This is a genomic window from Streptomyces sp. XY431, assembly GCF_001279805.1.
In the GTDB taxonomy this organism is placed as follows: Bacteria; Actinomycetota; Actinomycetes; order Streptomycetales; family Streptomycetaceae; genus Kitasatospora; species Kitasatospora purpeofusca.
Map to the genome: position 1 here is coordinate 1 of NZ_LGDO01000195.1, position 55690 is coordinate 55690.

General features: G+C 73.0%; 53 protein-coding genes and 1 pseudogene (1 of these 54 cut by a window edge). 27 read left to right on the plus strand and 27 right to left on the minus strand.

The features are described from left to right. Nucleotides 1-33: 33 nt before the first annotated feature. Complete coding sequence (gene aroA / locus ADK60_RS19830; protein WP_053647727.1) at nt 34-1278, plus strand: 3-phosphoshikimate 1-carboxyvinyltransferase; 1245 nt, start codon at nt 34-36, stop codon at nt 1276-1278. A 115-nt stretch (nt 1279-1393) separates the two neighbouring features. Here aroA and ADK60_RS19835 read toward each other — a convergent pair whose 3' ends face one another. Beyond that, nucleotides 1394-1750, minus strand: a complete 357-nt coding sequence (locus ADK60_RS19835; protein WP_053647729.1) for a Rossmann-fold NAD(P)-binding domain-containing protein — start codon at nt 1748-1750, stop codon at nt 1394-1396. Nucleotides 1751-1765: 15 nt separating this feature from the next. Between ADK60_RS19835 and ADK60_RS19840 the strand changes: the two genes are divergently transcribed. The 3 genes from ADK60_RS19840 (at nt 1766) to ADK60_RS19850 (ending at nt 4159) form a co-directional block, all read left to right on the plus strand. After that, nucleotides 1766-2068 (plus strand): hypothetical protein, encoded by a 303-nt coding sequence (locus ADK60_RS19840; protein WP_053647731.1) that lies wholly within the window; start codon nt 1766-1768, stop codon nt 2066-2068. Nucleotides 2069-2338: 270 nt separating this feature from the next. Next, the gene (locus ADK60_RS19845; protein WP_053647733.1) at nt 2339-2686 is read left to right on the plus strand and encodes a hypothetical protein; all 348 of its coding nucleotides are present in this window, start codon (nt 2339-2341) and stop codon (nt 2684-2686) included. A gap of 600 nt (nt 2687-3286) precedes the next feature. Continuing rightward, nucleotides 3287-4159, plus strand: a complete 873-nt coding sequence (locus tag ADK60_RS19850; RefSeq protein ID WP_053647735.1) for a lysozyme — start codon at nt 3287-3289, stop codon at nt 4157-4159. Nucleotides 4160-4231: 72 nt separating this feature from the next. Here the strand turns inward: ADK60_RS19850 and ADK60_RS19855 are convergent, their stop codons facing one another. Beyond that, nucleotides 4232-4822, minus strand: coding sequence for a TetR family transcriptional regulator (locus ADK60_RS19855; protein WP_053647737.1), 591 nt, complete (start codon nt 4820-4822; stop codon nt 4232-4234). A gap of 318 nt (nt 4823-5140) precedes the next feature. Between ADK60_RS19855 and ADK60_RS45800 the strand changes: the two genes are divergently transcribed. Further along, nucleotides 5141-5839, plus strand: a complete 699-nt coding sequence (locus ADK60_RS45800) for a ScbR family autoregulator-binding transcription factor (protein WP_234371166.1) — start codon at nt 5141-5143, stop codon at nt 5837-5839. Here ADK60_RS45800 and ADK60_RS19865 read toward each other — a convergent pair. Continuing rightward, nucleotides 5810-7069 carry an MFS transporter gene (locus ADK60_RS19865; RefSeq protein WP_159400500.1) on the minus strand — a complete coding sequence of 420 codons (1260 nt, stop codon included), beginning with the start codon at nt 7067-7069 and terminating at the stop codon, nt 5810-5812. The two genes, ADK60_RS45800 and ADK60_RS19865, sit on opposite strands and share 30 nt — an antisense overlap. 156 nt (nt 7070-7225) lie before the next feature. On the opposite strand from ADK60_RS19865, the gene ADK60_RS19870 reads away from it, so the two are divergent. Continuing rightward, nucleotides 7226-7558, plus strand: coding sequence for an ArsR/SmtB family transcription factor (locus ADK60_RS19870; protein WP_053647738.1), 333 nt, complete (start codon nt 7226-7228; stop codon nt 7556-7558). Nucleotides 7559-7700: 142 nt separating this feature from the next. Next, nucleotides 7701-8570 carry a class I SAM-dependent methyltransferase gene (locus ADK60_RS19875; protein WP_053647740.1) on the plus strand — a complete coding sequence of 290 codons (870 nt, stop codon included), beginning with the start codon at nt 7701-7703 and terminating at the stop codon, nt 8568-8570. A gap of 33 nt (nt 8571-8603) precedes the next feature. Here the strand turns inward: ADK60_RS19875 and ADK60_RS19880 are convergent, their stop codons facing one another. Beyond that, complete coding sequence (locus tag ADK60_RS19880) at nt 8604-9233, minus strand: TetR/AcrR family transcriptional regulator (RefSeq protein ID WP_053647742.1); 630 nt, start codon at nt 9231-9233, stop codon at nt 8604-8606. Between the two features lie 284 nt (nt 9234-9517). On the opposite strand from ADK60_RS19880, the gene ADK60_RS19885 reads away from it, so the two are divergent. The 4 genes from ADK60_RS19885 (at nt 9518) to ADK60_RS19900 (ending at nt 13633) form a co-directional block, all read left to right on the plus strand. Then, complete coding sequence (locus tag ADK60_RS19885; protein WP_053647743.1) at nt 9518-10276, plus strand: SDR family oxidoreductase; 759 nt, start codon at nt 9518-9520, stop codon at nt 10274-10276. A gap of 38 nt (nt 10277-10314) precedes the next feature. Then, complete coding sequence (locus ADK60_RS19890; protein ID WP_053647811.1) at nt 10315-11130, plus strand: SDR family oxidoreductase; 816 nt, start codon at nt 10315-10317, stop codon at nt 11128-11130. Continuing rightward, nucleotides 11127-12137: an NADPH:quinone oxidoreductase family protein gene (locus ADK60_RS19895; RefSeq protein ID WP_053647746.1), complete on the plus strand. Its 1011-nt coding sequence runs from the start codon at nt 11127-11129 to the stop codon at nt 12135-12137. Before ADK60_RS19890 ends, ADK60_RS19895 begins: the two co-directional genes overlap by 4 nt. Before the next feature lie 1034 nt (nt 12138-13171). Then, nucleotides 13172-13633, plus strand: a complete 462-nt coding sequence (locus ADK60_RS19900; RefSeq protein WP_053647747.1) for a hypothetical protein — start codon at nt 13172-13174, stop codon at nt 13631-13633. Between the two features lie 251 nt (nt 13634-13884). On the opposite strand, the gene ADK60_RS19905 is transcribed toward ADK60_RS19900, so the two are convergent. Continuing rightward, entirely contained in the window at nt 13885-14751 is an 867-nt protein-coding gene (locus tag ADK60_RS19905) for an NAD(P)H-binding protein (protein ID WP_053647749.1), read from the minus strand. Between the two features lie 124 nt (nt 14752-14875). On the opposite strand from ADK60_RS19905, the gene ADK60_RS19910 reads away from it, so the two are divergent. Next, nucleotides 14876-15301, plus strand: coding sequence for a winged helix-turn-helix transcriptional regulator (locus ADK60_RS19910; protein WP_053647751.1), 426 nt, complete (start codon nt 14876-14878; stop codon nt 15299-15301). Between the two features lie 27 nt (nt 15302-15328). Here ADK60_RS19910 and ADK60_RS19915 read toward each other — a convergent pair whose 3' ends face one another. The 3 genes from ADK60_RS19915 to ADK60_RS19925 all read right to left on the minus strand — a co-directional run bounded on the left by ADK60_RS19915 (nt 15329) and on the right by ADK60_RS19925 (nt 19108). After that, the gene (locus tag ADK60_RS19915; RefSeq protein WP_199839700.1) at nt 15329-16642 is read right to left on the minus strand and encodes an alpha/beta hydrolase family protein; all 1314 of its coding nucleotides are present in this window, start codon (nt 16640-16642) and stop codon (nt 15329-15331) included. A 174-nt stretch (nt 16643-16816) separates the two neighbouring features. Continuing rightward, nucleotides 16817-18040, minus strand: a complete 1224-nt coding sequence (locus tag ADK60_RS19920; protein WP_053647754.1) for an acyl-CoA dehydrogenase family protein — start codon at nt 18038-18040, stop codon at nt 16817-16819. Nucleotides 18041-18043: 3 nt separating this feature from the next. Next, nucleotides 18044-19108, minus strand: coding sequence for a phosphotransferase family protein (locus tag ADK60_RS19925; RefSeq protein WP_053647814.1), 1065 nt, complete (start codon nt 19106-19108; stop codon nt 18044-18046). Nucleotides 19109-19273: 165 nt separating this feature from the next. On the opposite strand from ADK60_RS19925, the gene ADK60_RS19930 reads away from it, so the two are divergent. After that, nucleotides 19274-20371, plus strand: a complete 1098-nt coding sequence (locus ADK60_RS19930) for a hypothetical protein (protein WP_053647756.1) — start codon at nt 19274-19276, stop codon at nt 20369-20371. Between the two features lie 40 nt (nt 20372-20411). Here the strand turns inward: ADK60_RS19930 and ADK60_RS19935 are convergent, their stop codons facing one another. Beyond that, on the minus strand, nt 20412-20828 hold the full coding sequence (locus ADK60_RS19935) for a VOC family protein (protein WP_030396504.1): 417 nt from the start codon (nt 20826-20828) through the stop codon (nt 20412-20414). A gap of 10 nt (nt 20829-20838) precedes the next feature. Next, entirely contained in the window at nt 20839-21258 is a 420-nt protein-coding gene (locus ADK60_RS19940) for a helix-turn-helix transcriptional regulator (RefSeq protein ID WP_045943364.1), read from the minus strand. Between the two features lie 61 nt (nt 21259-21319). Here ADK60_RS19940 and ADK60_RS19945 point away from each other — a divergent pair, with 61 nt between their 5' ends. Continuing rightward, on the plus strand, nt 21320-21856 hold the full coding sequence (locus ADK60_RS19945; RefSeq protein WP_045943370.1) for a DUF2199 domain-containing protein: 537 nt from the start codon (nt 21320-21322) through the stop codon (nt 21854-21856). Nucleotides 21857-21904: 48 nt separating this feature from the next. On the opposite strand, the gene ADK60_RS19950 is transcribed toward ADK60_RS19945, so the two are convergent. The 4 genes from ADK60_RS19950 to ADK60_RS19965 all read right to left on the minus strand — a co-directional run bounded on the left by ADK60_RS19950 (nt 21905) and on the right by ADK60_RS19965 (nt 25874). Beyond that, entirely contained in the window at nt 21905-22804 is a 900-nt protein-coding gene (locus ADK60_RS19950; RefSeq protein ID WP_053647758.1) for a Gfo/Idh/MocA family protein, read from the minus strand. Nucleotides 22805-23019: 215 nt separating this feature from the next. After that, complete coding sequence (locus tag ADK60_RS19955) at nt 23020-23694, minus strand: DedA family protein (RefSeq protein ID WP_053647820.1); 675 nt, start codon at nt 23692-23694, stop codon at nt 23020-23022. Between the two features lie 306 nt (nt 23695-24000). Further along, nucleotides 24001-24828 (minus strand): class I SAM-dependent methyltransferase, encoded by an 828-nt coding sequence (locus tag ADK60_RS19960; RefSeq protein ID WP_053647760.1) that lies wholly within the window; start codon nt 24826-24828, stop codon nt 24001-24003. 146 nt (nt 24829-24974) lie between these two features. Then, complete coding sequence (locus ADK60_RS19965; RefSeq protein ID WP_053647762.1) at nt 24975-25874, minus strand: spermidine synthase; 900 nt, start codon at nt 25872-25874, stop codon at nt 24975-24977. A 148-nt stretch (nt 25875-26022) separates the two neighbouring features. On the opposite strand from ADK60_RS19965, the gene ADK60_RS19970 reads away from it, so the two are divergent. Both ADK60_RS19970 and ADK60_RS19975 read left to right on the plus strand, forming a co-directional pair. Beyond that, entirely contained in the window at nt 26023-26982 is a 960-nt protein-coding gene (locus tag ADK60_RS19970) for an alpha/beta hydrolase (protein WP_053647764.1), read from the plus strand. A 148-nt stretch (nt 26983-27130) separates the two neighbouring features. Next, a complete protein-coding gene (locus tag ADK60_RS19975) occupies nt 27131-28564 on the plus strand; it encodes a selenium-binding protein SBP56-related protein (RefSeq protein WP_053647766.1) in 1434 nt (477 codons plus the stop codon). A 43-nt stretch (nt 28565-28607) separates the two neighbouring features. Here ADK60_RS19975 and ADK60_RS19980 read toward each other — a convergent pair whose 3' ends face one another. Both ADK60_RS19980 and ADK60_RS19985 read right to left on the minus strand, forming a co-directional pair. After that, a complete protein-coding gene (locus ADK60_RS19980) occupies nt 28608-29900 on the minus strand; it encodes a globin domain-containing protein (protein WP_053647768.1) in 1293 nt (430 codons plus the stop codon). A 210-nt stretch (nt 29901-30110) separates the two neighbouring features. Beyond that, a complete protein-coding gene (locus ADK60_RS19985; RefSeq protein WP_063783203.1) occupies nt 30111-31088 on the minus strand; it encodes a helix-turn-helix domain-containing protein in 978 nt (325 codons plus the stop codon). 127 nt (nt 31089-31215) lie between these two features. On the opposite strand from ADK60_RS19985, the gene ADK60_RS19990 reads away from it, so the two are divergent. Further along, nucleotides 31216-32355: an NAD(P)-dependent alcohol dehydrogenase gene (locus ADK60_RS19990; RefSeq protein WP_079008536.1), complete on the plus strand. Its 1140-nt coding sequence runs from the start codon at nt 31216-31218 to the stop codon at nt 32353-32355. A gap of 206 nt (nt 32356-32561) precedes the next feature. Here the strand turns inward: ADK60_RS19990 and ADK60_RS19995 are convergent, their stop codons facing one another. The 3 genes from ADK60_RS19995 to ADK60_RS20005 all read right to left on the minus strand — a co-directional run bounded on the left by ADK60_RS19995 (nt 32562) and on the right by ADK60_RS20005 (nt 34687). Beyond that, nucleotides 32562-33023 (minus strand): DUF6114 domain-containing protein, encoded by a 462-nt coding sequence (locus ADK60_RS19995; protein ID WP_079008543.1) that lies wholly within the window; start codon nt 33021-33023, stop codon nt 32562-32564. A gap of 119 nt (nt 33024-33142) precedes the next feature. Beyond that, a complete protein-coding gene (locus tag ADK60_RS20000; RefSeq protein WP_045944621.1) occupies nt 33143-33799 on the minus strand; it encodes a DUF6230 family protein in 657 nt (218 codons plus the stop codon). Between the two features lie 138 nt (nt 33800-33937). Further along, nucleotides 33938-34687: a TetR/AcrR family transcriptional regulator gene (locus ADK60_RS20005; protein WP_234371167.1), complete on the minus strand. Its 750-nt coding sequence runs from the start codon at nt 34685-34687 to the stop codon at nt 33938-33940. 501 nt (nt 34688-35188) lie between these two features. On the opposite strand from ADK60_RS20005, the gene ADK60_RS20010 reads away from it, so the two are divergent. The 3 genes from ADK60_RS20010 (at nt 35189) to ADK60_RS20020 (ending at nt 38513) form a co-directional block, all read left to right on the plus strand. Next, nucleotides 35189-35863, plus strand: coding sequence for a hypothetical protein (locus ADK60_RS20010; RefSeq protein ID WP_030396485.1), 675 nt, complete (start codon nt 35189-35191; stop codon nt 35861-35863). 236 nt (nt 35864-36099) lie between these two features. Further along, nucleotides 36100-36972: an AAA family ATPase gene (locus ADK60_RS20015; RefSeq protein ID WP_053647769.1), complete on the plus strand. Its 873-nt coding sequence runs from the start codon at nt 36100-36102 to the stop codon at nt 36970-36972. Further along, complete coding sequence (locus ADK60_RS20020; RefSeq protein ID WP_053647771.1) at nt 36969-38513, plus strand: VWA domain-containing protein; 1545 nt, start codon at nt 36969-36971, stop codon at nt 38511-38513. The genes ADK60_RS20015 and ADK60_RS20020 overlap by 4 nt, the downstream gene beginning before the upstream one ends. A gap of 51 nt (nt 38514-38564) precedes the next feature. Here the strand turns inward: ADK60_RS20020 and ADK60_RS20025 are convergent, their stop codons facing one another. The 3 genes from ADK60_RS20025 to ADK60_RS20035 all read right to left on the minus strand — a co-directional run bounded on the left by ADK60_RS20025 (nt 38565) and on the right by ADK60_RS20035 (nt 41260). Beyond that, nucleotides 38565-39560, minus strand: coding sequence for an alpha/beta fold hydrolase (locus ADK60_RS20025; protein WP_045943105.1), 996 nt, complete (start codon nt 39558-39560; stop codon nt 38565-38567). A 121-nt stretch (nt 39561-39681) separates the two neighbouring features. Next, nucleotides 39682-39921, minus strand: a complete 240-nt coding sequence (locus tag ADK60_RS20030; protein WP_045943104.1) for a hypothetical protein — start codon at nt 39919-39921, stop codon at nt 39682-39684. A gap of 76 nt (nt 39922-39997) precedes the next feature. Then, a complete protein-coding gene (locus tag ADK60_RS20035; RefSeq protein ID WP_053647773.1) occupies nt 39998-41260 on the minus strand; it encodes an MFS transporter in 1263 nt (420 codons plus the stop codon). 388 nt (nt 41261-41648) lie between these two features. On the opposite strand from ADK60_RS20035, the gene ADK60_RS20040 reads away from it, so the two are divergent. Then, nucleotides 41649-42992: a D-alanyl-D-alanine carboxypeptidase family protein gene (locus ADK60_RS20040; RefSeq protein WP_502687439.1), complete on the plus strand. Its 1344-nt coding sequence runs from the start codon at nt 41649-41651 to the stop codon at nt 42990-42992. A gap of 342 nt (nt 42993-43334) precedes the next feature. Here ADK60_RS20040 and ADK60_RS44915 read toward each other — a convergent pair whose 3' ends face one another. Next, on the minus strand, nt 43335-43769 hold the full coding sequence (locus ADK60_RS44915) for a hypothetical protein (protein ID WP_159400501.1): 435 nt from the start codon (nt 43767-43769) through the stop codon (nt 43335-43337). Between the two features lie 31 nt (nt 43770-43800). Beyond that, the gene (locus tag ADK60_RS46740; RefSeq protein WP_234371168.1) at nt 43801-44187 is read right to left on the minus strand and encodes a hypothetical protein; all 387 of its coding nucleotides are present in this window, start codon (nt 44185-44187) and stop codon (nt 43801-43803) included. A gap of 297 nt (nt 44188-44484) precedes the next feature. On the opposite strand from ADK60_RS46740, the gene ADK60_RS43555 reads away from it, so the two are divergent. Then, nucleotides 44485-45302 (plus strand): IS5 family transposase gene (locus tag ADK60_RS43555; protein WP_107094663.1). Its coding sequence is split into 2 segments (ribosomal slippage): nt 44485-44842 and nt 44842-45302, totalling 819 coding nucleotides; the frame shifts between segments, so codons are not numbered across the junction. 74 nt (nt 45303-45376) lie between these two features. Continuing rightward, a pseudogene (locus ADK60_RS42120) lies at nt 45377-46121 on the plus strand (transposase); the annotation flags it as partial. Nucleotides 46122-46489: 368 nt separating this feature from the next. On the opposite strand, the gene ADK60_RS48450 reads toward ADK60_RS42120, so the two are convergent. Continuing rightward, entirely contained in the window at nt 46490-46663 is a 174-nt protein-coding gene (locus ADK60_RS48450; protein WP_159400502.1) for a hypothetical protein, read from the minus strand. A gap of 659 nt (nt 46664-47322) precedes the next feature. On the opposite strand from ADK60_RS48450, the gene ADK60_RS20065 reads away from it, so the two are divergent. After that, the gene (locus ADK60_RS20065; protein WP_159400503.1) at nt 47323-47778 is read left to right on the plus strand and encodes an RICIN domain-containing protein; all 456 of its coding nucleotides are present in this window, start codon (nt 47323-47325) and stop codon (nt 47776-47778) included. Between the two features lie 180 nt (nt 47779-47958). Here ADK60_RS20065 and ADK60_RS20070 read toward each other — a convergent pair whose 3' ends face one another. Beyond that, complete coding sequence (locus tag ADK60_RS20070; protein ID WP_234371169.1) at nt 47959-48729, minus strand: cytochrome c biogenesis CcdA family protein; 771 nt, start codon at nt 48727-48729, stop codon at nt 47959-47961. A 216-nt stretch (nt 48730-48945) separates the two neighbouring features. Between ADK60_RS20070 and ADK60_RS20075 the strand changes: the two genes are divergently transcribed. Together ADK60_RS20075 and ADK60_RS20080 are read left to right on the plus strand one after the other, a co-directional pair. After that, nucleotides 48946-49371, plus strand: a complete 426-nt coding sequence (locus ADK60_RS20075; RefSeq protein ID WP_053647783.1) for a PPOX class F420-dependent oxidoreductase — start codon at nt 48946-48948, stop codon at nt 49369-49371. Nucleotides 49372-49609: 238 nt separating this feature from the next. Next, entirely contained in the window at nt 49610-51973 is a 2364-nt protein-coding gene (locus ADK60_RS20080; RefSeq protein ID WP_053647785.1) for a DUF8508 domain-containing protein, read from the plus strand. A gap of 66 nt (nt 51974-52039) precedes the next feature. On the opposite strand, the gene ADK60_RS20085 is transcribed toward ADK60_RS20080, so the two are convergent. After that, on the minus strand, nt 52040-53026 hold the full coding sequence (locus ADK60_RS20085) for a WD40 repeat domain-containing protein (RefSeq protein WP_159400504.1): 987 nt from the start codon (nt 53024-53026) through the stop codon (nt 52040-52042). 1446 nt (nt 53027-54472) lie between these two features. Between ADK60_RS20085 and ADK60_RS20100 the strand changes: the two genes are divergently transcribed. Continuing rightward, on the plus strand, nt 54473-55690 hold the 5' portion of the coding sequence (locus tag ADK60_RS20100) for a heavy metal translocating P-type ATPase (RefSeq protein WP_353651758.1). Its footprint extends 1071 nt past the window's final position; the window shows 1218 of its 2289 coding nt (coding positions 1-1218); its start codon is at nt 54473-54475; its stop codon lies beyond the right edge, outside the window.

Here is a 55690-nt window from a genome sequence, read left to right on the forward strand (position 1 = left end):
CGGCACGCCCGGACCACCCACCCCGGAGGCCCCATGACGACCGTCGAGATCCCCGGCTCCAAGTCCGTCACCGCACGCGCGCTGTTCCTGGCCGCCGCCGCCGAGGGCACCACCACCCTGCTCCGGCCGCTGCGCTCCGACGACACCGAAGGCTTCACCGAGGGGCTGCGGGCACTCGGCTACACGCTCACCGCCGCACCGGACCGGTGGACGATCGAGGGCCGCCCGCAGGGCCCCGCCCACGACGCCGAGGTCTACTGCCGCGACGGCGCCACCACCGCCCGCTTCCTGCCCGTGCTCGCCGCCGCCGGCCGCGGCGACTTCCGCTTCGACGCCTCCGCCCAGATGCGCCGCCGCCCGCTCGGCCCGCTGACCGAGGCGCTACGCACCCTCGGGGTCGACCTCCGGCACGAGGAGGCCGAGGGCCACCACCCGCTGCGGATCGCCGCCGACGGCGTCCGCGGCGGCGGGATCACCCTCGACGCGGGCCTCTCCTCGCAGTACCTCACCGCGCTGCTGCTGCTCGGCCCGCTCACCGAGCAGGGCCTGCGGATCACCGTCACCGACCTGGTCTCGGCACCGTACGTGGAGATCACCGTCACCATGATGCGGTCCTTCGGCGCCACCGTGACCCGCACCGGCCGGGTCTTCGAGGTCGCGCCCGGCGGCTACCGGGCCGCGACCTACCCGGTCGAGCCGGACGCCTCGACGGCGAGCTACTTCTTCGCCGCCGCCGCGCTCACCGGCCGCCGGCTGACCGTCCCGGGGCTCGGCAAGGACGCGCTCCAGGGCGATCTGCGGTTCGTCGACGTCCTGGCCCGGATGGGCGCGCGGGTCGAGGTCGGCAGCGACCGGACCACCGTCGAGGGCCCCGCCGGCGGCCGGCTCTCCGGTCTGACCGTCGACATGCGGGACATCTCCGACACCATGCCGACGCTCGCCGCCATTGCCCCGTTCGCGGACGCGCCGGTGCGGATCGAGAACGTCGCCAACACCAGGGTCAAGGAGTGCGACCGCCTGGACGCCTGCGCGGAGAACCTCCGCCGGCTCGGCATCGACGTCGCCACCGGGCACGACTGGATCGAGATCCGCCCGGGCACCCCGCGCGGCACCGCCCTCGCCTCGCACGGCGACCACCGGATGGTGATGTCCTTCTCCGTCACCGGCCTGCGCACGCCCGGCATCACCTTCGACGACCCCGGCTGCGTGCGGAAGACCTTCCCCGAGTTCCACCAGGTGTTCGGCCGGCTGCGCGAGCAGTGGGCGACCACCGACTGACCCACCGGCTGGCCACCGGCCGACCAGTGACGGAACGGCCGGGCGGCCGCGGCGGCGAGCGGGCCGTGATCAGGTCCAGGTGGGCCTCGGCGGCCCGGCCGCGGCGCCCGGCCGGTCATCGCCCGAAGACCGGGGCGTGGTCGGCCGCCCAGGTCCGGAACGGCCGCGGTCGCCGGCCGGTCACCTGCTCGAAGGTCGGGTCGACCGCCGCCTTGAGCCCCCGGGCCTGGCGTGCGGCACTCTGCAGCAGCGCCTCCACGACCGGAGCCGGGTAGCGCCGTGACCACTGAACGGCAGCTTGATCGGGTGTCAGTTCCTCGATCCGGACCGGGCGTTGGAGAACAGCGGCGAGGTCGGCCGCCTGCTCGGCCGGAGTGACGGCCGCCGGCCCGGTCAGGGGGTGGATCCGCCCGGCGTGGCCGGGCTCGGTCAGGGCCAGCGCCGCGATCCCGGCGATGTCGCGCGGATCCACGCACGCGTTGGCCGAGTGGGGGTTCAGGGTCCGGACGACACCCTCGGCGCGGATGGACGGCGCCCAGGCGAGGGTGTTGGCCTCTCCGGCACGATCGGCATCGCCCTGGTCGCGCCGGTTCTCTCCGCCGCACTCCTGATCACCGGGGCCCGGACGACACCCGCGCTGGTGCCACTGGCGGTCCTTCCCCTCGTCCTGCCCGCCCTGGCCGGCTGGCAGTTCTGGCGGAGGAGCACTCCCCGCTGGTCACCCGTCGCCCCGGGGCTCTACCTGTTGCTGACCTACACCGGGTACTTCGTGCTCAGCCTGAGTTACTAGGGTCCCGCGTCCTCATCACCCGGTGACCGCATCACCCAGTGACCGCGCCCGCGCCCGGCCGAGCGTCATCCTTGTGGCCACGGCTCAGCCGTGCGGGTGTCGATGGCGGCCGGTTCTGCCGGAGGTCGTAACTTTCCGGACCGCCGTTCTTTGGACCGGACAGCAGTGATTGCTACCGGTTCAGGGCGTGTGCACCACCTTCAGCCGGCGCCTGTTCGACCGCCAACGGGTCGACCAGTGCTTTCAATTCATCTTGAGAGGAATGCGGAAATGTTCAAGAACTCCCTCGCCGCCGCCGGCCTGGCCGCCGCTGCCATCGCGATGTCCGCCGGGTCGGCCTTCGCCATCGCCGACGCGGACGGCGCCGCCGTCTCGACCCAGGGCAACGGCGGTACCAACCAGACCGGCACCCACGGCGACCACAGCGCCAACTTCCACACTCTCGACAACCCGAACATCTGCCTCCCGGAGGTCCACAACATCGCGGTCGGCGCCGTCATCGGCGTGGCTGTCCCGATCGAGGTGCCGGTCCTGAACAAGACCCCGAAGCAGATCTGCAACGTCGGCCACAACACCCAGTCCTCCGGTGACGGCGGCGTCTCCCACCTGATCGGCTGATCCTGCGGCAACCCGGCCGAGGCCCCGGTGACGCGTCCCGGGCGCCGGTACCGCACCGGACGAGGTCCGCCCGCCGCCGACGGCGATCCGTCGGCGGCGGGACCGGCGCCCGCGCAGCCGTCACCGGGGACGCGGTCGCCGTCCAACTCCCGGCGGCACCACGAAGATCGAAGAGAACTGCCGGAAGCACCGCCGCTCCGAGGTCACGGGGAGTCCGGCGGAACGCCCGGCCGGGGCTTCCCGGCCGGGCGTTCGGCATGTCCGGGGGCCGAAGGAGTCGTGCGGGTCGCACGAAGAGTGGGCGACCAATGGCCGACCGGCACGCGAAGCCCGGGCGGCGCGGGAGTTCGGACATGCACGTCCCCGCGCCGCCCGCCGTCCGGATCCGGGGCCGCCTCCCCAGGTGAGCGCCGGTCCTCCGGGTACGGGACGTCCGGGTGGTCGGAACCATTCCCCTGTGACCCCCGGTCAGAATGTGGCCACCGATACCTGGCGGGCTGGCACGTACATGGCTAGCCTGCTGCGGCCGGACACGTCACCGGCCGTCCCGGCAGTCCGCATCCGCACCACGGGACGTCAGCACCGGACCAGAGGAGTGTCATGCCCAGCACTTCCCGCTCCGCCAGCCCCTCCGGCACCACCGGCCTCCGGAAGCCCCGGCAGCGGCGGCTCGGCGCGTTCGCCGCCGTCGCCACGGCCGTCGCCCTTGCCGTCGGCATCGCCGCCCCCGCGCACGCGGCCGGCGGCCACCTGCCCCCGATCCACCCCGACCTCGACTTCGCCGGTTCCACCGTGGCCGCCCACGAGGGCCGCGACGGCACCGCCCCGCTCGCCGCCCTCGCCGTCACCCAGACCCCCGGCCTCGACGTCGCCAGCTACCAGGGCAACGTCAACTGGTCCTCGGTACGCGCCAACGGCGCCCGCTTCGCCTACGTCAAGGCCACCGAGGGCACCACCTACACCAACCCGTACTTCACCCAGCAGTACAACGGCTCCTACAACGCCGGCCTGATCCGCGGCGCCTACCACTTCGCGCTGCCCGACCGCTCCTCCGGCACCGCCCAGGCCAACTGGTTCGTCGACCACGGCGGCGGCTGGTCCCGCGACGGCAAGACCCTCCCGCCGGCCCTCGACATCGAGTACAACCCGTACGGCGCCACCTGCTACGGCCTCAGCCAGAGCGCCATGGTGAGCTGGATCCGCGCCTTCAGCAACACCGTCCACACCCGCACCGGCCGCTACCCCACCATCTACACCACCACCAACTGGTGGACCACCTGCACCGGCAACAACGCCTCCTTCGGCGCCACCAACCCCCTCTGGGTCGCCCGCTACGCCTCCAGCGTCGGCACCCTCCCGGCCGGCTGGAGCTACCAGACCATCTGGCAGCACGCCGACTCCGGCACCTTCCCCGGCGACCAGAACCTCTTCAACGGCGCCTTCGACCGCGTCCAGGCCCTCGCCAACGGCTGAGCCCCGCACCGCCCGTGCCCGCCCCCGCCGTCCTGGCGGGGGCGGGTGGCGGGACGGGCTCAGGGGACGGGCTCAGGGGGCGGCGGTGAGGGAGTCCAGGAGGAGGCGCCAGGCCGCGGTGTAGGCGGCCGGGTCGTCGGGGGTCGCGTCCGGGGGGCCGAAGGCGACATGCGGGGCGCCGTGGAGGACGGCGAGCAGGAGTTGGGCCACCAGTTCGGGCGGGCGGGGTGCCATGCTGCCCTCGCCCTGGGCGCGTCGGATCAGGGCGACCAGGCCGCGTTGCACGTCCGAGAAGATGTCGGGCGCCGGGCCGGCCGGGTCCGGGACGTCGGTGGCCAGACGGAGCGCCGCACGCAGCCGGACGTCGTCCTTCAGCCGCTGCGCGAGGTCCAGGACGAGTGCCTCCAGGACGGCGGCAGCGCCGGCGCCGGGGACGTCGCGGGTCAGTCGCAGCTCCTCCCAGACCTGCCGGGACTGCGAGATCAGGGCGCCCGCGAGGGCGCGCTTGGAGTCGAAGTGCCCGTACAGCGCGCCCTTGGTCATGCCGGTGCGCTGCGCCACCGCGTCGAGGGTGGCCCGGCTGTAGCCCTGGGTGGAGAACTCCTCGGCCGCGGCGTCGAGCACCTTCTCCCGCGTACGCCGAGCCCGCTGCTGCTTCATCATGCGGTCCTCCTCGGGGTCCGGAGAACATTCCGTGATGAAGGAATGTTCTCGGGGCGGCACGGTCACCGCCCGGTTCCACTCACGTCCGACCGGGAACATTCATCGGTGCTTCCTCCCCCGAGGTCGCGAACTCCCTTGCGGTACCGCTACATTGCGGTGCCCCACGGGTGCCACGGCTCAGGAACCTACCTTCCGGAAGGATTGGCGTCGAGGCAGTCTTCCCGCCTCTCTGTCCAAAACGCCGCCATCGAGCCCGAGTTGACGGACCGCACCGGAGCCCCCACACCGAGCTCCGCCCCCACCACCGAGGAGCCGAACGTGCCCGAGCCCGACTCCGGGACCAGACCCGAGACCGGAACCGCCGCCGAAACCTGGGCCGAACCGCCCGGTCCGTTCCGGGTCCGGCCGATCGCCACCCGGCGAGGTCCCGACCCCAAGCAGGACCGGGCCGCCCGCACCCGGCTGCTGGTCCTCACCGCGGCCGCCGAACTGTTCACCGCCCGGGGCTTCCGCCACACCTCGGTGCAGGAGGTCGCCGACCGGGTGGGGATGACCAAGGGCGCCGTCTACTTCCACTACCCGACCAAGGAGGCGCTGGCCGTCGCCGTGGTCGAACACCACTACGCCCGCTGGCCGTTGCTGCTGGCCGGGGTCACGGCGGAGGGGCACGGGCCGCTGGAGACCGCGGAACGCCTGCTGGCGGGCGCGGCGCTCGCGTTCCGGGACGACGTCGTCGTCCAGGCGGGCACCCGACTGCAGGTCGAACGCCCGCAGATCGACGCCGAGTTGCCGACACCGTACGTGGACTGGACCGAGCTGCTGGCCGGGCTGCTGTCCCGCGCCGAGGCACTGGGCGAGCTGCGGGCGGGGGTCCGGCCCCGGACCGCGGCCCGGTCGCTGGTGGCCGCGTTCTTCGGCACCCAGCACATCTCGGACGTCCTGCGCGAACGGGCGGACATCGTCGAACGCTGGTCGGAGACGGCCGAGTTACTGTTCCGGGCGATCCGCGCGGACTGAGGCGAGCGGACGACGGGCGGGCGCCGCGGCCGACCCACCGGAGCCCGACCGGCCGGAGCACGGGGCCCCGACACCGGCCCGGGCACCGGCCCCGGCCCCGGCCCGGGTGCCGGCCCAGGTGGTGGCCGCCGCGACCAGGGCGAGCACGGCCGCCGCGAGCGGGAACCAGCGCCCGCCGAACAGCGCGACGGCCGCGCTGCCGACCGCGCCGCCGGCGGCCGTGCCCAGGTACAGGGCACTGCTGTTGAGCGAGATCAGCAGCTGGGCGCTGCCCGGGTCGAGCGAGGCGAGCCGGTGCGGCAGCGCCACCGAGACCGCCCAGCCGGCCAGCGGGGTGACGACGGCGTAGGCGAGCGCGCCCGGCATCGAACGCCCCGCCCACGGCAGCGCCGCGAACGCGAGCGCCGCCACCGTGCTGCCGACGAGCAGCACCCTGCGGACGCCGACCCGGTCGACCAGGCGCCCGCCCAGCCAGCTGCCCGCGACCGAGGCGAGGCCCGAGACCAGCAGCACCAGGCTCAGCCGGTCCGCCCGTCCGCCGGTGGCCGGGGCGATCGCGGTGGCCAGGTAGATGTAGACGGTCTGGAAGGCGAGGAAGAAGAGCAGCGTGGTCGCGGCGGCGCCGAGCACCCGCCGGTCGCGCAGCGGCGCCAGCCGGTCTCGCAGGCCGGGCGCGGCGGCGGGTGCCGGCAGGTCGCGCAGCAGCAGGGCCAGTCCGGCCAGGGCGGCCGCGCCGAGGGCCGTGACCAGCCACATCGTGAGGCGCCAGTCGGTGCGCCCGATCCAGGTGCCGAGCGGGACCCCGAGCGCGGTGGCGACCGTCATGCCGCCGAGCACGGTGGCCAGGGCCCGGCCGCGCCGCGCGGGGGCGACCAGGGTGGTGGCCACCGCGTTGGCGGTCGGGGTGTAGAGCGCGGCGCCCGCGGCGGCCAGGACCCGGGTGGCGAGCAGCGTCCCGTAGGAGGGGGCGAGCGCGCTGAGCGCGTTGGCGGCGGCGAACACGGCGAGCGCGGTGAGCAGCAGCCGGCGGCGCGGCCAGCGCGCGGTGAGCGCGGCGAGGGGCGGCGCGAGCAGCGCGTAGCCGAGGGCGAAGACGGTCACCAGTTGGCCGGCGGCGGCGACCGTGACGCCGAGGTCCTCGGCGATCGGGCCGAGGATGCCGGCCATGACCATGGTGTCGGTGCCGACGGCGAAGGTGCCGAGGGCGAGCAGGAGCAGGCGGACGGGCACGTGGTTCCCCCCAGGGGCGGACGTCGTTGAACCTGATTGTTGGACGAACGGGCAACAGTTTGATGCTCGCCAAACAGTACGGATTGGTGGATGATTGTCAAACCGTCCTGTTCGCGTCGCACCAGCGCCGCCCGAGCCCCGAGGAGGCCGCCGGCCATGACCGACGACGAGCGGCTGCCCCAGCCCGCCACCACCGAGATCGACCTGGTCACCGTGCTGCACGCGCTCGGCGACCCGGTCCGGATACGCCTGCTGACCAGCTACGCCGACGGGGCCGAGCACTCCTGCGACCCGCGCCACCTCGGCCTCGACCACCTGCACAAGTCGACCGTCTCGCACCACATGCGGGTGCTGCGCGAGGCCGGCGTCACCACCACCCGGGTCGCCGGCCGCAACCGCTACGTCTCACTGCGCCGGACCGACCTCGACGCGCGCTTCCCCGGGCTGCTCGACGCCCTGCTCACCGCGACCCGGCCCGCGGCCGACTGAGCCCCGCCCCGGGCCGACCGGCCGACCGGGCCGCACGGTCCCGCCGCCCGTCCGGCCGCACCGGACCGGCGCCCGCGCCACCCGCTCGGTAGCGTGGCCGGGACGGCGAGGGTGCGGACCAGCGGAAGGCCGGGCGGGTGCGATGATCGGTGAGGTCGACGGACAGGCCGGCGGCGGGCTCGACCTGGACGGCCTGCGCCGGGTCTACGGCACCCCCGGCCACCGGCTCTTCTACACCCTCGTCTGCCGACGGGCCCGGCACTGGGGCTGGACCGAGCCCGGCCAGTCCAAATGGCGCTGCTGGCGGGCGCAGCGGCAGCTGGAGGGGGTGCTCGGGCGCAAGCTCGCCCTGCCGCCCGGCTCCCGGGTGCTGGACGCCGGCTGCGGCTCGGGCGTCGTCGCCCGTCAGCTGGCAGCCCGGTTCGGCCTGCGGGTGACCGGCGTCGACCTGATGGACTTCCACGTCCGCGAGGCCCGCCGGCTGAGCGCCCGGGCCGCACTGGAGGACCGCACCGCGTTCGCCTGGGGCGACTTCCACGAGCTGGACCTGCCCGCCGGCTCCTTCGACGGCGTCTACTCGATGGAGACGCTCTGCCACGCCCACGACCCGGCGCGCGCCCTCGCGGAGTTCCACCGGCTGCTGCGGCCGGGCGGGCGACTGGTCCTGCTCGGGCCGGCCGCCGTCCCGCGCGCGGAGATGCCCGGCACCCAGCAGGCGCTGCTGGACCCGTTCCTGGACGCGATGGTGCTGCCCGGCGCCCGCCGCTACACCACCCGCACCCTCGGCGGGCTGGTCACCGGGGCGGGTTTCCGGCTGGAGGAGGAGCTCGACGCGACCCGCTACTACCTGCCCACCACCGAGGCGCTGTACGGGTACTTCCGGCTGCCCTACGCGGTGCTGCGGCGCCTCGGCGCCACCGAGCACTGGCTGGGGCTGCGCTCCACGGTGGAGATGTACGAACTGCGCCACCACGTCGCGTGGATGGTGCACACCGCCGTCAAGGACGGCTGACCGGCGCCGCGTTGGACGCCCGGCACCGGGGCGTCAGCGCCCGGCGCCCAGCATCCGGAGCACCAGGTCGCCGTAGCGGCGGCCGAGTTCCTCGGGTGTCTCACTGCTGCGGTCGGTGTACCAGCGGGACACGTCGATCCCGAGCGAGGTGACCGCCCGTGCGGCGGTGCGCACCTCGGCGACCTCGAACAGCCCGTCCGCGCGCCCCGCCTCGATCAGCGCGGTGACCTCGCGCTCGATGTCCAGCCGCAGCGCCGCGACCGCCGCGTAGTCGTCCTCCGGGAGCGCGTGCAGCTCGTAGTTGACCACCCGGCCGACCGTCCGCGCCCGGGCGTGCCAGGCGGTGAAGTCCTCGACCAGTCGCCGCATCCGGGCCACCGGGTCGCCCTCGCCGGCCGCCGCCGCGCGGACCAGGCCGAGCGCCGCGGCATGGCCGGCCCGGCTGATCTCGGCGAGCAGGGCCGCCTTGGAGGGGTAGTGGATGTAGAGCGCGGCCGGGCTCATCCCGGCGCCGGTGGCGATGTCCCGGGTGGTGGTGGCGTGGAAGCCGCGCTCGGCGAAGGACTCGACGGCGGCCCGGAGCAGCCGGTACGCCGCCTCCGGGCGGGGGTCGGCGCCGCCGGGCAGGGTGGGCCACAGCTCGGCGATGGGCGTGCTGGTCATGGCGCCATCCTCGCAGATCGGTCGTCCGGGCGGTCGTACGGGCATTCGCCCGGGGCGGGGCCGGCGGAGGGCACGGAGGCTCCTCCGCCGGAGAGCGCGGACGCCCGCCCGGACGCGGCCCCGGGGGCTGTTGACAGGGTGTCGCACCGACAGCATGCTGAGCAAGCGCTTAGTCACTAGCCGCTCAGTCAGTAGTTGGTCAGCCAGTAGTCGCTCAGCCAGTAGCCGCTCCGACCGGCGGCCGGGCCGGTCGGCCGGTCGCCGTCCACGCCGAGAGGATCCCCGTGGTGCACTCCTTCAAGGGCCGGGTGGCCGTCGTCACCGGATCGAGCCGGGGCATCGGCCTCGGCATCGCACGCGAGCTGGTCGCCCGGGGGGCCAGGGTGTGCCTGACCGCGCGCACCCCGGAGCCGCTCGCCGAGGCGGTCCAGGACCTCGGCGGACCCGAGGTCGCCATCGCCGTCCCCGGCCGCGCCGACGACCCGGCCCACCAGGAGGAGGCCGTCGCCCGCACCCTGGAGACCTTCGGGCGGCTCGACCACCTGGTCAACAACACCGGCATCAACCCGGTGTACGGCCCGGTGCTGACCGTCGACGAGGCCGCCGCCGCCAAGATCCTGGCCGTCAATGTGCTCGCCCCGCTCGCCTGGACCCGCCGGGCGCACGCCGCCTGGATGGGCGAGCACGGCGGCTCGGTGGTCAACGTCGCCTCGGTGGCCGGCCTGCGCTCCTCGCTCGGCATCGGCATGTACGGGGTGTCCAAGGCCGCACTGATCCGGCTCACCGCCGAACTCGCCGCCGAGCTGGGCCCCGAGGGCATCCGGGTCAACGCGGTCGCCCCCGCCGTCGTCAAGACCAGGTTCGCCGAGGCCCTGTACGAGGGCCGCGAGGAGCAGGTCGCCGCCGCCTACCCGCTCGGCCGGCTCGGGGTGCCCGAGGACGTCGCGGGCGCGGTCGCCTTCCTGCTCTCCCCCGACGCGGCGTGGATCACCGGCCAGACCGTGGTGGTGGACGGCGGCGTGACCCTCGGCGGCGGGCTGTGAGCACCCCGGCCGAGACCCCCGACCGCACCCCCGCCGAGATTTCGGCCGCCCACCGGACCGCCCCGCCGTTCGCCGGCCAGGGCGTCGTCGTCACCGGCGCCGGCCGGGGCATCGGCGCCGCCGTGGCCCGCGCCTTCGCGGCCGCCGGCGCCCGGGTGGTGGTGAACGACCTGGACGGCGCCGCGGCCCGCGCGGTCGCCGCCGACTGCGGCGGCTCCGCCGTCCCCGGCGACGCCGCCTCCGCCGAGGGGCTGGCCGCCCTGGTCGACGCCGCCCGGGCCGCACTCGCCCGGCACGGCGCCGAACTCGACATCTGGTGCGCCAACGCGGGCGTCGCCCCGGTCGGCGGCGCGGACGCCGCCCCCGAGGCCTGGACCGCCGCCTGGGAGGTCAACGTCCTCGCCCACGTCCGGGCCGCCGAACTGCTCCTCCCCCGCTGGCTGGAGCGCGGCAGCGGCCGGTTCGTCGCCACCGTCTCGGCGGCCGGGCTGCTCACCATGCTCGGCTCGGCCCCCTACGCGGTCACCAAGCACGGCGCGCTCGCCTTCGCCGAGTGGCTCGCCGCCACCTACCAGCACCGCGGACTGCGGGTGCACGCGCTCTGCCCGCAGGGCGTGCGCACCGCGATGCTGGCGAGCACCGGCGCGGTCGGCGAGGCGCTGCTCGCACCCACCGCGCTGGAGCCGGCGGAGGTCGCCACGGCCCTGCTGGACGCCCTGGCGGCGGACCGCTTCCTGGTCCTGCCGCACGCCGAGGTCGCCGACTACTACAGCGTCCGCGCCGGGGAACCGGACCGCTGGCTGGCCGGGATGAACCGCCTCCAGCGGCAGCTGGAGCAGGAGGGAGCGCTGTGAGGGCCTGGCAGGTACCGGAGCCGGGCGAGCCGCGTGCGGTGCTGCGGCTGGTCGAGGACGCACCGCGGCCGGTGCCGGGCCCGGGACAGCTGCTGGTCCGGGTGCGGGCAGCGGCCGTCAACTTCCCGGACGCGCTACTGGTCCGGGGCCAGTACCAGGTGCGGCCGCCGCTGCCGTTCACCCCCGGGGTGGAACTGTGCGGCGAGGTGGTGGAGCAAGGGCCCGCCCCGGCGGAGCCCAGGGACCTCCCGGAGGCGGAGTGGCGGCCCGGTGACCGGGTGATCGGCACCCCCGTCCTCCCGCACGGCGCGTTCGCCGAGTACGCGCTGCTGGACGCGGCCGCCGCCTTCGGCGCCCCCGACTCCCTGGACGACGCGGAGGCGGCCGCCCTGCACATCGGCCACCAGACCGCCTGGTTCGCCCTGCACCGGCGTGCCGCGCTGCGCCCCGGGGAGACGCTGCTGGTGCACGCGGCGGCCGGCGGGGTCGGCAGCGCCGCCGTCCAGCTCGGCCGGGCGGCCGGCGCCCGGGTGATCGCCGTGGTCGGCGGCGCCGGCAAGGCGGCCACCGCCCGCGCACTGGGCGCCGACCTGGTGGTCGACCGCACCGCCGAGGACTTCGTCGCCGCCGTCCGGGCCGCCACCGGCGGCCGGGGTGCCGACGTGGTCTTCGACCCGGTCGGCGGCGCGGCCTTCACCGGCTCCACCCGCTGCGTCGCGTTCGAGGGCCGGATCGTGGTGGTCGGCTTCGCCGGCGGCGAGATCCCGGCGCCCGCCCTCAACCACGCCCTGGTGAAGAACTACGCGATCCTCGGCCTGCACTGGGGCCTGTACCAGACCCGCGACCCCGGGGCCGTCCGCGCCGTGCACCGGGAGCTCTGCGCGCTCGCCGCCAAGGGTGCGGTCCGGCCGCTGGTGACCGGACGGCTCCCGTTCGAGGCCGTGCCCGACGCCGTCCAGCGGGTCGCCGACGGGACCACCACCGGGCGGCTGGTGGTGCTGCCGTGAACGGGCGGGACCGCGGCTGACGGTCCCGACATCAGCGTGTGGGTGTATTGCCCGGAGTGCCCCCGAGGACTGTCCGTACTCGGCGACCGTCCACTTGCCCTGCACCCGAGTCGTCCCGGGCATCCGCACCCGGGACAGGACCGGTGACCGCGCCGACACTGGTCGGATGCGGTCGCCGTTCACCGACCGCCCCATCGCCGTTCTCTGCCCTCCTTCGAGCGGTTTCCGGTCGTCGACCTTCTCCTCCCCTTCCGGTGGCCGCGCTCGAGGTGGGGTTGCTTCTTCTGGGGTGCCTGAAGCCGGCCCTCGAACGGTGGGGAGCGCGGGAACCGAGGAAGCCCTCGCCGAACAGGGCATACAACGTCGGGTTGGTGAGTGCCGTGCGTCTCCCGTCGGTGGGCGCCTTGGCATCCTTCTGCATGTATCTGCCCTTCGCCACCGCAACGCAGCGCCTGGTGGCCGCGCGTCCGGCCTTTGTCCTCTGCATCGTCCTCGTGGAGAGCCTCAAGAGTCTCAAGATCAAACTCTTGCGCTTTCGACGTGCTCACCGGGAGAACGCTCAGCAGGAACCAGTCCGCCCGCTCCGCAGGTCAGGGCGGGGCGTTCTGCTGCCCGGTTCACGCCGGGGACGTGCTCGCAGGTCAGGTCGAGGTGTTGATCTTCGCGAGAGCGCCTCCCCGGACGGCGCGTCCTTGAACGGTGAATTGTTCGGAGCAGCTGTGCCATCGCACCGTTCGGTGCCATCATCGTTCCGGCTCCCGGGGAACGGAGAACGAGCGAGCAGCCGCCATGTCCAACTCATCACGATCCTTGCCACCTCCGGGGAGACGGTGCTGCTCGAGCAGCGCATCTGCCAGGTGGTGGGTCGGAAGAGCCGCCGCCGTGCCTTCGCCGCACGACGCTCCGGCCGATCGAGGGGCGGCGCGCGAACAAGGGGGCGGAGCAAGTACAACGCTCGAACCAACTCGCAGACCCACAGCCATAGGCCCTGGCCACCAGGACACTTGAGCACGGGGCAGTCCACGGGAGGGGACATGACAAGCAACGATAGGATCCGGAACAGCATCGACGGTTCCGAGATTGCCAACGTTGTGCAGGCCGGAAGTATCGGCAGCGTGCACATCGGGGGACCGGCAACCGATGTGCGAAGCATGTGCAGATCGGCCTACGCAGCCCTCTCGGGAATTGTCACCGCGATGGACAATACAGTCTGGACGAGCGCAGATTCAGTTCGCGAGAATTACGACAGGGCTCACGACTTCTACGAGTCCGCCAACAACCTGCTGGTCGACTTCGAAATGTTTGCCCCATCGTTCATCACGAAGGCCTTCGAACTGAGCCGTTATTCCGCTTTCGCGGCCGTCAAGGAAATGTACGAGGCAACCAAAATGCGAGACGGTCGCGTTTCCTCGGATTTTCGGACCGAGATCCACATTGAATTACTGCGCCACAGCGTCCGCATCTTCGTCGCAGCAGTGAGCGAGTCCGACATTTAGGCTGTCCCTTCCGGGGTGGCGCACCGTTTTCCGTCCGGGTAAACCTGTCCCACACCACCGCACTCGGCATCGAGGATCCTCCGAAGCGCAGCCCCGGCCCCAGGAGCCACCCCCTCGCGGCACCAGGGCCGCGAGGGCGAACGACGCGGCTGCAGATGCACTGGTCCGGCATGATGTCGCTCTGCCGCAGATGGACGCCGTCCAGGGCGCAGTCCGCCCGCCGGCAACCGGCAGGCTCCCGTTCGAGGCCCTCACCACGAGGCGTCGGTGCCCGCGGCGATCACCTCCAGGGCCGGCCGCGGGGCCCGGCCGAGCAGGGCGGCGAGGTCGCCGGGCTTGCCCGGACCGGCCAGGAAGCCGTGCGCGATCGACGAGAGGGTGCCCGCCACCATCGGCACCTGGAAGGACTCCGCGCCCGAGGCGGCGATCGCCGCCCGCGCCTGGGCGAAGGTGCCCGGGCGGTACTCGACCGGCTTGCCGGTGCTCCGGGTGAGCGTCGCCGCGACCTCGGCGGCGCCCACCGCCTCCTCGCCGACCAGCTCGTAGACCCGGCCCGCGTGCTCGGCCGGTGCCGACGCGACCTTCGCCGCGACCTCGGCGAGGTCCTCCCGGGCGACCGCCGCCAGCCGTCCGTCGGCGAGCGGGGCGGTGATCACGCCGTCCGCGTCGGGCCGGGCCAGGAAGGCCAGCAGCTCCGCGTAGAGGCCGTTGCGCAGGATCGTCCAGCGCAGGGTGGCGGACTCGCGCAGCCGCCGTTCGGTCCAGCGGTGGGCGAGCGCGTAGGCGAGGTGGTCGCCGTCGCCGGAGAGGCTGGTGTAGACGACGTGCTCCACCCCGGCACGCTCCGCCGCCTCGATCGCCGCCCGGTGGCGCGCGATCACCACGTCGTCCTCGCCGTAGCCGGCCGAGACGAGCAGCAGGGTGCGCACTCCGGTGAAGGCCTCGGCCAGCGTCTCCGGCCGGTCGAAGTCCACCTTCCGCACCGGCACCCCGGCCACCGGCGCGCGCTCCGGGGTCCGGCTGCCCGCCACCACGCCCTCCGGCCCGCCGGGCCGTCCGGCGAGGCGCTCCAGCACCAGCGAGCCGAGTCCGCCGTTGACACCCGTCACGAGAAGCATGTGTTCCTCCGGAAATCCCGTACCGGCCGGGCGGTCCGTCCGCCCCGCTCCGTCCGGCCGCCCTGCTCGGCGGCCCGGCCTCCATCCTCGATAACCTGGGCGTTCGACGTAAGGAGGCACTTCGATGTCAGTGGGGCACACCGAGGTAACCACCCCGGCCGCCGGACCGCGTCCGGTGCTCTGGTGCGAGGACGGCGAGGACTGCGGCATCCGCGATCTGCTGAACCGCCTCGGCGACCGCTGGACCGTCCTGGTGGTGGTCGAACTCGCCAAGGGGGTGCGGCGGTTCCGTGAGCTCCAGCGCGGCGTGCCGGGGATCTCGCAGCGCATGCTGACCCTGACGGTCCGCCGGCTGGAGCGCGACGGCCTGGTCTCGCGCACCGTCCACCCGACGATCCCGCCCCAGGTGGACTACGAACTGACGTCGCTCGGACACAGCCTGACCCATCTGGTGCGCGCGATGGCGGACTGGTCCTACGACCACCACGACGCGATCGTCGACTCGCGGCAGAGCTGGGACGACGCCAATCCGGGGTCGGAGATCCGCTGACCCCCGCGGCGCCGACCTGAGGTCACGTCAGCGTTCGAACCGCATCTCCGGGAAGAGCGCCGAGGGCCCGTCCAGCAGGCGGTCGTCGTGGCCGCGCAGCCAGCGGTCGAGGAACGAGCCGACGTAGGCCCGGGTGGCGAGCACCGCCCGCTCCGGCCGGACCTCGCCGATGTCCGCGCGGACCACGTCCTCCGGCACGGCCCCCTGGCGGGCGAGTTGCGGCAGCAGTGACTGCGCGTCGGTGTAGGAGCCGTGCCGGGAGCCGAGCAGGGTGACATCGGCCTTCCAGCCCCGGGTGTGCTGCCAGAACGCGGCCCAGCCGGGCTGGCCCGGGTAGCCGCCGGAGTCCTCGCTCTCGGTGCCCATCAGCAGGAACGGGCGGTCCAGGCCGTCCTCGGCGACGCTGCTCAGGTGCACCCCGGTGCCGTCCGGGCCGGGGAAGTGCAGTTGGCCGTCCAGGTTGACGCCCGCCTTGATCCGCGGATCGTCGTGCATGGCCTGGGCGGCCGTGAAGCCGCCGGCGGAGTGGCCGACCATGCCGATCCGGTCGAGGTCCAGCGATCCCGCCAGCGCGGGCGGCAGCCGGCGGTCGGTGCGCAGCGCGGCCAGCTCGTCCAGCACGAAGCGGGTGTCGGCGACCCTGGTCGCCAGCGCCTTGCGGAGCAACGCCCCGATGTCCAGGCCGGGTTGGCCGGCCAGCGCGGGCAGGACGGAGGTGGTCAGCCGGCCGTCCGGGAAGGCCACCTCGGAGGCGTCGGAGGGGTGGTCGACGGTGACCACGACGTACCCGCGCGAGACGAGGTCCTCGACCAGCGCGGTTCCCCAGGTGCGGGGGTCGCCGAGCCCGGCCGAGTAGAGCACCACCGGGCGCGGCCGGGCGGCGGGCAGCGCCGGGGCGTCCTGCCCGGCGTGGGTGCGGACCCCGGACCAGTCGGTGCGGCCGGGATCCGTACGGTAGTTGAAGACGCCGGCGCCGTCCGGGCCGCCGAAGTGCCCGGCGGCGCGCGGCTCCATGTAGCGGGCCCGCCCGTCGGCCTGGGCCGGTCGGGCGGCCGGGTACCAGACGCTGATCATCAGCTCGCGGTCCCGCCCCGGCTGCCAGGGGTCCTGCCGGCCGTGGTCGACCAGGCGCAGCGCGGTGGTGCCGATCGCGTACGGGCCGGTGGGCTGCGGCAGTCCGGCCCTGGCCTGGCGTTCGGCGACCGCCGGGGCGGCCCCGGCGGGGACCGCCGCCGCCCCGATGCCGCCCAGGACGGCCGTGGCCGCCAGCGCCACGGCGACACCCGTGCGCAGACCCCGTCCGTGGATCCGTGCGACCCGCCCCTGCACCCGCTCGCGCATGCTCCCCAACTCCCCGTACCCGGCGGCCCGCCGTCCGTCGGCCGGCCCGTACGGCGACAGTACGGGCCGGTACGGTGCGTGGACGTCATACCTCGGAGCCAACCCGCCGGGTCATACCCCGGTACTACCCGGGCATGACCCGGGCGGGTGTACCGGAGGGACGGTGGCGGGCCGTCAGGGCGATTCCTGGCGGTAGCGGCGCAGCTCGCGCCGGGCGAGCGAGCGCTTGTGCACCTCGTCCGGGCCGTCGGCGATCCTGATCGTCCGGTTGAAGGCCCACAGCGCGGCGAGCGGGGTGTCCTGGCTGACGCCGGCCGCGCCGTGGGCCTGGACGGCCTTGTCCAGGATCCATTCGACGGTGCGCGGCGTGGCGATCTTGATGGCCTGGATCTCGGTGTGCGCGCCGCGGTTGCCGACGGTGTCCATCAGCCAGGCGGTCTTCAGCACCAGCAGCCTCAACTGCTCGATCCGGACCCGGGATTCGGCGATCCAGTCCTGTACCACGCCCTGGTCGGCAAGCGGTCCGCCGAAGGCGGTGCGGTCCAGAACACGCCGGCAGGTCAGTTCGAGCGCCCGCTCCGCGATGCCGATGGCGCGCATGCAGTGGTGGATCCGGCCGGGGCCGAGCCTGGCCTGGGCGATGGCGAAGCCGGCGCCCTCCTCGCCGAGCAGGTTCCCGGCCGGGACCCGGACGCCCTCGAAGGTGACCTCGGCATGGCCGCCGTGGTCGGCGTCGTCGTAGCCGAAGACGGTCATGCCGCGCCGCACGGTGACGCCGGGGGTGTCGCGCGGCACCAGGACCATGCTCTGCTGCCGGTGCGGCTCGGCGGCGGGGTCGGTCTTGCCCATCACGATGAGGAGGCGGCAGTCCGGGTTCATCGCGCCGCTGATGTACCACTTGCGGCCGTCGACCACGTACTCGTCGCCGTCGCGCACGATCCTGGTGGCGATGTTGGCGGCGTCGGAGGAGGCGACCTCGGGTTCGGTCATCGCGAAGGCGGAGCGGATCCGGGCGTCCAGCAGCGGTTCCAGCCAGCGTTCGCGCTGCTCGGCGGTGCCGAACCCGGCCAGCAGCTCCATGTTCCCGGTGTCGGGGGCGGCGCAGTTGAGGGCGGGCGGGGCGAGGTGCGGACTGCGGCCGGTGATCTCGGCGAGCGGCGCGTACTGGAGGTTGGTGAGTCCGGCGCCGTGCTCGCCGGGCAGGAAGAGGTTCCACAGGCCCTGCTTGCGCGCCTCCACCCGCAGGTCGGCGACCACCGGCGGGATCTCCCAGCGCGGCCGGGCCGGGTCGGCGAGCTGGGCGGCCAGCACCGGTTCGGCCGGGTACACGTGCCGGTCCATGAACTCCTCCAGCCGTTCGCGGAGTTCGAGGGTGCGGCGGTCGTAGGAGAAGTCCATCGGTCAGTGTCCCTTCAGCGTGGTGAGGCCGTGCTCGATCAGGACGGGCGCCGCCGTGCCCGCCCGCTCGAAACCGGCGCCGAGGGTGCGGCCCTGGCGGAACCGGTAGTGGATGCCCTCGGCGACCACGGCGAGTTTGTAGGCGGCGAACGCCACGTACCAGTCCAGTTCGGCGGCGTCCCGCCCGGTGGACCGCGCGTAGCGGTCGACCAGTTCGGCGCTGCTCGGGAAGCCGGGCGCGGTGGCGGCGGCCGGGACGAGCCCGCCGCCGACGCCGGCCAGTTCGGTGTACATCACCAGCAGTCCGACGTCGGTGAGCGGGTCGCCGAGGGTGGACATCTCCCAGTCCAGGACGGCGCCGATGACGTCCCGCCCGTCGTGCTCCTGGAGCAGCACGTTGTCGAGCCGGTAGTCCCCGTGCACCAGCGCCGGGGCCGGGGAGGTCGGCCGCCGGGCGGTGAGCAGCTCGTGCAGCCGGTCGATGCCGGGCAGGTCACGGCTCCGTGACGCCTCCAACTGTGCTGCCCAGCGCCTGAGTTGACGCTCCAGATAGCCGTCAGGGCGGCCGAACTCGGCGAGTCCGACCGCCGCCGGGTCGATCCGGTGCAGGGCCGCGAGGGTGTCCACCAGGGCCTCGCCGACCGCCCGCACCCGCCCCTCCCCGAGCGCGGCGAAGACCTCGGCGTCCCGGTGCACCACACCGGGCACGAAGGCCATCAGGTACCAGGGCGCGCCGAGCACCTCCGCGCCCGGATCCAGGTGGACCGTCTCCGGCACCGGCACCCCGGTGCCGCGCAGCGCGGTCATCACCCGGTACTCGCGCCCCATGTCGTGCGCGGTGGCGAGCACGTGCCCGAGCGGCGGCCGCCGCAGCACCCAGTCGTTGACGCCGTCGGTGAGCCGGTAGCTGAGGTTCGAGCGGCCGCCCTCGATCAGCTCGGCCCGCAGCGGACCGGCCACCGTGCCGGGCAGGGCGCGCTCCAGGTGGTCGCGCAATCGCTCCAGGTCCAGCCCCCGCGGGGGCTCGGGACCGGGCTCCGGCGTGCTGTCCGACCTGCTCTCCGGCACGGGCACTCTCCCTCCGTCCGCCGACCGCGGCGTCGACGACCAAGCGCCGACCAGGCCCCGGCCGAGCGACGACCAAGCTCTGACCAAGCTCTGACTAAGCGCTTGCTCAGCATTCAGCCGACGGCGGTGCCGTGTCAATCCCGACGGGACGTCACAATGAGCGCCATGAGGTTGATCCACACCGTCGCCGGCGTGCTGCTCCTGCTGCTCACCATCGGCAGCATCCTGCGCACGCTCGTCGTCCCGCGCGGCCTGTACAGCTCCCTGGTGCACGGCCTCTGGCGGGCCCTGCGCACCGTGCTGCGGCTCACCGCCGCGCCGTTCGGCACCTACCGCGCGCAGGACCGGGCCCAGACCTGGCTGGCCCCGCTGATGCTGACCGGCATGCTCGCCGTTTGGCTCGGCGGAATGCTGATCTCCTACACGCTGATACTGCACGGCACCTCGGGACTGGACTGGTCGATCTCCTTCCGCGAGGCCGGCTCCAGCCTCTTCACCCTCGGCTTCGCCAGCGGCGACCGGCTCCACCTCTCCGTGATCGACTTCATCGCCGCCTCCAGCGGCCCCCTGGTGATCGCCCTGCAGATCGCCTACCTGCCCACCCTCTACGCCGCCTACAACCGGCGCGAACTGGAGGTGACCCTGCTCCAGTCCCGGGCCGGCGAGCCCGCCTGGGGCCCGGAGCTGCTCGCCCGCCAGTCCCTGGTGGACACCGAGACCGCCCTCCCCCAGCTCTACCGGGACTGGGAGCGCCTCGCCGCCGACCTCGGCGAGAGCCACTCCAACTACCCGGTGCTGATCTCCTTCCGCTCCCCGCAGCCCAACCGCAGCTGGGTGGTCGGACTGATCGCCGTCATGGACGCCGCCGCCGTCCACCTGGCGATCTGCCCGCGCACCGCCCCGCCGGAGGCCCGGCTGGTGCTCCGGGCCGGGTTCACCGCGCTGCGCGACATCGGGCGCTCGATGCGGGTCGACTTCGACCCCGACCCGGCTCCGGACACGGCGATCCGCCTCAGCTACACCGAGTTCGACGCAGCCGTCGCCCTGATCGCCGCCGCCGGGTTCCCGCACGAACGGCCCGCCCACGAGGCCTGGCCGCACTTCCAGGGGTGGCGGGTGAACTACGAGCCGCTGGCCTACGAGCTGGCCCGCCGCAGCGACGCCGTCCCGGCACTGTGGAGCGGTCCGCGCGACTTCCGGGCCCCGGTCATCCCCCCGGCCCGCCCCGCCGACCGCCGACCGCCGGGCGGCCACGCGGGCTGACCCGCGGGAGCGCCACCCGACAGACGGACCGGGACAGGCCCTACTTCGACTTCCGCTGGGTGAACCGCAGCATGTTGCCGGCCGGGTCGCGGAAGGCGCAGTCACGCACGCCGTACGGCTGGTCGATCGGCTCCTGGAGCACCTCGCCGCCCGCCGCACGGATCCGCTCGAAGGTCGCGTCGCAGTCCTCGGTGGCGAAGATGACCGCCCGCAGCAGCCCCTTGGCCAGCAGTTCCGCCATGGCCTGCCGGTCGGCGGCCGAGGCGTTCGGGTCCGCCAGCGGCGGTTCGAGCACGATGTCCACCTCGGGCTGCGAGGGCGCGCCGACCGTCACCCAGCGCATGTTCTCGAACCCGACGTCGTTGCGCACCTCCAGGCCGAGGACGTCGCGGTAGAAGGCGAGCGCCTTGTCGTGGTCGTCGACGGCGATGAAGCACTGTGAAAGCTTGATGTCCATGCGCCTCACGCTACGGGTGGGGCGGACGATGCGCTTCTCCGTTCCTGACCGGTCTGGTGTACAGCTTCGCGTAGCAGGCCGGGATCGCGGCGCCGTCCTCGTGGCCCCGGGCCCGGTAGGCGCTGGGGCTCTCCCCGACCAGCTCGGTGAAGCGCGAACTGAACGACCCCAGCGAGGTGCAGCCCACCGCGAAGCACACCTCCGTCACCGAGAGGTCCCCGCGCCGCAGCAGGGCCTTGGCGCGCTCGATCCGCCGGGTCATGAGATAGCTGTACGGGGTCTCCCCGAAGGCGGCCCGGAAGCTGCGCGAGAAGTGGCCCGGCGACATCAGCGCCACCCGCGCCAGCGCCGGCACGTCCAACGGCAGCGCGTAGTCACGGTCCATCGCGTCACGGGCCCGGCGCAGCCGGACGAGGTCCTCCAGCGTCACCCCTCCACCCTCGCACAGGGCAGTGACAACGGCTCCGACCAGGTCCTTTATGCTCTGCGCCATGTCCCCCGCGCACACCCCCGCCCACCATGACGCCCCCGACCGCGGTCACACCTGCGCCTGCTGCGCCGAACGGCACGACGGCCCGCCGCTCTCCTACGGCTCCCCGGCCCCGACGGGCTGGAAGCCGCGCTACGCCCGGCGCAGGGACAGTGAGCTCACCCCCGACCAGTGCGTGATCAAGGGCCGGGAGTTCTACGTGCACGGCCTGATCGAGATCCCGGTGCGGGACACCGGCGAGACCTTCTCCTGGGGCGTCTGGGTGTCGCTGAGCGAACCGAACTTCGCCCGGGCCCACGACCTGTGGGAGGACCCGGCCCGGGAGCAGGAGCCCCCGTACTTCGGCTGGCTGGTCACCGAGCTGCCGGTCTACCCGGAGTCCACGCTGCTGCTCAAGACGCATGTGCACACCCGGGCCGTCGGTCTGCGCCCGCTGGTCGAGCTGGAGCCGACCGGCCACCCGCTGGCGGTGGAGCAGCGCGAGGGCATCACGGCGGAGCGGGTGCGCGCGTTCGCGGACCAGCTGCTGGGCGGCTGACGGCCGGACCGGGGACCGGCCGACGGCCCCCGGTCGTCGGCCCCCGCCTCAGATCTCGACGGTGGCGCCCGCCGCGAGCGAACGCTCCGCGGCGGCGAGGATCTCCACCGTGCGCAGGCCGAACGCGGCCGAGCAGGGGTGGGCCTCGCCGGTGCGGGCGGCGGTCGCGAGGGCGTCCAGGGCGCGGTGGAACGCCGCGTGCGGGCCCTCCCCGCGCTCCGGCAGCCGGACGGTGCCGGACTCGCCGCGCAGTTCCATCGCGGTGCCGCCGCCGGCGACCGGTGCGGTCAGGCTCAGCGCGAGGGTGCTGGAGGCTCCGCCGACGTGGCGCAGCACCAGGTGCACGGTGTCCAGCGGGCCGGGCACGGCGGTGACGGCGGTCGCGTCGCCGAGCACGGGCAGCAGCACGGAGAGCGCGTGCGGGCCGACGTCCCAGAGCGCGCCCTTGTCCTTGCGCCACTGCGAGGCCGCGTACGCGCTGGTGGAGTCGGGGGCGAAGACCGAGCCGAGCCAGTCCGAGCGGCCGGTGAACCAGCCGCCGACGGCGGCCTGCTCCTCGATCCACGGCAGCTGCTCGCCGCCGAAGCGGACGGTGAAGAACACCACCGAGGCCACCCGGTGCGCCTCGGCCGCCTCGACCACCCGGCGGGCGTCGGGGACGGTGAGCGCGACGGGCTTGTCGAGCAGCAGGTGGCAGCCGGCCTCGGCGGCACGCACCGCGAGGTCCGCCTGCACGGTCGGCGGCAGGGCGATCGAGACGGCGTCGACCTCGGCGAGCAGTCGGTCGAGGTCGGTGCGGCCGGGGACGCCGTACTTCTCGCCGAGCGCGGCGGCCGCCTCGGGGCGACGGCCCCAGACGCCCGCGAACTCGACGCCGGGGTGCTCCGCGAGGGCGGGCGCGTGCACCCGCTCCGCCCAGGTGCCGGTGCCCAGGAGTCCGATCCGCATGGTGCTCCTACTTCCTACTTCGCGTGCTGTTCGGTCGTTCGGTGGTTCGGTCGTTCGGTGGTGCAGTCGTTCGGTGGTGCAGTCGTTCGGTGGTGCGGTCGTGCGGTTCCGCGGTCCTGTGCCGCCGCGAACGCCGCTGCCCGGAGCGGGTGCTCCGGGCAGCGGCTCGCGCGGGTCGGTTCCGGGTGCGCCCGTTCCGGGCGGACCCGGGGCCGTCAGTCGGCGGCGGGCGCGGTGACCGTCGGGGCCGCGTCCACGGTCTTCGCCGCGTCCTCGGCCTCCAGGGCGTGCGCGGCCTTCGCGGCGCGGCGCTTCATGAACCAGGCCGAGAACGCGCCGACGGCAACGGCGAGCAGCAGGCCGATCCAGGAGAACTTCGACAGCCACTGCTCGGCGACCTTGCCGACCTGGTAGACCAGCCACGTCGTGCCGCCGGCCCAGACCACGCCGCCGAGGACGTTGGCGATCAGGAACTTCCAGTACGGCATCTTCAGGGCGCCCGCCAGCGGGCCCGCGAAGATGCGCAGCAGGGCGATGAAGCGGCCGAAGAAGACCGCCCACATGCCCCACTTCTGGAAGGAGCGCTCGGCGCTGGCCAGGTGGCCGGGCCCGAAGTGCTTGGGGAACTTGCGGCCGAGCTTCTCGAACAGCGGCTTGCCGCCCTTGCGGCCGATCGAGTAGCCGATCGAGTCACCGATGATCGCGCCGGCGATCGCGCAGGCCGCCACCCAGGCCGGGCTGACCACGCCGCGCGAGGCCAGCAGGGCGGCGGAGACCAGGGCGATCTCCCCGGGGAGCGGGATGCCCAGCGACTCCAGTCCGATGATCAGCGCAACGAGGGCGTACACCGCGCCCGGTGGTACGCCTTCGATCCAGGCGTCGATGTGCAGCAAGGCCAGTACCTCCGTGGCAGGACGAGACCCGCGGCAGGCCCGCCCAGGTCCCGATCAGGTCCCCGCGGCTCGCGCGCCGGTCTCGACAGTCGTCCGAATGGCGGCACCAGGCCGCTCCCCGAGAGGGCAGCCTAACGTGCCGGGCGGCCCGTCCCCCCGGCCGATCACCCCTGCGTACGACGTGTGGGCCCGCCCGGCGGTTCCGCGCCCCGGGCCGTCCGCGCGACCCGGTCGGCGCCGGGTCGCGCGCCGGAGCCCGCCGCCGTGTCATCGGCGGCGGGGGATTTCCTCTACCGGGGCCGCTCAGGTCCGGGTGGCGAAGTCCAGGACGGTGACCGTGGGGCGGTGGGTGGAGAGGGGTGGGACGGCGAGGACGAGGGGGAGGAGGGAGGCCAGGGGGCCGTGGTCGGCGGTGGGGCGGACGTCGCGGACGGCGGTGACGGCCGGGCTCGCGGTGCGGAGCTTGTCGCGCTCGCGGGCGTCCATCGACCACGGCATCGGGGGTGCCTGGTAGCCGGAGGTGCGCATCTTCCCGGTCCGGGTGAGGCGGGCGAACCAGCGCGGGACGGCGTCCAGGACGAGGGAGCCGCCGGGGAAACGCTCGGCGCAGGCGGCGACGAGGTCGCGGACCCGGGGCGGGGGGAGGTACATCAGCAGGCCCTGGGCGGTGATCAGGACGGCGCGGTCACGGTCCACCGCCTCGGCCCAGGTGAGGTCGGTGGCGTCGGCAGCCAGGTAGCGCTGTCGCGGGCCGGGTGGCAGGAGGCGTTCGCGCAGTTCCACCGCTTCGGGGAGGTCGACCGAGAGCCACTGCGCCCGGCCGTTGTCGACCCGCCAGTACTGGGTCTCCAGGCCCTCCCCCAGGCAGACGACCGTGCCGCGCGGCTCGCGGGCCAGGAAGTCGGCGACCTCGCGGTCGAAGCAGCCCACTCGCAGCGCCTGCAGCCGGGACTGCGTCGCGCTGGTGCCGAAGCGTTCCGCGAACGGGAAGTCGATCCGGTCGACGAGTTCGACGGCCTTGGGATCGTGCAGCAGCGCGTCCGGCCGGCGGGCCTCGACGGCCCGTTGCCAGAGGGTCCACAGTGCCGTCTCGGGCACCGCCGCCAGGTCCGGACGCTCCGCGCCGCTCATCTCTCGCTCGCTCCCTCGGGTGGGTGTCCCCCGGGACCTGGTCGGCTACGACCAGGTCCGCTACGACCCGCCGATTCTGACACCGCCGGGGGCGTGAACCCGGGGTGCGGTCACCCGGCGCGCCGGGCCCCGCTCCCGCGCGCCGGTCAGCCGACGCTGAACGCGCCGTCCGGCGGGGGCGGGGAGTCGGTGGCGGTGGCGTCGGTGACCGGTGCCGTGCGGCCGGCGAAGGCCGCGAGGTCCGCGCCGTCGGTCAGCCGGGCCGGGAAGATGTCCCCGGCCAGCCGCCGGACGAGGTCCGCGACCGGCAGCGGTCCGGCGGAGCCGACCAGCAGGATGTTGCCGTAACGGCGCCCGCGCAGCACGGGCGGTTCGGCGATCAGGCAGGTCTGCGGGAAGACCGCGCGCAGCGTCGCCGTCTGGGCGCGGGCGAAGGCGAGCGGGGCGCCGTCGGCGAGGTTGGCCGCGTAGAGGCCGCCGGGGCGCAGCACGGCGGCGGCCAGCCGCAGGAACTCCACCGAGGTGAGGTGGCCGGGGGTGCGCGAGCCGTGGAACACGTCCGCGACGACGAGGTCCAGGCTGCCGGGCGCGGTCCGTGCCAGGGTCGCGAGGGCCTCGCGGGCGTCGCCGACCTCGGCGGTGATGTCGACGCCGGGCCCCTGCCAGGGGAGGTGCTGTTCGACCAGGTCGAGCAGCGGGCCGTCCACCTCGACCACGCGCTGGCGCGAGCCGGGGCGGGTGGCGGCGAGGTAGCGGGGCAGGGTCAGGGCGCCGCCGCCGAGGTGGAGGGCGTCCACCCGTCCGTCCTCCGGCACGTCGAGCGCGTCGACGAGGTGGCCGAGGCGCCGGGTGTACTCGAACTCCAGGTGGGTCGGGTCACCGAGGTCGACGTAGGACTGCGGGGTGTCGTCCAGGGTCAGCAGCCAGCCGCCGTCGTGGTCGACGTCGGGGAGCAGCTTCGCCCGCCCGAGGTCGGTCTCGCGCAGCACGGGCAGTCGTTCGTCGACCGGATAGTCCTCGGACGGTGCGGCGGTCGGGTCGGGCATCTCGGGCATGTCCGCAGCATAGGCGCCGGGCCCGAGTCGCCGTCACGGCCGAGGCTACCGGCCGGTATCGTCAGGGGGTCCGGGCGCCGAGGTTCCGGCGTCCCGCGATTCCGACCGGAGTCCGACCAGAGATTGGGTGCGAGTGGCCATGGAGTTCCGCGAAGACATCCTGGGTGCCCCCTACGAGGCGGCCGAGCTGCCGCTGCGTCCGGACGAGGAGGGCGAGGTCACGGCGACGCTGGTCCGCCGGCTGGTCCCCGGTTCGGACCGGGCCGTCCTCTACATCCACGGCTACAACGACTACTGGTTCCAGACCCACCTCGCCGACCACTACGTGGCCGCCGGCTTCTCCTTCTACGCGATCGACCTGCGCAAGTACGGCCGTTCGCTGCGCGCGCACCACTCGCCGAACTTCGTCCGCGACCTCGCCGCCTACGACGAGGAGCTGGACCAGGCGGTGCGGATCATCCGCGAGCAGGACGGCCACCGCCGGCTGCTGGTCAACGGGCACTCCACCGGCGGGCTGATCGCCGCCCTGTGGGCGGGCCGCCGGGCCGGGCGCGGCCTGGTCGACGGGCTGTTCCTCAACAGCCCGTTCCTGACCATGCCGGCCTCCCCCGCGGTGCGCACCCTCGGCGCCCCGGCCCTGGAGGCGATCGCCCGGATCGCGCCGACCCGGATCCTGCCGTCCGCGCTCAACCCGCACTACGTGCACAGCCTGCACCGGGACTTCCGCGGCGAGTGGGACTTCGACCTGAAGCTCAAGCCGGCCGAGGGCGTGCCGCTGTTTGCCGGCTGGCTGGCCGCGATCCAGCGCGGCCACCGCGAGGTGCGGCGCGGGCTCGGCATCGACGTGCCGGTGCTGCTGATGGCCTCCACCGCCTCGATCGCCACCACTCGCTGGCACGCCGCGCTGCACCACGCGGACGCCGTCCTGCGCGCCGACGACATCTCGGCCGCCGGGCCGCACCTGGGCCGCCATGTGACGATCGTCCGGATCAAGGGCGGGATGCACGACCTGGTGCTGTCCGGCGAGACCGCCCGCACCCAGGTGTTCGCCGAGCTCGACCGCTGGCTGGGCGCGTACTTCCCGCTCGCGGTGCACTGATTCGAAGCTGAGTTCGGGGGGGTCGGGGGCGCGCCGCCTCCGGCCCCCCGCTCGCTCCCCGTGCGCCTGCTGTGCGCCCGCGAGTCCGTGCAAGGCTACCCGGGCCATTGTCACTTACCTTGCCGAGCAGGCGAGTTGAGGAGCCAGCATGCCGCATGAACACGGCCCGCAGGAAGACCGCCCGTCCGGACACAGCGATCCCTCCCTGTACCGCACGCCCGCCGAGGCGATCGCCGCTCCACCCGAGAAGCTCGCCTACGTCGCCGGGTTCGACCGGTCGGCGCAGCGGCCGGACGCGCTGATCACCGTCGACACCGACCCGGCGTCGCCGAGCTACGGGCGCGTGCTCAACTTCACCGACATGCCCGACGTGGGCGACGAACTGCACCACTTCGGCTGGAACGCCTGCTCCAGCGCCCTCGCGCACGCCTGCCACGACAACCCCGAGCGGCGCTACCTGCTGCTGCCCGGGCTGCGGTCGTCCCGGCTGCACGTGCTGGACACCCGGCCGGACCCGGTCCGACCGAGACTGGTGAAGACGGTGGCGGCGGAGGAACTGGCCGCGAGAGCCGGGTACTCGCGGCCCCACACCCTGCACTGCGGGCCGGACGGCGTCTTCCTGTCCTGCCTCGGCGCGGCCGCGGGCGGCGACGGGCCCGGCGGGGTCGCCCTGCTCGACCACACCACCTTCGACGTGCTGCGCCCCTGGGAGACGGAGCGCGGCTCGCAGAACTTCTCCTACGACGTCTGGTGGCACCTGGGCAGCAATGTGGGTGTCACCAGCGAGTGGGGCACCCCGTGGATGGTCGAGGACGGTGTGGTGCCGGAGCTGCTGCTGGGCCGCAAGTACGGGCACTCGCTGCACTTCTGGGAGCTGGACACCGGGCGGCACCTGCAGCGGATCGACCTCGGCGACCAGTACCAGATGGTGCTGGAACTGCGCCCGGCCCACGACCCGCAGGCCGAATGGGGCTTCGCCGGGGTGGTCACCAATGTGGAGGACCTCTCGGCCTCGGTCTGGCTCTGGTACCGGCAGGGCGAGGCGTTCACCGCGCGCAAGGTGATCGAGATACCCGCCGAACCGGCCAAGGCCGAGGACCTGCCGCCCGTGCTCCAGCCCTTCGGCGCCGTGCCGCCGCTGGTGACCGACATCAACCTGTCGGTGGACGACCGCTGGCTGTACGTCTCCGCCTGGGGCACCGGGGAGTTGCTCCAGTACGACGTGTCGGACCCGTTCCACCCGCTGCTCACCGCCTCGGTGCGGCTCGGCGGGGTGACGGCCAGGACCCCGCACCCGGCCGAGCCGGGCCGCCCGCTGAGCGGCGCGCCGCAGATGGTCGAGATCAGCCGGGACGGGCGGCGGATCTACCTCACCAACTCGCTCTACGGCGCGTGGGACGACCAGTTCTACCCCGACGGCATCGAGCCGTGGATCGTCAAGCTGGACGCCGACCCGGAGACGGGCGGGATGACCGTGGACCGCCGCTTCTTCCCGCACGGCGCGGAGTTCCGGGGGCTGCGGGTGCACCAGACGCACCTGGCGGGCGGCGACGCCTCCTCGGACTCGTACTGCTACCGGTAGCGGCGACGGCCGGTGGCTGAGGCCGACGCCCGTCGTCGGGTACTCAGAACCGGCCGAGCACCGGGTCGTGGTGGATCCGGGCGGCAGGCAGGCCGGCGGCGGCCAGTCGGGTGCGCACCTCGTCGACCAGGCCCGCCGGTCCGCTGACACAGGCCCGGTGCTCGGACCAGTCGGCGGCCCGGCCGACCGCCTCGGCCAGCCGCCCGCCGGGGGCGTACGGACGGCCGGCGGCGTCCTCGGCCCCGGCGTCCTCGGTGACCGGGACGAGTTCCAACCACGTTTTGCGGAGGCCGAGTTCGGCCAGCGCCGGCCAGTCGTAGAGCTCGTCCCGGTTCCGCGCGCCGACGAAGAGGTGGACCCGCTGTCCGCGCGGGCGGTGCTCCACCAGCCGCTCCACGATCGCCTTCATCGGGGCGAGTCCGGTGCCGCCCGCCACCAGCAGGAGGTCCCTGGTGTCGTCCTCCGGCATCAGCGTGCCGCGCGGCGGCCCCAGCCGGAGGCGGTCGCCGACGGCGGTGCTCCCGACCAGGGCCGCGCTCACCCCGCCCGGCCCGGTGCGGCGGACGTGGAACTCCAACTCGTTGTCGGCACGCGGCGCGCAGCCCATCGAGTACTGCCGCCAGCTGTGCGGCAGGGCCGGGTGCTCGACCGTCCCGTACTGTCCGGCCCGGTACGGGTAGGGCTCGCCGGTGCGCACCCGGAGCACGGCGAGGTCGTGGCGGCGGCGTTCGTGGCCGACCACCGTGGCCTGCCAGTACGGGGGTTCGGTGAGCGCCGCCTCGGCGCCCGCCACCATCGAGCGAACGGCGAAGCGCAGCATCCGCACCCAGGCCGCTTCCAGCCCGGCGTGCCACCGCGCGCCCGCCCGGTGCCGGATCGCCTCGCGGAGCGCCTCCTCGAAGGCCTCGTAGTGGACCGGCCGGACGCCGAGCTTCCGGTGGTCGCGGCCGAGCCGGGTGAGGGTGTCGGCCAGTTCGGCCGGTCGGTGCAGCCGCTCGACCAGGTACTCGAACATCCGCTCAAGGTGGGCCTGCTGGAACGCCATGGACTCCGGGAACAGGGCGCGCAGGAACGGGCGGCGGCGGAACATGCAGGCGTAGAGGTGGTCGATGAGCGCGCCGAACGGGGCGACCAGGCCCAGGTCGCAGAGGATCAGCCGCTGGTCGGCCGCCCCGTCGTAGCCGTGGTAGCCGTCGGCGCCACCGGGAGGCGGGGGCGGATCCTCGGGCGCGGCGGGAAAGGGTGGCGCCGGTACGAGGATCTGCCGGCGCAGCCGCATGGCGTGGTGTCGCGCGATCAGCCGGTCGTACTCGGCGGTGGTACTGGTGGTGTCCATGACGGGCAGCCTAGCGAGAGCTGACGTTCCGTCAGTTACCCGCCGGACCAGTGCTTTTCACCGTTCCGGCGGGCCCCCGGCCGGTTCCGGGCAGGGGGCGGTCCGGGCCCGGCGCGGTTCCATTGAACGGCCCCGCCCGGGGGTCGGGACAGGGCCGGTGGTCCCTGGCCGGACGGGACCACCGGCCCACCGCGGGCTCCGGGAAGAGGACTACCGGCCCGGCGACGAAACTCCGGATCCCGAGCCCGAGCCGGAGTTCGAGGCGGAGTTCGAGGCGGAATCGGACTGGGCCCCGGACCCGGCCTCCTGCTCCGGGCGGCGCGCCTCCGCGTCACCTCCGGACGGCCCGGTGGCGATCCAGCTCGCCAGCAGCCGCAGCGACTCGGCCGAGGACGAGCCCGGCTCCGCGTGGTACGCCACCAGCACCTGGTCCGGGTCGCCGGCCGGACGGAAGGTCTCGTAGCGCAGGGTCAGTCGGCCGACCACCGGGTGGTGCAGCTCCTTGACCCCGTGCCCCTTGTCCAGGACGTTGTGCGCCGCCCACAGCCGCCGGAAGTCCTCGCTCTTGACCGAGAGTTCGCCGATCAGCGAGGTCAGCCGGGGGTCGTCCGGGTCGCGGCCCGCGTAGAGCCGGAGCATCCCCACCAGGTCGGCCGCCTTGGCCTCCCAGTCCAGGTAGAGCTCCCGGGCACCCTGGTCGAAGAAGACGTGCCAGGCGAGGTTGCGCCGCTCCGGCGGCAGCGCGGCGACGTCCCCGATCACGGCGTTGCCGAGGCGGTTCCAGGCGAGCACGTCGAGCCGCCGCCCCAGGATGTAGGCCGGGACGCCGTCCATCACGTCCAGCAGCTGCGTCAGCTCGGGCCGGACCTGCTGCGTGCGCATCGGGCGGCCCCGACCGGGGCTGCGGCGCACCGGCCGGGTGATCCGCAGCAGGTGCTCGCGCTCGGCCGGTTCGAGCCGCAGCGCGCGGGCGATCGCCTCCAGGACGGCCGTGGAGACGTTGTCGCCGTTCCCCTGCTCCAGCCGGACGTAGTAGGCCGTGCTCACCCCCGCGAGCTGGGCCAGCTCCTCGCGGCGCAGCCCCGGGACGCGGCGGCGGCCGCCGTAGTCGGGCAGGCCGACATCGGCCGGCCGCAGCCGGGCTCGCCGGGACCGCAGGAATTCGCTGAGCTCGGTGCGCTGGTCCATGCCAGCAGTATGAGCCAGCCCGCCCGGGTGGACGGGCGCCGTGGGTGATACTGCCAGTGGTAGGACCGGTGGTCGTACGACGACCACTGACCTGGCCCGCCCCGAACGGCTCGCCGAGGCTTGGGGCATGACGAACACGACGATCACCGCACACACCGCCGACACCGGGAACAGCACCGGAAGCACCACTACGGCGGAGACCTCCGAGTCCCCCGACCAGCCCGGCCGGATCGCGGTCTACGCCGCCCCGGCCCCGAAGGCCCCGCTGGAGCGCACCACCGTGCCGCGCCGGGCGCTCGGCGCGCACGACATCCTGATCGACGTCCGCTACGCCGGGATCTGCCACTCGGACATCCACCAGGTCGACGAGGACTGGGGGCCGGGCATCTTCCCGATGGTCCCGGGCCACGAGATCGCCGGGGTGGTCGCGGCGGTCGGCTCCGCCGTCTCCCGCTGGACGGTCGGCGACCGGGTCGGCGTCGGCTGCTTCGTCGACTCCTGCCGGGAGTGCGACAACTGCCGCGCCGGGCTCCAGCAGTACTGCACGGGCGGGGACGGCATCGTCTTCACCTACAACGGCCTCGGCCGGGACGGCTCGCCGACCTACGGCGGGTACGCGAAGCAGCTGGTGGTGGACGAGCAGTACGCCCTGCGCATCCCCGAGGCGCTGCCGCTGGACGTGGCCGCGCCGCTGCTCTGCGCGGGCATCACGGTCTACTCGCCGCTCAGCCACTGGGGCGCCGGGCCCGGGCGGAAGGTCGCCGTGGTCGGGCTCGGCGGGCTCGGTCACCTGGGGGTGCGGCTCGCCCGGGCCAAGGGCGCGGAGGTCACCGTGCTCAGCCAGTCGCTGCGCAAGCGGGAGGACGGGCTCCGGCTCGGCGCCCACGACTACCGCGCCACCTCCGACCCGGCGACGTTCACCGAGCTGGCCGGACGGTTCGACCTCGTCCTCAACACCGTCTCGGCCGACCTGGACCTGAGCGCCTACCTCGGGCTGCTGCGCACCGACGGCACGCTGGTCCAGGTGGGCGCACCGGCGAAGCCGATCAGCCTGGGCGCGCACTCGCTGCTCCTGGGGCGGCGGTCGCTCTCGGGCTCGATGATCGGCAGCCTGGCGGAGACCCAGGAGATGCTGGACTTCTGCGCCGAGCACGGGATAGGCGCGGAGATCGAGCTGATCCCGGCCGAGCGGATCAACGAGGCGTACCGGCGGGTGCTGGCGAGCGATGTGCACTACCGCTTCGTCATCGACACGGCGACGATCTGACGCCTGCCGACCGGGTTGCCGGTTCGCCCGGGCTGCCCGGGTTGCCCGTTCGCCCGGGCTGCCCGGCCCGCCGGCTTCCCGGACGGAACTCGGAACGAACGACGCCCCGTCCCCGGCGCTCTCCCTTCGCCGGGGGCGGGGCGCCGGCCCTGTCGGCCGTGGCGGGCGTCGGTCACCGGCCGCGACCGGCCCCCGCCACGGCCCCCTCAGACGCCGGCCGGGTCGGCGGCCTTGCGTCCGGTCCGGTCCCGGCGCAGCCAGCGGCGGCGCGGGGGCTGGTCGGGCAGCCACCCGAAGGCGAGGCAGCTGCCGATCACGCCGAACAGCATCCCGAGCAGGAAGCCGCCGAGGTTGGAGGTGAGCCAACTGCCCAGCGAGGCCAGCACGGCGAGGATCGAGTAGAACAGCCGCTGGGCCGGGTTGAAGAGGATCAGCAGGCCGCAGAGCACCATCACCGCCGGGACGAGGTAGCCGGCCAGCCCCTGGATCCCGATGTGCAGCACGATGGGCAGCGGGGCGCGCTGCGTGAAGAGGATCTCGGCGCCGCCGAACAGGACCAGCACGCCGCCCCAGAAGGGCCGTCGGCCCCGCCAGCCGCGCCAGGCCAGCCGGGCCCGGGCGACCGCACTCGCCCGGGCCTTCGGCCCTGCCTGTACTTCAGGTCCCACCTGCACTTCAGGTCCCGTCTGCACTTCAGGTCCCGTCTGCACTTCAGGTCCCGCCAGTGCCTCCGGCTCGACCTGCGCCTCCGCCTCGGCCGGTGTCTCCGGCTCGGGTCCCGCCACCGTCAGCAGCCCTCGGAGCTGAAGCTCAGCCGGAGGTTGGGCAGTTTGAAGGCGCCGGCGGTGGTGGCGTAGTTGTGCTGCCGGAGGTTGCGGATCTTGACCGTGTCGGCCTGCTGGCCGAAGACCCCGGGCAGGCCCTGGACGCCGGCCTTGGTGTAGGTGCTGGCGTCGCCGCCGATCTCGATGTTCTTGAACTCCGCGTCGCCGGAGAGCAGATCGGAGTCGGTGGTGAGGTCGGTGGCGGTGACGGGCGTGCCGGCGTCGCCGGCCCTGATCAGCAGGTTGATACCGCCGAGCTCGACGCTCTGGCACAGCTTGGTGAGCGAGGCCTCCTTGATCGCCGAGACCGCGACCAGGACCTGGCCACCGGTGTCACCGGCGTTGGGACTGTCCTTGATCATGTGGTCCAGGCTGCCGAACTGCTCGAAGCCGACGCCGTCCAGGCTGTCGGCGGTGACGACGAACGGCATTCCGGAGATGTCGAACTGGGCGGCGAGCACGCCCTGCGCGGTCAGGGCCATCAGCACCGCGCCGGCGGCGACGGCGGGTACGGCCATCAGCGCCGTTCGCCTCAGCCGGACCCGGCCTCTGTCCTGGGTGGGTGACGCGGGGGCCGGGGTGCTTCCGGTCGGGTGGGCGGCGTCCTCGGACGTGGCCATGTGTGCTCCCTCGGGTGGTGGGGACGGGCAGGCACTGGCACGTTGTCCTGGCGCGGACAGCGTTCTGCGGCACGGCAGCGGAGGGCCACCCCTCGGCAGCGGGGCGGACCGGTCGGGCCGCAGTGGGTAACTGGGAAGCTACTGCCCGGTATTGACCGGGTCAATACGGGTGCACGAAGGATCATCGTCCGCTCCCCGGCCCCGGTCCGGCGCCGGTCCGGACGAGGCCAGACGGCGCGCGGCCTCGGCCGGACCGAGGAACGGCGCCAGGCAGAAGAGGCTCAAGGTGGGTAGCAGGTCAGGGAGTTCGGCGGTTCGGTCGGTGTCGATGCAGCGCTGGAGGGTGGAGTAGACGCCGCCGACCACCGCGTCGACCATCGCCTCCGACCCGACACCGTCCGGGAGTTCGGGGATCTCGGCGAAGAACGCCCGGAACTTGACGAGGAGTTGGTCCCGCTCGCGGCGCCCGGCCGGGCCGACCGCGTCCAGTTCGATCACCGCCATGGTCGCGAAGGCCGGCACCCCGGCCAGCAGTACGAGCATCGCCCGGAGCGCCTCGCGGATCCCGGTGCACCAGTCCGGCGAGGCGGCGAACGCCCGCGCCATCCGCCGGATCACCACCCCGGTGCCGTGCCGGTGGGCGGCGAGGAAGGCGTCCTCCTTGCCGCTGAACAGCTCGTAGAAGACCGGCCTGGTCACCCCGGCGGCGCGACAGATGTCGCTCACCGTGGCGCGCTGGTAGCCGTGTTGCGCCACCGTGTGGACCAGCCCGTCGAGCAGGCGCTCCCGCTGGGTCGCCGCGACCACTCCGGGCGGCAGCCGGCTCGGGCCGCGTTTGATCGAGCGGGCCGGGTCGCGCCCGGTGCGCGCACCGGGGATCAGGACCACGTCGGCATTCCCACGGAGATCCGGGTCCATCGCCATCTTCAGTCCCCAACTCCTGTGCATTGCCTTGACATTGGCGCGACATCAGGTTTACAACACTGGCGGGTTTCCAATCCGCGGCCGAGGCCGCCGGAAGCCCGCACGCGTTCCGACTGCTCAGTATGGCGAACGCATGCCCGGCGGTGGCAGCCGCCGACGTGCACCCTGCACTCCCGCACTTGCGCTGGACGTTCCACCCCGCCGTACCCCGCCGTACTCAGCCGTACCCGGCCGGTTCCTTCCGGTCGGCCCAGGCCGCGTCGTACCCGCCGCACAACGTCGTGCCGCCGGTACCGCGCCGTACGGGCGGGCCCGTGGCGCCGGGCCCGCCGAGTCGCCGTTCGCGGCGCCACACCCAGCACACCCTCCCCCGTCCCGGCCGGGCCGCGGCCGACGATGCCGCGCGCACCCCCACACCGACCGCACGGGCTCCCCCACCCGACTCGCCCGGAGAGGCACACCCTCATGCGCATCCGCCGTACCCTCGGAGCCACCGCCCTCGCCGCCGCCGCGGTGCTGGCCGCCGGCACCATGACCCCCGCCCAGGCCGCCGGCTCCGCCGTGCTCACCCACACCTCGGTGGGCGGGCCGAACATCGCCGTCGGCGACGTGCTCACCGCCGACCTGGTGTCCGGCAGCTTCGCCACCTTCTACTCCAGCGCCACCGGGACGAGCGGCATCAAGTGCGCCGCCTCCTCCTTCTCGGCGACCGTCACCAGCAACCCGGCCGCGCCCGGGGTGGCCACCGAGCAGCTCAACACCCAGACCTTCGGCTCCTGCACCGCCAACGTCATCGGCGTGACCTCCGTGCAGAGCATCACGGTCAACAACCTGCCCTACACCAACTCGGTCAGCGACGCCCCCGGCAACCCGGTCTCGCTCGACCCCACCGCCGTCGGCCCGCTCCAGACCACGGTGGTACTGAAGACCATCCTCGGCACCATCACCTGCGTCTACCGCGCCCCCGCCGGCATCAGCGGCACCACCAGCAACGTCGGCCAGACCATCGGCTTCAACGCCCAGGCCCTGCCCAAGGTCTCCGGCCCGAGCACCTGTTTCGCAACCGGGTACTTCAGCGCCACCTACGGGCCGGTGAAGGACAGCTCGGTGGCCGGCAGCCCGCACGTCTACATCAACTGACCCTCCCGGACCGACCCTCCCTCAGGGGCCGGCACGACACCGGGCGGGGTGCGGCCACCGCCGCACCCCGCCCCACCGGCTCCGCCCGGTCCTGGCTCCTCCCTGCGCCCCTGCCTGCCGGCTCCCCTGCCTGCCGGGTGCCGCCGCCTCCGGGAGACAGGGGAGCCGGGACAGCGAAGTGACCCACCGGTAGGGTGCTGGCGACAGACACCGGACCACGGGGATGCGGGGCAGGCATGGTCGGCGAGGGCACGCAGTTCTTCGAGTCGGTGGCCGACACGGCCGCACGGCTGGCCGAGGTCGGCTACCTGGCCTCCACGGAGGTCGCCACCACCGTCTTCCTCGCCGACCGGCTCGGCAAGCCGCTCCTGGTCGAAGGCCCGGCCGGCGTCGGCAAGACCGAACTCGCCAAGGCCGTCGCCGCGCTCGGCCGGGCCCGGCTGGTCCGGCTCCAGTGCTACGAGGGCATCGACGAGTCCCGCGCCCTCTACGAGTGGAACCACGCCAAGCAGCTGCTGCGGATCACCGCCGGGCGGGACGAGGGCTGGGACGCGGCCCGCACCGACATCTTCGGCGAGGAGTTCCTGCTCACCCGGCCGCTGCTCACCGCCATCCGGGGCGACGAACCGACCGTGCTGCTCATCGACGAGATGGACAAGGCCGACGTCGAGGTCGAGGCGCTGCTGCTCGAAGTGCTCAGCGACTACCAGGTCACCGTGCCCGAGCTGGGCACCATCACCGCGACCCGCCGCCCCTTCGTCCTGCTCACCTCCAACGCCACCCGGGAACTCTCCGAGGCACTGCGCCGCCGCTGCCTCTTCCTCCACCTCGACTACCCGGAGGCCGAACTGGAGCGCCGGATCGTCCGGCTGCGCGTCCCCGGGCTGGACGCGGCGCTGGCCGACTCGCTGGTCCGGGTGGTCGGCGCGCTGCGGGCACTGGAGCTGCGCAAGGCACCCTCGGTCGCCGAGACGGTCGACTGGGCCCGCACCCTGCTCGCACTCGGCGCCGACACCCTGGACGAGACGGTCGTCCGGGCCACCCTCGGGGTCGTCCTCAAGCACCAGGACGACGTGCTGAAGGCCGCGCAGAAGCTCACCCTCGCATGACCGTCCCGGCCCCGTCCGGTGGCACCTCCGATCCTGCGGATGTCGCCGCCCGGCTGACCGCCTTCGTGCGCGCGCTGCGCACCCACGGCCTGCGGATCGGGCCCGCCGAGACGGTCGACGCCGCGGCCGTCCTGGCCGTCCTCGGCCTCGCCGAGCGCGAGCAGGTCCGGGCCGGACTCGCCGCCGCGCTGCTGCGCACCGACGGGCAACGCGGGGTCTTCGACGCCGCCTTCGACCTCTTCTTCCCGCTCGGCGTCGGCGATCCGGAGGCGGTGCGCCGGGCCTCGGCGCAGCAGGCCCGGGACCCGGACGGCCTCGACGCGCCGGGCGCCGCCGATCTGACGGACCCGACCGCGGACCCGACCGCGGACCCGGCCGCGCAACGCGAGGACCTCCGGGCGCGGCTGGTGGCGGCACTCGCCGCCGACGACCGGGCCGCCCTGGCCGGGCTCGCCGGCGAGGCGGTGGCGGCGTTCGGCCGCTACGGCAGCCCCGGCGCCGCCGGCCGGCCCGGCAACGACGGCTGGTCGGCCTACCAGACCCTCGGCCGGCTCGCGCCGGAGACCCTGCTGGCCCGGGTGCTCGCGGCCCTGCGCGCCGGTGCCGCCGCCGGTGCCACTGCCGGTGCCACTGCCGGGGGACTCGACCCCGCCGCGCCCGACCTCGCCGACCACGTCCTGCCCGACGAGATCCGCCGCCGCATCCAGGGCTTCCGCGCCATGGTCGGCACCGAGGCACGCCGACGGGCGGCCGAGCTCCGCGGCACCGAACGCCTCGCCGAGCGGGCCGTCGCACCGAGCCCCGACCGGATCGACTTCCTCACCGCCGGCCGCGACCAGCTCGCCGAACTCCGCCGCACCGTCCACCCGCTGGCCCGGAAGCTGGCCACCCGGCTGTCCGCGCGCCGACGCCGGGCCGCCCGCGGCCGGATCGACCTGCGCCGCACCCTGCGCCGCTCGCTCTCCACCGGCGGCGTCCCGCTGCGCCCCGCCCACCGGCTGCGCCGCCCCGCCCGGCCCGAACTCGTCCTGCTCTGCGACGTGTCCGGCTCGGTGGCGGGCTTCTCCGACTTCACCCTGCTGCTGGTCCAGGCGATGCGCGACCAGTTCAGCAAGGTCCGGGTGTTCGCGTTCGTCAACCGCACCGCCGAGGTGACGGACCTGCTCACCCGCGGCGGCGGCGACCCGGCCGCGCTGGCCCGGCGGATCCTCACCGAGGCCAAGGTGATGGGCCACCACGGCAACAGCGACTACGGCTCGGCCCTCGGCGAGTTCGCCGAACGCCACCTGGACGCCGTGGGTCCGCGCACCGCCGTGCTGATCCTCGGCGACGCCCGCAACAACTACCGGGACCCGCACCTTCCCGCCCTGCGGCTGGTCGCGGCCCGCGCCCGCCAGGTCCACTGGCTCAACCCGGAGCAGCCCTCCCTCTGGGGCACCGGCGACTCCGCCGCCCCCGCCTACGCCGAGGTGGTGCCGATGCACTGCTGCCGCAACGCCCGCCGGCTGGGCGAGTTCATCGCCCGTCTGCTGCCGGTCTGAGACGCGGCCAGGGTGCCGGGGGCGGCGCCGCGGCCCCGCCCCCGGCGCGCCTCAGCCGTCCAGCTGCCCGAGGAAGTCGAGCAGGGCCGCGTTGACCTCCGCCGGGCTCTCCTGCTGGGTCCAGTGCCCGACGCCCGGAAGCGTGACGCGCCGGTACAGCTTCGGCGCCAGCCGCTCCAGCAGCCCGCGCATGGCCTCCTCCGGGATCAGGGCCATCACCATGTCCTGGTCCCCCGCCACATAGAGGGCCGGCACCTCCACGGGCCGCCCGGCCAGCCCGGCGAGCAGCTCGTTGTTCCGGTCGATGTTGCGGTACCAGTTGAGACCGCCGGTGAACGCCCGCTCGCCGTGCTCGGCGTAGTCGGCGACGAAGGCCTCGATGTCCGCCTCGGAGAGCCAGTCCGGCAGCTTCTCGGGCTCGGGGACGCTGCCCAGCAGGGTCTGTCCCTCGCGGATCACCCAGGCCCGCGGTCCCCCGCCGTCCGGCCGGGCGCCGGCGCCGCTGGACAGCATCCGGCGGAACGTCGAGTGCAGGTCCCGGCCGAGCTCGGCGTCCGCGACGCCGGGGCGCTGGAAGTAGATCTGGTAGAAGCCCTCGCCGAACCGCTCCCGGGCCTGGGCCAGCGGCGGCAGGCCGAGGGTGGGCAGCGGTGGGACGCTCAGCCCCGCCACACCGCGCACCAGGTCGGGGCGCAGCGCGGCCGTGCTCCAGGCGACCGGGGCGCCCCAGTCGTGGCCGACCAGGACGGCGCTCTCCTCGCCGAGGGCGCCGATCAGCGCGGTGACGTCGCCGACCAGGTGCAGCAGGGTGTACGCGTCGACCGACTCAGGCTGCTCGCTGCGGGCGTAGCCGCGCTGGTCGACGGCGACCACGCGGTAGCCGGCCTCGGCGAGCGGGGCGAACTGGTGCCGCCAGGAGTACCAGCTCTCCGGGAAGCCGTGCAGCAGCAGGACCAGTGGTCCCTCACCCTGTTCGGCGACGTGCAGCCGGACTCCGTTCACCTCGACCTGACGGTGCGCGATATGTCCGTACGCCTGCTTGGTCATGCGGCCCTCCTCGTCGACGACGCGTCACCCGGCAGAACGGGCGGCGGCCGACCGTTCGTTCCCCGCCGCCGCCCGTCCGGTACCCCGCTTCCGGTCCCTCGCCTCCCGTCCCCCGCCGGGTTCAGTCCCCGCTGTCGCGCCGGGTCCGGCCCCCGCCCTCCCGCCGGTCGAGCAGCGCCGTCGCGGCGGCCAGCAGGGCGCCCACCGCGATCAGCACGAAGTAGCCGGCGGTCCGGTGGTCGGAGGGGACCAGATGCCTCACGAAGCCGAAGATGTGCAGGCCCCACAGGTGGTCGACGAGGAGGCCGTTGATGCCGCCGACGATCAGGACGAAGCTCACGAATCCCAGCAGGTTCTTCATGATCCCGACGTTAGGCAGCCGGGTCGCCGACGGGATCCGACTTTCGGCGCGACCGGGACCCACCAAAGTCGCGCATTCACATCGGCATCCGTATCCGCATCGGCATCCGCATTCGCAGCAGCACGGGCACGGCGGCGAGCGCCGGGGCGGCCGCCAGGGCGAAGCAGAGCGGCAGCGGCAGGTGTCCGACCAGCAGGCCCACGCCCGCGCCGCCGACGGCCGAACCGGCGTTGAAGGCGGTGTTCACCCAGGCGCCGGCCCTGGTCCTGGCCTCCGGCGCGACCGCCTCGTCCGCGACCAGGTAGGAGGTGGTGAGGGCGGGCGAGACGAAGAACCCGGCGATGCCGACGGCCACGCCGAGCAGGACCGGGCCGGGCGCGAGCCCGGCGGCGGCCAGGGCCAGGCCCAGACCACCGGTGAACAGCGGCAGCCGGACGGCGTTCGGCACCGGCCGGTCCAGCGCGCCCAGCCCGAGGCCGCCGACGGCGCTGCCGGCGGACAGCGCGGCCAGGATCCAGCCCACCGACTCCGGCCGCCCGCGGTCCTCGGCGAAGGCGAGCACCATGAGGTCCAGCGCGCCCAGCGCCAGCCCGGTCACCCCGGACGCGAGCACGGCGGCGCGCAGCGCCCGTCCGCCGCCGAGCGGGGTCCGGCGACGGCGCCCGACCGGCGACGGTGCGACGTCGGGGACGTCCGCGCCGTCCGCTCCGCCCGCCGCCACCGGTGAGGCGACCAGCAGCAGGGCCCCGGCGAGCAGCAGCCCCGCGCCCACGGCCACGGCACCACCGGGGCCGACGACCGGAAGCAGCAGACCGACCAGCAAAGGTCCGGTGACGAAGAGCAGTTCCTCCGCGACGCCGTCCAGGCTGAACGCGCGGCGCAGCAGCACCGGGTCGGGAAGGAGCCGCCGCCAGAACGTCCGCATCACCGGACCCAGCGGCGGTGTGCAGGCGCCCGCCGCGAGGACGAGCGCGCCGACCGCCGCCGGAGCGGCGCCCGGCCGGGCCGTGGCCGCGACCACGGCGAGCAGCAGCGCGCCGTACAGCACGGCCATCGGCGGCAGCACCCGCCGCGGACCGTGGCGGTCGACCAGCCCGGCCCGGACCGGCGAGAGGAGGACACTGGCGAGCGCGAACAGGGCCATCGCCGCGCCGGCCGCGGAGTAGGAGCCGGTGGCCTCGCGGACGGTGAGCAGCAGGGCGAGCGGAACCACCCCGTAGGAGAGGCGGCCGAGCAGCGCGGCGGCGAAGGTGCGGCCGGCGTGCGGGGCGCCGAGCACGGCGCGGTAGCCGGGGCGTGCGGACGGGCCGCGCGGAGGCGCGGAAACGGTGGAAGGCACGGTGGACGTCCTCAAGGAGGTCCGGTCCGCGGGCCGGGAGGTCACGGCGGGCGGCACCGGAGGTGCGTACAGGGACACCGGAGGGCCGCGCGGTTCCCGAACGGTCGGGGCGCGGTCGCTTCGGGCCTGCTACGCACGGAGGAAGGACATGGGCTGCACCGTACCAGGGCGCCGCGCGGTCCGGGAGGGCCCGGACGGAGCAGCGGGCAGGGCGGGGCGGCGGCCGTCCGGGTACGTTCGCGGTGTGCAGCAGAGGTCACCCCACGTCAGCAGGCGCGCCCGGGCCGGGAGACCGGCGGCGGCCGGTGCCGTCGCCGTCCTGGTCCTCGCGGCCGGCGCGCCCGCCGCGTTCTCGGCCCCCTCCCCCTCCCCCTCTCCTTCCCTGTCTGTGACGTCCGCCGCGCCTGCGGCCGGTGCCGCCCAGGACGCGGCCGCCGTGGTCGGCGGCGAGCGGCTGGGCCGGCCCGCCGTCCAGGTCGCGCCCCGGACCGGGGCGCCCGAGCTGCCGGCCACCCTGACCGGGCGGTCCTGGCTGATCGCCGACGCCGCGACCGGCGAGGTGCTCGCCGCCCGCAACGCCCACCTCCCGCTGCCGCCCGCCAGCACGCTCAAGATGCTGTTCGCCGACACCGTGCTGCCGAAGTTCGACCGCACCCTGGAGCACCGGGTGGCTCCCGCCGAGCTCGCCGCGCTGGGCGCGGGCAGCAGCCTGGTCGGGATCAAGGAGAACCTGCCGTACCGGGTCGAGGACCTCTGGCGGGGCGTCTTCCTCGCCTCCGGCAACGACGCCGTGCACGTGCTGTCCCACATGAACGGCGGGCTGGCCCGCACCGTCACCCAGATGCAGGAGCGGGCGACCGCCCTCCAGGCGCGCGACACCCGGGTGGTCTCCCCGGAGGGCTACGACCAGGACGGCCAGGTCTCCTCGGCCTACGACCTCACGCTGTTCGCCCGCGCCGGGCTGCGCAACCCCGACTTCCGCGGCTACTGCGCGACCCGCACCGCCCGCTTCCCCGGCGCGGTGGACAAGGCGACGGGGCAGCGGTCCGCGTTCGACATCGCCAACACCGACCGCCTGTTGGGCAAGTACCCGGGCCTGATCGGGGTGAAGAACGGCTACACCACCAACGCGGGCGCCACCTTCACCGGCGCTGCCGAACGCGAGGGCCGCACCCTGCTGGTGACGGTGATGCACCCGGAGCAGCAGTCCAAGGTCTACGACGAGGCGGCCGCACTGCTGGACTGGGGCTTCGCGGCGGCCGGCAAGGTCGAACCGGTCGGCCGGCTGGTCGAGGAGGAGACCCCGCCCGACGCGTCCGCCGCCCCGTCCGCCGAGGCCCCGGCCACCGGCGTCCTGCCGCACGCCATCCAGCAGGCCGACCACGCCCTCGGCCCGGCCGGCTGGACGGCACTCGCGTTCGGCGCCGCACTGGCCCTCTGGGCAGCCGGCCGACTGCGCACACGGCGGCGCCCGCACACCGCCGCGCTCCCTGTCCTCCCCGGCGGCGTCCCGGTCCCGCCACGACCGGACTACGCCCCGCACATCGCGTACTCCCTACCGGCCCGAACGGCGGCCGGTTCCACCCCGCGCGGCTCCACCGCCGTCGGCGGCGCCACGGCAGTGGGCGGCAGCACCCGCCGACGCCTCACCCGCCACGCCCGCACCCTCGCCCGCGCCACCCGCGCCCGGCTCGGCGCGACCACCACCCCCCGCCGGGGCCGCCGCCGCTGAATCTCGTCCCGGAAGGTCAGGTCCGGGGCATTTAGCTGCAGCGATGACTTTCCGAGCCTGACACGACCCGCCGTGGTGTCTTCGAAGGGACAGCACCGAGTCGGCCGTGGCCTGCGGGCAGCGGCAGGGGCCGAGGTCGATCAGCCGCAGATCCTTCGCCGGACGTCCAAGCACTTGTCGACACGGGTCGGGCGGAACCCTTCAGGGCGCCCGCCACCATTGATCCGCCGAGCGGCGCCGCGACATCGGCTGTCAGATGGGCGACTTCCCTCGCGCAGTCCTAGGCCTTGTCAACGTTGCACTTGTCGATCACCGGGGCGATACCGACGTCGAAACAGCCGGTCATCCCTTTTTCTGGAGGGCGAGCCGGCGAAAGAGAATGGCATTGGCCACCACCAGTGGGGACGTGATGGGGAGAACGTAGACGGCTGGGACAACGGCCATCGCGAACACGACGACGGCAATGTCAGTCAGCACGATCAGAGTGATAGTGAGGGGACCGGCACGAAGGGCGCTTCTCGCGCCTCTTTTCTCCACTGCGTAGACCTGCCCTACTTTGGCGAACCGCATCGGCACGGCGAGCTTAGCAACAGTGCCGTCGCTGCGACGATCAAACGTTGATCGGGTTTTGCCCGAGGCCGGTTGGCCAACGAGTTCTTGCTGGTGACAAGGGAGTTCAGTGTCCGAGTTGGCCCGCGAAAGGGTGGCGTTGAACAGGCGGTCCGCTGCGATCGCTGTCCGCCGGGAAGCTCCGGCACCTGTACGTCGTTGCGCCATGGCGCTTGCCTGGCGAACATCTCCCGCAGGGTCACCGTGGCCGCAGACCGGTTCGCCGCCACCGCAAGCGCAGCTGGTTCTCGTTGGGAGGACCGCCCGCGACGGCCGCCCGATGCCGAAGTTGTGATGCCGGTCGATACTGAAGCGAGTAGTGCTGGATGTCTGCTGTCCCTGATTGGGCCGATCTCGGGGTGATGACCTGGTTGGTGGCACCGAAGACCTTCGGTGCCACCAACCAGGTCATGGAATGAGATTTCTCAACGAACGGTCCGGCTTCCGGCCACTTTGTCCCGAACCCGAAGTGGTTCAGAACCTCTCGGACACTGATCCCCTGCTTCCAGAACTTCCCCCAACTGCTTGCGGCGTTGTGGACCATGTCGGTGGCGGTCAGGTACTTGGCCGTGGGCGACACCAGCATTGCGGCCTTTCCTACGATCGCGGCACCGCCGTAGCAACCCGCACCCATCGCAGCCTGTTGCGCGGCTCCGGCGGCTGTATGGTCGCCGCTCCCGACCTCGTAGACCCCGACATTTGTTGCGGCGCCGATGGCGGCCGAGACGGCCGGGCCGCGCTGCGCTGCTCGGCACCGGCGCCCCGGGGAGTCCATCGGGGCTGTATCGCGCTATCCCGGTGGAAGTTGCAGATGGCCTGCGGCACGAAATCCACTGAGCCGAGTAAGACCGTGTCCTATGTGGTGATCGCTCGTTGACTGGGCATGGGGCGGGGTACGTGGAGTTGGATTGTTCCGGACGGCCTGTGGGAGTTGGCGAGGCCGCTGATCCCGCCGGATCGGGTGCGGCCACAGGGCGGCGGGACGGCGAACACGCCTGATGAGACGTTGTTCGCGGCCATCGTGTACGTGCTGGTCAGCGGCTGTGCCTGGCGCGCGCTGCCGCCCTGCTTCGGGGTCTCGAAGTCCACTGTCCACCGCCGCTTCCTCATCTGGTCGAGGGCCGGGGTGTGGGGCCGGCTGCACGAGGCGGTTTTGGAGCGCCTCGACGACGCCGGCCTGCTGGACGTCACCCGCACCGTGCTCGACTCCGCCCACGTCCGAGCTAAAAAAGGGGAGGTCTCACCGGTCCGAGCCCCGTGGATCGGGGCAAGCCGGGTTCTAAGATGCACGTCCTGTCGGACGCGGCCGGACTGCCCCTCATCGTTGCCGTCACCGCGGGCAGCACCCACGACAGCAAAGCCCTGAAGCCCATGGTCGAGGCCTACCAGATGAGACAGGCCACCTGGGGCGAGCGCTACCGCAAGCCCGGACGCCTGCACGCAGACAAAGCCTACGACGTCCCTCATCTGCGGAAATGGCTGCGCGGCAAGCGGATCGGCGTCCGCATCGCCCGCAAGGGCATCGAGTCCAGTGAACGCCTCGGACGGCGCAGGTGGGTCATCGAACGGACCATGTCGTGGCTCACCGGCTACCGGCGGCTCAACCACCGCTACGAACGCGACCCCCGCAACTACCTGGCCTTTCTCGGCCTCGCCGCCACCCTGTGCTGCTACAAACGCCTGGCCCGCATCACCACATAGGACACGGTCTTAGAGGAGCCAACAGGACTGCGCAGCGCCCATGCCCGCTTGTCCGTCCGCTCGTTGAGCAGGTCGTGGGGAAGAGAGCGCCGTGGTTGGTGTCGGACGATCTGTGGGCCGGATCGAGCCGCTGCTGCCGGTGCGGCATCAGCGGCTCCGCAGACTGGGTCGTCCGCCGTTGGACGACCGGGGCTGCTGCAGGGGATCCTGTTCGTGCTGCACACCGGCAGCCAGTGGGAGCGGCTGCCGCAGGATCTCGGCTTCGGTTCGGGCATGACGTGCTGGCGTCGGCTGCGGGACCGGCACGAGGCCGGGGCGTGGGACCGACTGCATTAGGTGCTGCTGACCGAATTGCACCGTGCCGGCGACCTGGACCGGTCGCGGGCGATGATCGACGGCTCGAAGCACCACGTGATCACGGACGGCCGGTCACCCGCCGCCGGCCATCACCTCGAGCGGTGGCAACCGCCACGACGTTCACCCAGCTCCTGCCGCTGCCGGACGTGATCCCCCGCATCCGCGGCAGGACCGGTCGGCCGCGCCACCGGCCCCGCCAACTGTTCGCCGACCGCGGCTACGAATTCGACAAGTACCGCCGCCTGCTGTGGAAACGGGGCATCGAGCCGGCCATCGCCCGCCGGAGTGTGCCGCACGGCTCCGTACTCGGAGCCGTGCGGCAGGTCGTCGAGCGGACCAATGCCTGGATCCACGACTTCCGGCACCTTCGGATCTGCTGGGACATACGCGACGACATCCACGAGGCATCTTCTCAAGCTCGCCTGCTGCGTGATCACCTACAAACATGTCCGAGCATTGTGTCAGCTCCTTTTAGGGCCGAGCCGGTCCGGATGGAGTGTTCACGGGGCCACGAATGCGTCCCAGCCACCCCCGGCTTCGGGTCATGAGAAAAACAGCGTCGAACACCGACACGTACACACCCGAGTCGCGTACACCTTCGCCCGCATGAAGACCTACAAGATCCCCCGCGACTTCCGACAGGAAGGCGGCAGCCTGCACCCGCGCGCTGGCGCCCTCCCGCCTTGACCAGCCCCGCCTCATCGACCGCCCGGAGCACCGTGTTGAACACCATCCGGCCGGCCTCACCGTCGACCCGCCAGACACGGAACCGACTGAGCGCCGAGAAGTCGAATTCCAGTGTCGGCCAGCTCCAACGAATGGGCGTGCTCCTAGTCCAGACGCGAGCGGACCGCGTGCGCGGCCTGCCGGTCGGTCAGCCCATCGACGAACTGCAGCACCGACACCAGCGCGAGCCGCGCCGGCGAAACCGCCAGCAGCCACCTCGACTGGAAGAGATCCTCGAAATCGGCATCCGAGAACACCGGCCCGAGCACATCCCGCACCCGCATCACCGGGCAGCCCGTCGGAACACCACACGTGCCAACTGAGCGGTCTCCTCCGGAACTCCGCCAGATCCACCCCACGCAGTGACACCGAACCCGCCCCGCAACGCGACGGTGGCCTGCACCCCCCAACGGGATCGTGCAGGCCACCGCCCACATGCACAATCTCACCCGAACCGCGCGGATCATCCCGGGGAGCCCGGCCGGAGTGCGATCACCCGTTGGAGCACACGATGATCGACCCCATGACCCGCCGGCTCACCGGCGAGAGCACCCCTGCCCTGCCTACCGCCGATCCAAGTGGACCTCAGGGACCATTGCAGCGCCCTGGCCAAACTCAGCCGAGAAGCAGCCGAAAATCCTGTTGCGACTAACCAGTCCCCCGCTCCGCACGTGCCCAAATTATGGAATCTAAAATTCCGATCAATCCCAGCGCGAAATATCGAGCAAAAATATCAAATAAGGGTCAATCCATTGAGTGCGGGGCATGGAATTGGAGATCTGGACATATTTTGGACATGGGGAAGAATTGTCCGACTTGAAGTCGAATATTCATCATGGCGGATCCCATGGTTCGCACGCTACGGTGATTCACGTGGGGTCGAGTCGCAGATAATCCACCCCATGTCCATTCGGGATCAACCCAATTAGGGGGGGAAATGGGCAAGAATCGCATCGCGCGCTTCTCTATAGTTGCCGCAATGGCATCCGCTCTGGTGCTTTCAGCGTCGGGCGTTGCCTCGGCGGAAGGGAATGTCTACTGGAAGAACGTGAGGTGGAACGGTCTTCGACTCGGCAATAGTGGTGGCAATGTGTTCCTCATCAACGCAACCGCCAGCTGGAACGAGACCAAAAACAGCGATGGAAGCTTCAACTTGGCTTCGAAGCTGGACGGCCAATGCCTGACCTCCTTCTCGAACCAGCACGTCTACACCGAACCCTGCAACCCCGGCATGGATCAGACGAATGGCTGGCAGCGCTGGTGGGAGATTAAGACGGACACGGGCTGGAAGCTTCAGTCCTGGCAGACCGGATTCATTCTCGACGCTGCCGAGCCCGGTAATGTCTACGCGAACCCGATAGACTGGGGCAACAGCAACCAGCGTTGGACGTAAAACCGATTGGGGCGCCCGGCAATCGATCCTGTCGGGCGCCCCAGCATTCTTCCACCTAAATCCGAATCCCTACGGGAAGATTCCTCACCAGCAAGCAGTTCGATCCTTGGCGTGGCTGGACCGCTCCGGACTGAGCCCATGAACCGTGGCGCCGACCATCGACACCAAGAATAGAAACAGTCAGATGGCCACAAGACTGTCCGGCAGATGGCCAGCTGCCCAGACCCGCAAGAAGTCCACAAGATCCGCCCATGTCCCGGTCAGCAGCATGATGCCAACCAGCACAAGCATTCCTCCTCCGAGTCGCATGACCCCTTGATGGTGACGCTTGACCCAGCCAAAGGTTCCCATCGCCCGCCGGAAGACCAAGGACGAAACGATGAACGGGATCCCGAGCCCCGCGCAGTAGAAGAAACCCAGCAGGGCCCCTCGAACCGGATCGCTCTCACTGAGAGCCAGGGTCTGGACGGCGGATGCGGTCGGCCCGATACACGGCGTCCACCCCACCCCGAAGACGATCCCTAGAACCGGAGCTCCTGCCAGACCGACTGCCGGCCGGTAGCGACTGCGCAACTCTCTTTGGGAGAGCCCGGAGAACAGCCCGGAGAACACGACTCCCATCAGGATAGTCATTACCCCGGAAAATATCTGGACCGTGCGCTGATTCTCCGCCAAAGTATTGCCGAAATAACCGAACAGTGCACCTGCGGAAACGAATACAGTGGTAAACCCGAGAATGAATAGAAGTGTCCCCAGGACCACCTGCCCGCGCTTCCTCCCTTCGGCATTCGCAAGGTCAGATGCCGAGAATCCGGTGACATAGGAAAGATACCCCGGAACCAGCGGGAGAATGCACGGCGAGAGGAACGATAGCAACCCTGCCACCAGTGCGACCGGAATCGCCAGGACAAGGGCGCCTGTGAATACAGTTTGAGACCCGTCAACGGCCATTAACACCGGTTCCATATGTGCAGTGACACCTTCCCGGACGGACCTGACCCAACTTGAGCGTTCGTCAGCGACGAACATGTCGTGGCCAGCCTCGCACAGGCCCCTCGAGCCGGACTCGACCGCCCCTGCCCGGATCGATGATCGAATCCGCATTGGCTGAGGCGACACCGGGCTGCTCCTGGTGATCATTTGTCGGGCAACCCCTAGAATCCCCCTATGAGCGCCACTCCCCACCCCGACCCGCACCGGCAGGAACGGCTCGAACGCCTCGTCAGCCTCTCCTCCGGCAGCTACCTGCTGGTCACCACCTTCAAGAAGGACGGCACCGCCGTGCCGACGCCGGTGTGGGTGGTGCGCGACGGGGAGGCGCTCGGTGTCTGGACCGTCGCCGACTCGTGGAAGGTCAAGCGGATCCGCAACCGACCGGACGTCCTGGTCGGGCCCTGCGACGTCCGGGGCAAGCCGACCGGTGAGTCCGTCCCGGCCACCGCCGAGATCCTCGGCCCCGAGCGCACCGCCGCCTACCGGACGCTGCTGCGGCAGAAGTACGGGCTGGTCGGCGTCGTCACGGTGCTCGGCAGCCGGCTGCGGCGCGGTGATCGCGGCACCATCGGCATCCGGCTCACCCTCACCGACGGCTGACGCTCACCGACGGCTGACGCTCACCGACGGCTGACGCTCACCGACGGCTGACGCCCGACGCCCTCCCGCCCCACGTCCCCCACGACGCGTCCGGATCCTCGTCCGGTTCATGCCAGGGAAAACGTTCTTCCGTTGGACGCCTGGTCGTTCGCCGCAGCGCGCGGTACGGCATGGGTGGCGCTGCTACAACACACAGCGCCCGCCCATCCACTGCTGCACGCCCGTCAGGAGGACGCCCATGCGGCGAACCGATCGAGTCCGGCTCCGCGCACTGGCGGTGGCATCGGCCGCCACCGTCGTCGGAGCGCTCACCGCGCTGCCCGCCGGCCCCGCGCAGGCCGTGTCCCCGGACCTCGTCATCAGCCAGGTGTACGGCGGCGGCGGCAACTCCGGCGCGCCGTACACCAATGACTTCGTCGAGCTGTACAACCGGGGCACCACCCCGGTCAGCGTCACCGGCTGGACCGTCCAGTACGCCTCGGCCGCCGGATCCTCCTGGACGCGGACCACTCTGTCGGGCACCATCGCCCCCGGCAAGTACTACTTGGTGCAGGAGGCCGCCGGGGCCGGTTCCGGAGCCGCCCTCCCGACGCCGGACGCGACCGGCACGATCGCGATGGGCGCCAATGCCGGGAAGGTCGCACTGGTCACCAACTCCACCGCGCTGACCTGCGCCACCGGCTGCGCCGGCCAGCCCGGGGTCAAGGACTTCGTCGGCTACGGCACGACCGCCTCCTCCGCCGAGGGCTCGCCCACCGGGAACCTCGCCAACACCACCGCGGCGGTCCGGGCCGGCGGCGGCGCCACCGACACCGACAACAACGCGGCCGACTTCGCCGTCACCGCCCCCGCCCCGCGCAACTCGACCTCCGGCGGCGGGACGGGCGGCACCCGGATCCACGGCATCCAGGGCGCCGCCCGGACCTCCCCGCTGGCGGGCCAGCCGGTCACCGGCGTCCCCGGCGTGGTCACGGCGGTCGGCCCGAGCGGCTACTGGTTCCAGGACCCGCAGCCCGACGCCGACCCGGCGACCAGCGAGGCGGTCTACGTCTACACGGCGAGCGCCCCCGGCGTGGCCGTCGGCGACTCCGTCCAGGTCGGCGGCACCGTCAGCGAGTACCGCCCCGGCGGCACCGGCGGCACCACCAACCTCACCGTCACCGAACTCACCGCGCCCACCACCACCGTGCTCGCCCACAACGTGGCGCTGCCCGCCGCCACCCTGGTCGGCTCCGGCGGCCGGGTCCCGCCCGCCGCCGTGATCTCCGGTGTCACCACGGGCGACGTCGAGACCGCCGGCGGCTTCCAACCGGCCACCGACGGCCTGGACTTCTGGGAGTCGCTGGAGGGCATGCGGGTCCAGCTGACCAACGCCGCCGTGGTCGGGCCGAGGACTTCCGTCGGCGAGATCCCGGTCGTCCCGCAGGGCTCCACCACCAGGACCGCCCGCGGCGGCATCCTGCTCCAGGCCGCGGACGGCAACCCCGAGCGGGTCCTGCTGGACGACGTGCTCGCGCCGACCCCGGCCGCCAACGTCGGTGACACCCTCTCCGGCGCCACGGTCGGCGTCCTGGACTACTCCTTCGGCAACTTCAAGCTGCTGGTCACCGCCACCCCGGCTGTCCTCCCCGGCGGCCTCGCCCCGGAGACCACCGCCGCACCGGCCGCCGGCGAACTGTCCACGGCGACCTTCAACGTCGAGAACCTCGCGCCGAGCGACCCGCAGAGCAAGTTCGACGGCCTCGCCGCCGCCGTCGTCACCAACCTGCGCTCGCCCGACCTGGTCGCCCTGGAGGAGATCCAGGACAACTCCGGCGCCACCGACAACGGCGTGGTCGCCGCCGACCAGACCCTGGCCAAGCTCACCGCCGCCATCACCGCGGCCGGCGGCCCGGCCTACTCCTACCGCCAGCTCAACCCGGTCAACGACCAGGACGGCGGCCAGCCCGGCGGCAACATCCGCCAGGTGTTCCTCTACCGCACCGACCGGGGCCTGAGCTTCACCGACCGCCCGGGCGCCGGCTCCACCACCGCCGACTCCGTGGTCAACAACGGCGGCGTGCCCGCCCTCGCCTACTCCCCCGGCCGCATAGACCCGGCCAACCCGGCCTTCAACGCCAGCCGCAAGCCGCTCGCGGGTGAGTTCCGCTGGAACGGCCGCCCGGTGTTCGTGATCGCCAACCACTTCAACTCCAAGGGCGGCGACCAGCCCCTCTTCGGCCGCTACCAGCCGCCGGCCCGCCCCTCCGAGACCCAGCGCCACGCGCAGGCCACGGCGGTCAGGACCTTCACCGACCAGATCCTCGCCGTCGACCCGAACGCCGCGGTGATCGTGCTCGGCGACCTCAACGACTTCGAGTTCTCGCAGACCGCCGACCTCCTCACCGCCGGCGGCTCCCTGGTCGACCTCCCCCGCACCCTCCCCCTCGCCGAGCGGTACACCTACGTCTACGAGGGCAACTCCCAGGTGCTCGACCACATCCTGATCTCCCCCGCCCTCGCGGCCCGCGCCTACAGCTACGACATCGTCCACCTCAACAGCGAGTTCGCCACCCAGCTGAGCGACCACGACCCGCAGATCGTCCGGATACCGCTGCCGTAACGCGCTCCCCGCAGTGGTGCGGCCCCCGGCACCCGGGGGCCGCGCCACTGCGGCCGGGTAGCACCGTCAGGCACCACGGTCGTTCCGTCCCGTCGCCGCCGGCCGACAGGAAACCGGCGGGACCGGACCGCCGGCCGACGGGCCTGTGGCCGACACATCCGGCGTCACACAGGGAACCGACCAGAGCCGGGCGGTCCGATCGGACCCCGCCGTGGCCAGCCGGTGTCCGTCAGGGCTGAACACCACCTCACGGACGGAGCCGTCGTAGCCCCTCAGCGTCGCGAACGTCGTGCCACCCGCGACGTCCCACAGGTACGCGGCGGTCCCCGTGGTCGCCGTGGCCAGCACCCGGCCGTCCGGTGCGTAGGCCAGGTCGGTGACATCGCCGCCGCGGATGCTCAACGTGACCGGCGTGAGCTGGCCCAGACCGACGTCCATGAACCGCACCTTGTTGCCGGCGGTCACCGCGAGAGTCCGCCCGTCCGGGCTGAACGCGACCGCGTACCGACCGGAGTACCCGTCGTGTTCCAGGGCGAGACCGGACACGGGCGTGCTGGTCGTGAGGTTCCAGAGCCGGAGCCCCGGGTCGCCGCCCGAGGCTCCGACGATCGCGAGCTGGGTCCCGTCGGGGCTGAAGGCCACCGCAGAGGCGGTCACACCACGACCGACCGTGAAGGTCTGCTTCCCGGTCGCGACCTCCCAACCCCGAACCCGGTCACCGGATCCCGCCGAGGCAAGACTCCGACCGTCCGGGCTGAAGACCATCAGGGACACCGTCTCCAGGATGTTCCCCACCGTGATCTGGGCGATTGTGGTACCGGTCGCGACCTCGGTCAACCGGATCTTGTTCATGGTGCTGGTGGCGAGGGTCCGCCCGTCGGGGCTGAGCACCGCGTGGCCGCCACCGCCCGGCACCGCATCGGGCAGGAGCATCGTCGCCCTTCGCGTGGCAGTTTCCCACCGCCGGGTGATCCCGCTGTCGCCGGCCACGATCAGCGCGGCACCGTCGGCCGAGAATGCCACCGCTCGCGCCGATTCGAGGTCGTCGAGCACGGCCGTCGCCTCGATCGGACCGACCACCGACGATCCGCGACCCTGAAGTTGGGAGACGATCGCCCCGATGACGAGCAGCAGGACAACGAAGCCGATGCCCGCTCCTCCCTTCTTCCCGTCGGACGACTTCGACTCGCGCCCGACCGGCGCGGCCGCCGTGGCCTCGCCGGGCCGCGGAGCGGATCGCGGCTTCGGGACCCGCGGGCCGAGCTCCTGGTCGGCGGCCCCGCCGGCCGCACCCCACCGACCGAAGTCCCCACTCGAAACGTAGACGTGGTGCTCGGTGACGTTCACATGGTCACCCGTAAAGAAGTGACCGTTCATGTCGCGTCCGGCCGAGGCACTCCGCTCGATGTCGATCCTGACCGAATCGGCCTCGGCCGGTGACGGACGAGGCGGTCGGGTGGGTCTCGGTCGCTCGTCATCCGGTCCGGGGGGACTCGTCATACGCCACCGCCACTACCGGACGGCCCCGAAGCACCGGGCCCGGACTCGAAGGTGTCGCCGGTTCGGATCACCCCCGAGATGTCGCCCCCGGCGGAGACCGACCTGGACTCGTCGATGCTGAACGACCCGGGCGGCAGCGGCTTCGACCGCTCGTTCCGGTCACGTCGCGCCTGACGAGCGGGCCGCCCGGGGGCGTCCACGTAGTGGTCGCCGGTCTCCACGTCCGCCCGAAGATTCCCCGCCGCGTGCACCGAACGGTCACGCGTCACGATCACGGTGGACGGCGTGGCCGGAGCCCCCACGGGCGACGGCGACCCGGTCGGGCTCGGGGGCGGCGCGGTCGACCGTAGCAAGGCCTGGACCGACACCCCCAGCGCGGCGATCCCTGCCAGAGCCCCCACCACGGAAGCGACCCGGTCCGCCGTGTCCAGGTCGACCACCACTGCGACGACCACCAGGACAGCCGCTGCCAGTGACCCGACGACCGCCCCTACCCATGCCAACACCCTGCCGAGAACTGTCATCCGGACATCATGGCTCGACATCGACGGAATTTAAATCTGACCTACATCCATACAGGTCAGCTCATTTGACTGGCCGTCTGACCAGGATGGGCACTGCCCGGACCCGCCGACCCGAAACCGCTCGGGGCAGCGCGAGAGAGGGAAGAGCCGGGCCCGCCCGCGCATACCCGTCCGGCCCAGCGCTGGGCCGGACGGGTATGTGATCCGGGTCATTCGGGGTGCGCGGGAACCCGGCGGGCCGGGGGCACGACTGGTGGGGCGTGAGTGGGATGTCGCCGGGTGCCCGGCCGTTGAGTGTGCTCGCGGGGTTCGCCCTGCTGTTGGTAGTGGTGTTCGTCGTGGCGTTCGCGGTGGGGCGCGGCGCCGGGCCGGTGACGCCCGGGCTGACGCCCGGTGGCGGAGGCGGCGGGAAGCCCGGAATGGGGCACGACATGGGGGCGGCCCGGTGAGGGCGGCCGCGGAGTCCGAGGCGCTGGTGTCCACCGACCTTGCGGTCGGCGGGATGACCTGCGCGGCCTGTGTGAGCCGGGTGGAGAAGCGGCTGGCCAGGATCGAGGGTGTGAGCGCCGGGGTGAACCTCGCCACCGGGCGGGCCCGGGTGCTGCACCCGGCCGGGGTGGGTCTGGAGGAGCTGGTCGCGGCGGTCGAACGGGCCGGCTACACCGCCGAGTTGGCGCCGGACGGGGTGCCGTCCGGCGGGCCGGCGGAGGAGGAGGCCGGGGAGCGGTGGCGGCTGCTGGTGACAGCGCTGCTGGCGGTGCCCGTGCTGGTGCTGTCGATGGTGCCGTCCGCGCAGTTCCCGGGCTGGCAGTGGGTCTGCTTCGGATTGGCCCTGCCGGTGGTGAGCTGGGGTTCGGCCGGCTTCCACCGCCGGGCCCTGCGGGGCCTGCGGCACGCGGCGGCGACCATGGACACCCTGGTGAGCCTCGGTGTGGTCGCCTCCTTCGCCTGGTCCGCCTACGCGCTGCTGTTCGGCGGGGCCGGCGCGATCGGGATGCGGATGCCGTTCTCACTGACCGCGGACGGCGGCGGCACCGCGCACGTCTATCTGGAGGCCGCCGTCGGGGTGCCGCTGTTCGTGCTGGCCGGGCGCCTGCTGGAGGGCAGGGTGCGGCGGCGCAGCGGTTCCGCGCTGCGGGCGCTGGCCGAGCTGGGCGCCAAGCAGGTGTGCGTCCGCGATCCGCGGAGCGGCGAGGAGCGGCTGCTGCCGATCGAACAGCTGCTGCCGGGGCAGGAGTTCGTGGTCCGTCCGGGTGAGCGGGTGGCCACCGACGGCCTGGTGGTGGAGGGCGGCTCGGCGCTCGACCTGAGTCTGCTGACCGGCGAGTCGGTGCCGGTGGAGGTCGGCCCGGGCGACCGGGTGGCGGGCGCCACGGTGAACGTCGGCGGGGCGCTGGTGGTGCGGGCGACTGCGGTCGGCGCGGACACCCAACTCGCCCGGATCACCGCGCTGGTGGCGGACGCCCAGGCCGGCAAGGCGCGGGCGCAGCGGCTGGCGGACACCGTCGCCGGGGTGTTCGTGCCCTGTGTGCTGACGGTGGCGGTCTGCGTGCTCGGCTTCTGGCTGGGGGCGGGCGCCGACCCGCAGGCGGCGGTGACGGCGGCGGTCGCCGTGCTGGTGGTGGCCTGCCCGTGCGCGCTGGGCCTGGCGACTCCGACCGCGCTGCTGGCGGCGACCGGGCGGGGCGCCGAG

What these genes read in the sequence shown, in the direction of transcription:
- aroA (WP_053647727.1), top strand. Translation starts at nt 34, where the DNA reads ATGACGACCGTCGAGATCCCCGGCTCCAAGTCCGTCACCGCACGCGCG.
- ADK60_RS19845 (WP_053647733.1), top strand. Translation starts at nt 2,339, where the DNA reads ATGTTCAAGAACTCCCTCGCCGCCGCCGGCCTGGCCGCCGCTGCCATC.
- ADK60_RS19850 (WP_053647735.1), top strand. Translation starts at nt 3,287, where the DNA reads ATGCCCAGCACTTCCCGCTCCGCCAGCCCCTCCGGCACCACCGGCCTC.
- ADK60_RS19855 (WP_053647737.1), bottom strand. Translation starts at nt 4,822, where the DNA reads ATGATGAAGCAGCAGCGGGCTCGGCGTACGCGGGAGAAGGTGCTCGAC.
- ADK60_RS19870 (WP_053647738.1), top strand. Translation starts at nt 7,226, where the DNA reads ATGACCGACGACGAGCGGCTGCCCCAGCCCGCCACCACCGAGATCGAC.
- ADK60_RS19875 (WP_053647740.1), top strand. Translation starts at nt 7,701, where the DNA reads ATGATCGGTGAGGTCGACGGACAGGCCGGCGGCGGGCTCGACCTGGAC.
- ADK60_RS19880 (WP_053647742.1), bottom strand. Translation starts at nt 9,233, where the DNA reads ATGACCAGCACGCCCATCGCCGAGCTGTGGCCCACCCTGCCCGGCGGC.
- ADK60_RS19900 (WP_053647747.1), top strand. Translation starts at nt 13,172, where the DNA reads ATGACAAGCAACGATAGGATCCGGAACAGCATCGACGGTTCCGAGATT.
- ADK60_RS19905 (WP_053647749.1), bottom strand. Translation starts at nt 14,751, where the DNA reads ATGCTTCTCGTGACGGGTGTCAACGGCGGACTCGGCTCGCTGGTGCTG.
- ADK60_RS19910 (WP_053647751.1), top strand. Translation starts at nt 14,876, where the DNA reads ATGTCAGTGGGGCACACCGAGGTAACCACCCCGGCCGCCGGACCGCGT.
- ADK60_RS19915 (WP_199839700.1), bottom strand. Translation starts at nt 16,642, where the DNA reads ATGCGCGAGCGGGTGCAGGGGCGGGTCGCACGGATCCACGGACGGGGT.
- ADK60_RS19920 (WP_053647754.1), bottom strand. Translation starts at nt 18,040, where the DNA reads ATGGACTTCTCCTACGACCGCCGCACCCTCGAACTCCGCGAACGGCTG.
- ADK60_RS19930 (WP_053647756.1), top strand. Translation starts at nt 19,274, where the DNA reads ATGAGGTTGATCCACACCGTCGCCGGCGTGCTGCTCCTGCTGCTCACC.
- ADK60_RS19935 (WP_030396504.1), bottom strand. Translation starts at nt 20,828, where the DNA reads ATGGACATCAAGCTTTCACAGTGCTTCATCGCCGTCGACGACCACGAC.
- ADK60_RS19945 (WP_045943370.1), top strand. Translation starts at nt 21,320, where the DNA reads ATGTCCCCCGCGCACACCCCCGCCCACCATGACGCCCCCGACCGCGGT.
- ADK60_RS19950 (WP_053647758.1), bottom strand. Translation starts at nt 22,804, where the DNA reads ATGCGGATCGGACTCCTGGGCACCGGCACCTGGGCGGAGCGGGTGCAC.
- ADK60_RS19960 (WP_053647760.1), bottom strand. Translation starts at nt 24,828, where the DNA reads ATGAGCGGCGCGGAGCGTCCGGACCTGGCGGCGGTGCCCGAGACGGCA.
- ADK60_RS19965 (WP_053647762.1), bottom strand. Translation starts at nt 25,874, where the DNA reads ATGCCCGACCCGACCGCCGCACCGTCCGAGGACTATCCGGTCGACGAA.
- ADK60_RS19970 (WP_053647764.1), top strand. Translation starts at nt 26,023, where the DNA reads ATGGAGTTCCGCGAAGACATCCTGGGTGCCCCCTACGAGGCGGCCGAG.
- ADK60_RS19975 (WP_053647766.1), top strand. Translation starts at nt 27,131, where the DNA reads ATGCCGCATGAACACGGCCCGCAGGAAGACCGCCCGTCCGGACACAGC.
- ADK60_RS19980 (WP_053647768.1), bottom strand. Translation starts at nt 29,900, where the DNA reads ATGGACACCACCAGTACCACCGCCGAGTACGACCGGCTGATCGCGCGA.
- ADK60_RS19985 (WP_063783203.1), bottom strand. Translation starts at nt 31,088, where the DNA reads ATGGACCAGCGCACCGAGCTCAGCGAATTCCTGCGGTCCCGGCGAGCC.
- ADK60_RS19990 (WP_079008536.1), top strand. Translation starts at nt 31,216, where the DNA reads ATGACGAACACGACGATCACCGCACACACCGCCGACACCGGGAACAGC.
- ADK60_RS20000 (WP_045944621.1), bottom strand. Translation starts at nt 33,799, where the DNA reads ATGGCCACGTCCGAGGACGCCGCCCACCCGACCGGAAGCACCCCGGCC.
- ADK60_RS20010 (WP_030396485.1), top strand. Translation starts at nt 35,189, where the DNA reads ATGCGCATCCGCCGTACCCTCGGAGCCACCGCCCTCGCCGCCGCCGCG.
- ADK60_RS20015 (WP_053647769.1), top strand. Translation starts at nt 36,100, where the DNA reads ATGGTCGGCGAGGGCACGCAGTTCTTCGAGTCGGTGGCCGACACGGCC.
- ADK60_RS20020 (WP_053647771.1), top strand. Translation starts at nt 36,969, where the DNA reads ATGACCGTCCCGGCCCCGTCCGGTGGCACCTCCGATCCTGCGGATGTC.
- ADK60_RS20025 (WP_045943105.1), bottom strand. Translation starts at nt 39,560, where the DNA reads ATGACCAAGCAGGCGTACGGACATATCGCGCACCGTCAGGTCGAGGTG.
- ADK60_RS20030 (WP_045943104.1), bottom strand. Translation starts at nt 39,921, where the DNA reads ATGAAGAACCTGCTGGGATTCGTGAGCTTCGTCCTGATCGTCGGCGGC.
- ADK60_RS44915 (WP_159400501.1), bottom strand. Translation starts at nt 43,769, where the DNA reads ATGGCGCAACGACGTACAGGTGCCGGAGCTTCCCGGCGGACAGCGATC.
- ADK60_RS46740 (WP_234371168.1), bottom strand. Translation starts at nt 44,187, where the DNA reads ATGCTGGTGTCGCCCACGGCCAAGTACCTGACCGCCACCGACATGGTC.
- ADK60_RS20065 (WP_159400503.1), top strand. Translation starts at nt 47,323, where the DNA reads ATGGGCAAGAATCGCATCGCGCGCTTCTCTATAGTTGCCGCAATGGCA.
- ADK60_RS20070 (WP_234371169.1), bottom strand. Translation starts at nt 48,729, where the DNA reads ATGGCCGTTGACGGGTCTCAAACTGTATTCACAGGCGCCCTTGTCCTG.
- ADK60_RS20075 (WP_053647783.1), top strand. Translation starts at nt 48,946, where the DNA reads ATGAGCGCCACTCCCCACCCCGACCCGCACCGGCAGGAACGGCTCGAA.
- ADK60_RS20080 (WP_053647785.1), top strand. Translation starts at nt 49,610, where the DNA reads ATGCGGCGAACCGATCGAGTCCGGCTCCGCGCACTGGCGGTGGCATCG.